General features: G+C 60.9%; 47 protein-coding genes and 2 pseudogenes (2 of these 49 only partly in view). 18 read left to right on the top strand and 31 right to left on the bottom strand.

The window, feature by feature from the left end; genetic code table 11:
- Positions 1 to 3,052 carry the 3' portion of an efflux RND transporter permease subunit gene (locus DWW03_RS03465; RefSeq protein WP_118406320.1) on the top strand. 47 nt of this gene lie to the left of the window's left edge, so the window shows 3,052 of its 3,099 coding nt (coding positions 48-3,099); its start codon lies beyond the left edge, outside the window; its stop codon occupies positions 3,050 to 3,052.
- Positions 3,049 to 4,446 (top strand): efflux transporter outer membrane subunit, encoded by a 1,398-nt coding sequence (locus tag DWW03_RS03470; protein WP_022061616.1) that lies wholly within the window; start codon positions 3,049 to 3,051, stop codon positions 4,444 to 4,446. The genes DWW03_RS03465 and DWW03_RS03470 overlap by 4 nt, the downstream gene beginning before the upstream one ends.
- Before the next feature lie 10 nt (positions 4,447 to 4,456).
- Here the strand turns inward: DWW03_RS03470 and DWW03_RS03475 are convergent, their stop codons facing one another.
- From DWW03_RS03475 to DWW03_RS03520, 11 genes and pseudogenes are all read right to left on the bottom strand, one after another.
- Positions 4,457 to 5,035 (bottom strand): Crp/Fnr family transcriptional regulator, encoded by a 579-nt coding sequence (locus DWW03_RS03475; protein WP_022061615.1) that lies wholly within the window; start codon positions 5,033 to 5,035, stop codon positions 4,457 to 4,459.
- An 84-nt stretch (positions 5,036 to 5,119) separates the two neighbouring features.
- Positions 5,120 to 6,472, bottom strand: coding sequence for an MATE family efflux transporter (locus DWW03_RS03480; RefSeq protein ID WP_015546194.1), 1,353 nt, complete (start codon positions 6,470 to 6,472; stop codon positions 5,120 to 5,122).
- A 104-nt stretch (positions 6,473 to 6,576) separates the two neighbouring features.
- A complete protein-coding gene (locus DWW03_RS03485; protein WP_118406321.1) occupies positions 6,577 to 7,983 on the bottom strand; it encodes an aldo/keto reductase in 1,407 nt (468 codons plus the stop codon).
- A gap of 13 nt (positions 7,984 to 7,996) precedes the next feature.
- Positions 7,997 to 8,623: pseudogene (locus DWW03_RS17040) on the bottom strand (4Fe-4S dicluster domain-containing protein); the annotation flags it as partial.
- 65 nt (positions 8,624 to 8,688) lie between these two features.
- A pseudogene (locus DWW03_RS17045) lies at positions 8,689 to 9,499 on the bottom strand (4Fe-4S binding protein); the annotation flags it as partial.
- 151 nt (positions 9,500 to 9,650) lie between these two features.
- A complete protein-coding gene (locus DWW03_RS03495; RefSeq protein ID WP_022061360.1) occupies positions 9,651 to 10,493 on the bottom strand; it encodes an aldo/keto reductase in 843 nt (280 codons plus the stop codon).
- A 14-nt stretch (positions 10,494 to 10,507) separates the two neighbouring features.
- Complete coding sequence (locus DWW03_RS03500; RefSeq protein WP_394798552.1) at positions 10,508 to 11,698, bottom strand: cupin domain-containing carboxymuconolactone decarboxylase family protein; 1,191 nt, start codon at positions 11,696 to 11,698, stop codon at positions 10,508 to 10,510.
- 315 nt (positions 11,699 to 12,013) lie between these two features.
- Complete coding sequence (gpmA, locus tag DWW03_RS03505; RefSeq protein WP_015546199.1) at positions 12,014 to 12,760, bottom strand: 2,3-diphosphoglycerate-dependent phosphoglycerate mutase; 747 nt, start codon at positions 12,758 to 12,760, stop codon at positions 12,014 to 12,016.
- The gene (locus DWW03_RS03510) at positions 12,757 to 13,779 is read right to left on the bottom strand and encodes a 2-hydroxyacid dehydrogenase (protein WP_022061358.1); all 1,023 of its coding nucleotides are present in this window, start codon (positions 13,777 to 13,779) and stop codon (positions 12,757 to 12,759) included. Before DWW03_RS03510 ends, gpmA begins: the two co-directional genes overlap by 4 nt.
- Positions 13,780 to 13,823: 44 nt before the next feature.
- A complete protein-coding gene (locus DWW03_RS03515; RefSeq protein ID WP_022061357.1) occupies positions 13,824 to 14,876 on the bottom strand; it encodes a class I fructose-bisphosphate aldolase in 1,053 nt (350 codons plus the stop codon).
- 304 nt (positions 14,877 to 15,180) lie between these two features.
- Positions 15,181 to 16,029 (bottom strand): AraC family transcriptional regulator, encoded by an 849-nt coding sequence (locus tag DWW03_RS03520; protein ID WP_022061356.1) that lies wholly within the window; start codon positions 16,027 to 16,029, stop codon positions 15,181 to 15,183.
- A 163-nt stretch (positions 16,030 to 16,192) separates the two neighbouring features.
- Between DWW03_RS03520 and DWW03_RS03525 the strand changes: the two genes are divergently transcribed.
- From DWW03_RS03525 to DWW03_RS03540, 4 genes are read left to right on the top strand one after another with little or no spacing between them, the layout of a single operon-like run.
- Positions 16,193 to 17,368, top strand: a complete 1,176-nt coding sequence (locus DWW03_RS03525) for an efflux RND transporter periplasmic adaptor subunit (RefSeq protein ID WP_022061355.1) — start codon at positions 16,193 to 16,195, stop codon at positions 17,366 to 17,368.
- Positions 17,369 to 17,371: 3 nt separating this feature from the next.
- The gene (locus DWW03_RS03530; RefSeq protein ID WP_022061354.1) at positions 17,372 to 20,557 is read left to right on the top strand and encodes an efflux RND transporter permease subunit; all 3,186 of its coding nucleotides are present in this window, start codon (positions 17,372 to 17,374) and stop codon (positions 20,555 to 20,557) included.
- Positions 20,558 to 20,560: 3 nt separating this feature from the next.
- On the top strand, positions 20,561 to 21,931 hold the full coding sequence (locus DWW03_RS03535) for a TolC family protein (protein WP_015546203.1): 1,371 nt from the start codon (positions 20,561 to 20,563) through the stop codon (positions 21,929 to 21,931).
- Entirely contained in the window at positions 21,931 to 22,512 is a 582-nt protein-coding gene (locus DWW03_RS03540; RefSeq protein WP_022061353.1) for a TetR/AcrR family transcriptional regulator, read from the top strand. Before DWW03_RS03535 ends, DWW03_RS03540 begins: the two co-directional genes overlap by 1 nt.
- 299 nt (positions 22,513 to 22,811) lie before the next feature.
- On the opposite strand, the gene DWW03_RS03545 is transcribed toward DWW03_RS03540, so the two are convergent.
- On the bottom strand, positions 22,812 to 25,184 hold the full coding sequence (locus DWW03_RS03545) for an LruC domain-containing protein (protein ID WP_259301973.1): 2,373 nt from the start codon (positions 25,182 to 25,184) through the stop codon (positions 22,812 to 22,814).
- A 378-nt stretch (positions 25,185 to 25,562) separates the two neighbouring features.
- On the opposite strand from DWW03_RS03545, the gene DWW03_RS03550 reads away from it, so the two are divergent.
- From DWW03_RS03550 to DWW03_RS03560, 3 genes are read left to right on the top strand one after another with little or no spacing between them, the layout of a single operon-like run.
- Positions 25,563 to 26,849 (top strand): O-acetylhomoserine aminocarboxypropyltransferase/cysteine synthase family protein, encoded by a 1,287-nt coding sequence (locus DWW03_RS03550; protein ID WP_022061350.1) that lies wholly within the window; start codon positions 25,563 to 25,565, stop codon positions 26,847 to 26,849.
- Positions 26,849 to 27,862: a homoserine O-acetyltransferase family protein gene (gene metX, locus DWW03_RS03555; RefSeq protein WP_022061349.1), complete on the top strand. Its 1,014-nt coding sequence runs from the start codon at positions 26,849 to 26,851 to the stop codon at positions 27,860 to 27,862. Before DWW03_RS03550 ends, metX begins: the two co-directional genes overlap by 1 nt.
- A gap of 14 nt (positions 27,863 to 27,876) precedes the next feature.
- Entirely contained in the window at positions 27,877 to 29,085 is a 1,209-nt protein-coding gene (locus tag DWW03_RS03560; RefSeq protein WP_015546206.1) for a homoserine dehydrogenase, read from the top strand.
- 39 nt (positions 29,086 to 29,124) lie between these two features.
- Here DWW03_RS03560 and DWW03_RS03565 read toward each other — a convergent pair whose 3' ends face one another.
- From DWW03_RS03565 to DWW03_RS16540, 4 genes are all read right to left on the bottom strand, one after another.
- Complete coding sequence (locus DWW03_RS03565) at positions 29,125 to 30,462, bottom strand: fimbrillin family protein (protein WP_118406323.1); 1,338 nt, start codon at positions 30,460 to 30,462, stop codon at positions 29,125 to 29,127.
- Positions 30,463 to 30,529: 67 nt separating this feature from the next.
- Positions 30,530 to 31,732: an MFS transporter gene (locus DWW03_RS03570; protein ID WP_015546208.1), complete on the bottom strand. Its 1,203-nt coding sequence runs from the start codon at positions 31,730 to 31,732 to the stop codon at positions 30,530 to 30,532.
- 99 nt (positions 31,733 to 31,831) lie between these two features.
- Positions 31,832 to 33,265 (bottom strand): hypothetical protein, encoded by a 1,434-nt coding sequence (locus DWW03_RS03575; protein WP_162852216.1) that lies wholly within the window; start codon positions 33,263 to 33,265, stop codon positions 31,832 to 31,834.
- Between the two features lie 5 nt (positions 33,266 to 33,270).
- Positions 33,271 to 33,423, bottom strand: coding sequence for a hypothetical protein (locus DWW03_RS16540; protein WP_153811586.1), 153 nt, complete (start codon positions 33,421 to 33,423; stop codon positions 33,271 to 33,273).
- A gap of 74 nt (positions 33,424 to 33,497) precedes the next feature.
- Here DWW03_RS16540 and DWW03_RS03580 point away from each other — a divergent pair, with 74 nt between their 5' ends.
- Complete coding sequence (locus DWW03_RS03580; protein WP_022061346.1) at positions 33,498 to 34,265, top strand: CDGSH iron-sulfur domain-containing protein; 768 nt, start codon at positions 33,498 to 33,500, stop codon at positions 34,263 to 34,265.
- A 42-nt stretch (positions 34,266 to 34,307) separates the two neighbouring features.
- Here the strand turns inward: DWW03_RS03580 and DWW03_RS03585 are convergent, their stop codons facing one another.
- The 7 genes from DWW03_RS03585 to mtaB all read right to left on the bottom strand — a co-directional run bounded on the left by DWW03_RS03585 (position 34,308) and on the right by mtaB (position 42,594).
- Positions 34,308 to 35,858 carry an alpha/beta hydrolase-fold protein gene (locus DWW03_RS03585; RefSeq protein ID WP_022061345.1) on the bottom strand — a complete coding sequence of 517 codons (1,551 nt, stop codon included), beginning with the start codon at positions 35,856 to 35,858 and terminating at the stop codon, positions 34,308 to 34,310.
- A gap of 68 nt (positions 35,859 to 35,926) precedes the next feature.
- Positions 35,927 to 36,898 carry a flotillin-like protein FloA gene (floA, locus tag DWW03_RS03590; RefSeq protein ID WP_022061344.1) on the bottom strand — a complete coding sequence of 324 codons (972 nt, stop codon included), beginning with the start codon at positions 36,896 to 36,898 and terminating at the stop codon, positions 35,927 to 35,929.
- Positions 36,899 to 36,906: 8 nt separating this feature from the next.
- The gene (locus DWW03_RS03595; protein ID WP_015546211.1) at positions 36,907 to 37,377 is read right to left on the bottom strand and encodes an NfeD family protein; all 471 of its coding nucleotides are present in this window, start codon (positions 37,375 to 37,377) and stop codon (positions 36,907 to 36,909) included.
- An 85-nt stretch (positions 37,378 to 37,462) separates the two neighbouring features.
- Positions 37,463 to 39,010, bottom strand: a complete 1,548-nt coding sequence (locus DWW03_RS03600; protein WP_015546212.1) for a hypothetical protein — start codon at positions 39,008 to 39,010, stop codon at positions 37,463 to 37,465.
- Between the two features lie 8 nt (positions 39,011 to 39,018).
- Positions 39,019 to 40,464 carry a TrkH family potassium uptake protein gene (locus tag DWW03_RS03605; protein WP_229028654.1) on the bottom strand — a complete coding sequence of 482 codons (1,446 nt, stop codon included), beginning with the start codon at positions 40,462 to 40,464 and terminating at the stop codon, positions 39,019 to 39,021.
- Between the two features lie 7 nt (positions 40,465 to 40,471).
- Positions 40,472 to 41,260 carry a hypothetical protein gene (locus DWW03_RS03610; RefSeq protein WP_022061341.1) on the bottom strand — a complete coding sequence of 263 codons (789 nt, stop codon included), beginning with the start codon at positions 41,258 to 41,260 and terminating at the stop codon, positions 40,472 to 40,474.
- A gap of 35 nt (positions 41,261 to 41,295) precedes the next feature.
- A complete protein-coding gene (gene mtaB, locus DWW03_RS03615) occupies positions 41,296 to 42,594 on the bottom strand; it encodes a tRNA (N(6)-L-threonylcarbamoyladenosine(37)-C(2))-methylthiotransferase MtaB (protein ID WP_022061340.1) in 1,299 nt (432 codons plus the stop codon).
- A 99-nt stretch (positions 42,595 to 42,693) separates the two neighbouring features.
- On the opposite strand from mtaB, the gene DWW03_RS03620 reads away from it, so the two are divergent.
- From DWW03_RS03620 to fmt, 4 genes are all read left to right on the top strand, one after another.
- Complete coding sequence (locus tag DWW03_RS03620) at positions 42,694 to 43,524, top strand: metal ABC transporter permease (RefSeq protein WP_022061339.1); 831 nt, start codon at positions 42,694 to 42,696, stop codon at positions 43,522 to 43,524.
- A gap of 85 nt (positions 43,525 to 43,609) precedes the next feature.
- A complete protein-coding gene (locus DWW03_RS03625; RefSeq protein ID WP_015546216.1) occupies positions 43,610 to 45,112 on the top strand; it encodes an LptF/LptG family permease in 1,503 nt (500 codons plus the stop codon).
- Positions 45,087 to 46,310, top strand: coding sequence for a bifunctional 3,4-dihydroxy-2-butanone-4-phosphate synthase/GTP cyclohydrolase II (locus tag DWW03_RS03630; protein ID WP_022061338.1), 1,224 nt, complete (start codon positions 45,087 to 45,089; stop codon positions 46,308 to 46,310). Before DWW03_RS03625 ends, DWW03_RS03630 begins: the two co-directional genes overlap by 26 nt.
- A 3-nt stretch (positions 46,311 to 46,313) precedes the next feature.
- Entirely contained in the window at positions 46,314 to 47,285 is a 972-nt protein-coding gene (gene fmt, locus DWW03_RS03635; protein WP_118406325.1) for a methionyl-tRNA formyltransferase, read from the top strand.
- Positions 47,286 to 47,390: 105 nt separating this feature from the next.
- Here the strand turns inward: fmt and DWW03_RS03640 are convergent, their stop codons facing one another.
- Positions 47,391 to 48,083: a peroxiredoxin gene (locus DWW03_RS03640; protein WP_015546218.1), complete on the bottom strand. Its 693-nt coding sequence runs from the start codon at positions 48,081 to 48,083 to the stop codon at positions 47,391 to 47,393.
- A gap of 544 nt (positions 48,084 to 48,627) precedes the next feature.
- On the opposite strand from DWW03_RS03640, the gene DWW03_RS03645 reads away from it, so the two are divergent.
- The gene (locus DWW03_RS03645) at positions 48,628 to 49,023 is read left to right on the top strand and encodes a hypothetical protein (RefSeq protein ID WP_118406326.1); all 396 of its coding nucleotides are present in this window, start codon (positions 48,628 to 48,630) and stop codon (positions 49,021 to 49,023) included.
- Between the two features lie 20 nt (positions 49,024 to 49,043).
- A complete protein-coding gene (locus DWW03_RS03650; RefSeq protein WP_118406327.1) occupies positions 49,044 to 49,625 on the top strand; it encodes a hypothetical protein in 582 nt (193 codons plus the stop codon).
- Positions 49,626 to 49,686: 61 nt separating this feature from the next.
- Here DWW03_RS03650 and DWW03_RS03655 read toward each other — a convergent pair whose 3' ends face one another.
- From DWW03_RS03655 to serC, 7 genes are all read right to left on the bottom strand, one after another.
- On the bottom strand, positions 49,687 to 50,229 hold the full coding sequence (locus DWW03_RS03655; RefSeq protein ID WP_015546220.1) for a 2-oxoacid:acceptor oxidoreductase family protein: 543 nt from the start codon (positions 50,227 to 50,229) through the stop codon (positions 49,687 to 49,689).
- Between the two features lie 4 nt (positions 50,230 to 50,233).
- Positions 50,234 to 51,001: a thiamine pyrophosphate-dependent enzyme gene (locus DWW03_RS03660; RefSeq protein ID WP_015546221.1), complete on the bottom strand. Its 768-nt coding sequence runs from the start codon at positions 50,999 to 51,001 to the stop codon at positions 50,234 to 50,236.
- A gap of 6 nt (positions 51,002 to 51,007) precedes the next feature.
- A complete protein-coding gene (locus tag DWW03_RS03665; protein ID WP_022061115.1) occupies positions 51,008 to 52,102 on the bottom strand; it encodes a 3-methyl-2-oxobutanoate dehydrogenase subunit VorB in 1,095 nt (364 codons plus the stop codon).
- Between the two features lie 3 nt (positions 52,103 to 52,105).
- Positions 52,106 to 52,333, bottom strand: a complete 228-nt coding sequence (locus DWW03_RS03670; protein ID WP_015546223.1) for a 4Fe-4S binding protein — start codon at positions 52,331 to 52,333, stop codon at positions 52,106 to 52,108.
- A gap of 310 nt (positions 52,334 to 52,643) precedes the next feature.
- Entirely contained in the window at positions 52,644 to 53,891 is a 1,248-nt protein-coding gene (locus tag DWW03_RS03675) for a DUF1015 domain-containing protein (protein WP_022061116.1), read from the bottom strand.
- Positions 53,892 to 53,970: 79 nt separating this feature from the next.
- Complete coding sequence (locus DWW03_RS03680; RefSeq protein WP_118406341.1) at positions 53,971 to 54,894, bottom strand: 3-phosphoglycerate dehydrogenase; 924 nt, start codon at positions 54,892 to 54,894, stop codon at positions 53,971 to 53,973.
- Between the two features lie 83 nt (positions 54,895 to 54,977).
- On the bottom strand, positions 54,978 to 56,051 hold the full coding sequence (serC, locus tag DWW03_RS03685; RefSeq protein WP_015546225.1) for a 3-phosphoserine/phosphohydroxythreonine transaminase: 1,074 nt from the start codon (positions 56,049 to 56,051) through the stop codon (positions 54,978 to 54,980).
- A 277-nt stretch (positions 56,052 to 56,328) separates the two neighbouring features.
- Between serC and DWW03_RS03690 the strand changes: the two genes are divergently transcribed.
- A complete protein-coding gene (locus DWW03_RS03690) occupies positions 56,329 to 57,189 on the top strand; it encodes a YicC/YloC family endoribonuclease (RefSeq protein ID WP_015546226.1) in 861 nt (286 codons plus the stop codon).
- 124 nt (positions 57,190 to 57,313) lie between these two features.
- Positions 57,314 to 57,671: the 5' portion of a guanylate kinase gene (gmk, locus tag DWW03_RS03695; RefSeq protein ID WP_022061120.1), read on the top strand. Its footprint extends 206 nt past the window's final position; the window shows 358 of its 564 coding nt (coding positions 1-358); its start codon is at positions 57,314 to 57,316; its stop codon lies beyond the right edge, outside the window.

The raw sequence follows: 57,671 nt of genomic DNA on the forward strand, positions 1-57,671 counted from the left end.
GTCGGTGGTCATCGTGATCGTCGGCCTGTTAGGACTGGTGATGCTCCCCGTGGACCAGTATCCGCGCATCGTGCCCCCGGTGGTCAAGATCTCGGCCTCCTATCCGGGAGCCAGCGCCCAGACCGTGACGCAGGCCGTGGCGACGCCCATCGAACAGGAGCTGAACGGAACCCCCGGCATGCTCTACATGGAGTCGACGAGCAGCAACTCGGGAGGTTTCTCCGCCACCGTGACCTTCGACATCGACACGGACGCCGACCTGGCGGCCGTCGAGATTCAGAACCGCGTGAAGCAGGCCGAGGCGCGCCTCCCGGCCGAAGTCATCCAGAACGGCATCTCGGTCGAAAAGCAGGCTTCGAGCCGGCTGATGACCATCACGCTGCTGTCGAACGACCCCAAGTTCGACGAAATATACCTCTCGAACTACGCCACGCTCAACGTGCTGGACATGTTGCGCCGCGTGAAGGGCGTCGGCAGCGTCTCGAACGTCGGCAGCCGCTACTACGCCATGCAGATATGGGTGCAGCCCGACCGGCTGGCCAACCTCGGGCTGACGGTGCAGGACCTGCAAAAGGCCCTCAAGGACCAGAACCGCGAATCGGCGGCGGGCGTACTGGGCCAGCAGCCCGTCACGGACCTCGACGTCACGATCCCGATCACCGCCCGCGGACGCCTTTCGTCGGTGGGCGAATTCGAGGAGATCGTCGTCCGCGCCAACCCCGACGGATCGCTCATCCGCCTGCGCGACGTGGCGCGCATCTCGCTCGAAGCCTCGTCGTACAGCACCGAGAGCGGCATCAACGGCGGCAATGCGGCCGTGATGAACATCAACATGCTGCCGGGCGCCAACGCCATGGAGGTGGCGCGCTCGGTGCGCGAGACGATGGAGGAGATCAGCCGCAGCTTCCCCGAAGGCATCTCCTACAAGATACCGTTCGACATGACCTCCTACATCTCGCAGTCGATCAGGGAGGTCTACCACACACTGTTCGAAGCCCTGCTGCTGGTGATCCTCGTGGTTTTCCTCTCGCTGCAAAACTGGCGCGCGACGCTCATCCCGACCATCGCCGTGCCGATCTCGCTGATCGGTACGTTCGGCGTGATGCTGGCATTCGGATTCTCGCTCAACATGATGACCCTGCTGGGCCTGATCCTGGCCATCGGCATCGTCGTGGACGACGCCATCGTGGTGGTGGAGGCCGTCGAGCGCATTATGAACGAGGAGGGGCTATCGCCCTACGAAGCCACGAAAAAGGCCATGAGCGGACTGGGCAGCGCCATCATCGCCACATCGCTGGTGCTGTGCGCCGTGTTCGTTCCCGTGAGCTTCCTTTCGGGCATCACCGGCCAGCTCTACCGCCAGTTCACCATCACGATCGCCGTGTCGGTGCTGATCTCGACGTTCGTGGCCCTGACCCTCTCGCCGGCCCTCTGCGCCCTGATCCTGCGTCCCGATTCGGGCAAGCGGAAAAACCGCCTCTTCCGCCGCATCAACATCTGGCTGGGCAGCGGAACGAAGTTCTACGAGCGGATGATCCGCGGCGGCGTGCGCCACTCGAAACGCATGCTGGCGCTGTTCGGACTGACTCTCGTGGCGCTGTGGGCGCTCAACAAGATCGTACCCCAGAGCTTCATGCCGCAGGAGGACCAGGGCTATTTCACCGTCGAGCTGGAACTTCCGGAAGGAGCCACGCTCGAACGCACGCGCCGCGTGACAGACCGCGCCATGAAGTACCTGATGTCGCTCGAAGACGTGGAATATGTGCTCAACGTCACCGGATCAAGCCCCCGCGTGGGCACCAACCAGTCACGCAGCCAGTTGACGGTGATCCTCAAACCGTGGGAGGAGCGCAAAAGTTCGAACATCCGCCGGCTGATGAACGACATCCGCGAGGAGATGCGCCGTTATCCCGAAAGCAAGGTCTACCTCTCGACGCCGCCCGTCATTCCGGGACTGGGCGCCTCGGGCGGGTTCGAAATGGTGCTCGAAGCCCGCGGCAACGCCTCGTACGGCGACCTTCAGCGGGCCGTGGACACGCTGCTGCACTACGCCTCGAAGCGCAAGGAGCTGACGGGACTCTCGTCGTCGATGCAGAGCGACATCCCGCAGCTCTATTTCGACGTGGACCGCGACAAGGCCCAGATGCTCGGCGTCCCGATGGCCGACATCTTCTCGACGATGAAGACCTTCACCGGATCGGTCTACGTCAACGACTTCAACATGTTCAACCGCATCTACCGCGTCTATATCCAGGCCGAAGCCCCGTACCGGGCGCAGCGGGAAAACCTCGGGCTGTTCTTCGTCCGGGGCGCCGACAAGGCGATGATTCCCATCACGGCGCTCGGCACGACCTCCTACACCACGGGACCGGGCACGATCCGCCGCTTCAACATGTTCAACGCGGCGACCATCTCGGGCGAGGCGGCGCAGGGATACAGTTCGGGGCAGGCCATGGCCATACTCGAACAGATCGCACGCCGCCACCTGCCGTCGACGATCGGCGTCGAGTGGAGCGGACTTTCCTATCAGGAAAAGCACGTCAGCGGCCAGACGGGCTACGTGCTGGCGCTGGCCTTCCTCTTCGTCTTCCTGTTCCTCGCGGCGCAGTACGAGAGCTGGCTGATCCCCGTGGCGGTGATCCTCTCGCTGCCGATCGCCGGCATCGGCGCCTACCTGGGCAACTGGGCCTGCGGACTGGAGAACAACATCTATTTCCAGATCGGACTGGTGATGCTGGTGGGTCTGGTGGCCAAGAACGCCATCCTGATCGTCGAGTTCGCCAAGGACGAGGTCGAAAAGGGCCGCGACATCCTCACGGCCGTCATCCTGGCCGCGCGCCTGCGCTTCCGGCCCATCGTCATGACCTCGCTGGCCTTTATCCTCGGCATGCTGCCGCTGGTCTTCGCCAGCGGACCCGGGTCGGCCAGCCGCCAGGGCATCGGCACGGGCGTTTTCTTCGGCATGCTCGTGGCGATCACCGTGGGCATCGTCTTCGTACCGCTCTTCTTCGTCTGGGTTTACAAACTGAAAGAAAAATGGACAACACGATGAAACGAAGCGCAACATATCTCCTCGGAGTGCTTCTGCTGCTCGCGGCGGGAAGCTGCTCCGTGCAGAAGAAGTGCAAGGCTCCGCAGCTCGACATGCCCGCGGAGATCGTCGCCGGGCAGAGCGACACGCTGACGCTGAGCGACCGGAAGTGGTGGGAGGTCTACACCGACACGACACTCTGCCGGCTGATCGGCCGCACGCTCGACCGCAACCGCAACATGCTCTCGGCCGAGGCGCGCATCCGCCAGCTGGAGGAGCTTTACCGCGTAAGCAAGGCGGCCCGGCTGCCGTCGCTGGGCGGGCTGGCCGCTGCCGACTACGAGACCAACGACTACTACGGCGAAGCGCACAAGGGCGACGCCGAGTTCGACGTGAAAGCCACCTTGAGCTGGGAGGCCGACCTGTGGGGCAACCTGCGCTGGGCCAAGCGCAAGGGCGCGGCCGAATACCTCGCCTCGGTCGAGGCGGCGCGCGCCATGCAGATGACGCTCGTGGCGGAGGTCGCCACGGCCTACTTCGAGCTGGTGGCTCTGGACCACGAACTGGGCGTCGTACGCCGCACGGTGGAGACCCGCGAGGAGAGCGTGCGTCAGGCGAAACTGCGTTTCGAAGGAGGACTGACCTCCGAAACGGCCTACCAGCAGGCGAAGGTCGAGCTGGCGAGCGCCTCGGCGCTGATTCCCGACCTCGAACTGCGCATCGCCCAGAAGGAGAACCAGATTTCGGTGCTCGCGGGCGACTATCCCTCGCGCGTGGCGCGCTCGAAGATGGACATGAACGTCCGGATGCCCGACTCGCTGCCCGTGGGCCTTCCTTCGACGCTGCTGCAACGCCGTCCCGACGTGCGGCAGGCCGAGCAGAACCTCAAGGCGGCGATGGCCTCGGCGGGCATGGCCTATGCCGACCGGTTCCCGCGGCTGACGATCTCGCTGACGGGAGGGCTCGAAAACGACGCGCTCAAGGGACTGATCAATTCGCCCTTCTCCTACGCCGCCGGCAACCTCACCGCGCCGCTGTTCGCCTTCGGATCGAAGCGTGCGAAATACCGCGCGGCGCTGGCGGCCTACGACCAGGCGCGGCTGGCCTACGAACAGAAAGTGCTGGAGGTTTTCCGCGAAGTGAACGACGCCGTGACGGCCTACCGCAACATGCGCAGGACGGCCGAACTGAAATTCAACCTCAAGGAGGCGGCCCGGCAATACGTCGTGCTGGCCAAATTGCAGTATATCAACGGCGTGATCCGCTACATCGACGTGCTCGACGCCCAGCGGAAGTTCTTCGACGCACAGGTCGAGGAGAGCAAGGCGGTGCGCAACGAGCACCTCGCGCTCGTGGGGTTGTACAAGGCCCTCGGGGGCGGGTGGCAGCCGTCGGATGCCGAAAAAAAGGGTTGACCGGAAATGGTCAACCCTTTTTCTTCCCCAGTTTGGCCCGGATGCGGCTCAACGACTGCGGCGTGATCCAGAGGTAGGAGGCGATGTGCTTCAGCGGCACGTATTGCAGCAGTTCGGGGCTTTCCTCCATCAGCGTCCGGTAGCGCTCCTCGGCCCGCGGAGCGCCGCCCGAGAGCATCCAGTTTTCGAGCGCCAGGAACTGCTCCTCGAAAAGCCTCCTCCCGAAATTGGCCGCTCCGGCCGATCGGGCGAAAAAGGCCTCCAGGTCGGCTTTGGAGATGCCGTAAAGTTCGGCGTCGCACATCGCCTCGATGGAGATTTTCGAAACCTCGTTGCCCACGTAGCCCCACGTCGAAAAGAGCGCCTCGCCCTCGCCGGCGAACCAGACCGAGACATCCGCGCCGTCGTCGAGATAGTGCCCCAGCCAGATGCCGCGGCTCACGACGTAGAAATCGGAATTCCGCTCGCCCTGACGGACGACGCACTCCCCCTTGCGGAACACGCGCCGTTCCATCAGCCCGATCAGCCGCAGGCAGTCCGCCGCGGGCAGGTTGTATTTCCTGCTGAATTTCTCGATAAACGCCTCCATGCCTTACAGGTTTGAGGCCGTAAAGATAGCACAAAAAACAAATTTCCGGTTTCGTTTCAGCGGCAAAGCCACGCTGCGACCCTCCTAAAACGCGCTTTTTAAGCGGGTCCGCCCGTAAATCGCCGCAACGACCGCGAAGGTGAGCGCCTCGGCCAGCGGCACGGCCAGCCAGATGCCCTCCACACCCAACAGCAGGGGCAGGCCGAAGAAACACGCCGCCATGAAGACGAATCCCCGCAGGACGGTCACGGCCATCGCCGGACGGGGCCGCTCGACGCTCTGGAAATAGCCGATCGAGACGATGTTCACCGCAAAGAAAACGAATCCCGAAGCGAACAACGGAAGCCCCCGGACGGCAATCGCACAGGCGGGGCAGGAGCTGTCGATGAACATGGCCACGATCCAGCGGCTGAACAGCGCCGTAAGGCCGAAGAACCCCAGTCCGGCCGCCACGGCCGTCAGGAGCGCCAACCGGAAGGCCTTGCGCACGCGCGCGCCGTTTCCCGCACCGAAATTGTAGCTCAAAATCGGCTGGGCCGACTGCCCGATGGCGTTGTAGACCATGAAGATGATCGGGAAAAAGTAGCAAGCGATGCTGAACGCCGCCACGCCGTCCTCGCCCAGATAGCGGATGAAAACGTAGTTCCCGGCGAACATCATCATGGCGATGGCCCCCTCGCAGAGGAAGGTCGAAAGCCCCAGCCGGCACATGTAGCCCACATTGCGGAGGGTCAGGCGCATGCTCTTGCGGCTCGTCTTCACACGGCACAGGCGCACGACGTTGCGGCGGCGTCCCAGGTAGCCGAGGATCATCCCCGCACCCACGATATAACCGAGGCTCGTGGCCAGCGCCGCACCCGTCATGCCCCAGCCGAGGATGAAGATGAAAACGTAGTCCAGCACGATGTTGATGACCGCCGGAACGGCGTTGCAAAGCATCGCGTAGTTGGGCGACCCGTCGAGCCGGATGAAGAACATGCCCGAGCTTAACAGCGCGCTGAAGGGCAGGAACGGCGCGAACCAGTGCATGTACTCCACGGCCAGCGGAAGGAGCCGTTCGGAGCTGCCCAGCAGCAGGGCCACCTCACGGGCGCAGGAAGTGATCAGGAAGCTGTACGCCGCCAGAAGGAGCGACGACACCGCAACGGCCTGCGTGACGTTGATGCGCGCCGCCTTGACCTTCCCCTGCGCAAGGTGGATCGACGCCACGACCGACGCCCCGACGCCGAACATCAGTCCGACGCCCGTGCTGATGAGGAACAGCGGCGCGGTGATGTTGACGGCGGCCAGCGCGTCGCTGCCGATGCCGCGTCCCACGAAAATCCCGTCCGTGATCACGAAAACGGCCGAGAAAACCATTCCCAGAACGGTGGGGATCAGCAGTTTCCGAAAAAGCTTCGGAATCTCCATGCTGCCGAAATCAATACTGTCTTTCATCGCATTCGTTTTTTGGAGTGCAAAGATACTCGCTTCCGGCCGGGCGAAAGTTAACATTTGGTAAAAAAAGCCCCTCCCGACGGGAGGGGCCTCGCAAGCCGGAATCAGAGCGTACCCTGCTTGAGCTGCTCGACGAAACGGTCGATGCGCCGCAGCTGCTGCGGAATCTTGATCGACTGCGGGCAGTGCGACACGCACTGGTTGCAGCCGATGCAATGGCTCGCCTGCCGGAGTTTGGGAACCGAGCGGTCGTAACCGATGAGGAACGCCCGGCGGGCCTCCCGGTAGCCGGGGTCCTGCCGGTCCTTGGGCACGTTGCCTTCGTTCACGCAGCGGTTGTAGTGGGCGAAGATCGCCGGGATGTCCAGCCCGTAGGGGCAGGGCATGCAGTACTGGCACTCGGTGCAGGGCACGGTGGGGTATTTGAGCATCAGCTGCGCGGTATCTTCGAGCAACGCCAGTTCCTCGCCGGTGCAGGGTTCGAGCGGCGAATAGGTGCGGATATTGTCCTGAAGGTGCTCCATGTAGGTCATGCCGCTCAACACAGTCAGCACTCCGGGCCAGGAACCCGCGTAGCGGAAGGCCCACGAAGCGGTGCTCTCGGTCGGACGGCGCTCCTTGAGCCGTTCGACCAGATGGTCGTTCAGCCGCGAAAGGCGCCCGCCGAGCAGCGGCTCCATGATCACGGCCGGGATGCCGCGCTTCTCCAGCTCGCCGTAGAGATATTCGGCATTGACGTTTCTGTCCGAAGCATGCTTCCAGTCGACGTAGTTCATCTGGATCTGGACGAAATCCCACCGCGCCTCGCCGCTGTCGTGCATGGCCAGCAGGTGGTCGAAGACCTTCTGATCGCCGTGGAACGACCACCCGAGGTTGCGGATGCGCCCGGCCTCGCGCTCGCGCAGCAGAAAGTCGAGCACGCCGCAGTCGATAAAACGTTCGTTGAACGTCTCGATGCCCTTGTCGCCGCCCACAGCGTGCAGCAGATAGTAATCCAGATAATCCGTTTGCAAGTCGCGAAGCGACCGCCGGTACATCTCCTCCGAATCCTTGAATATCCGAGCGGGAGACATTCCCCGCCCTGCCATACGGTGATTGGACATCTTCGTGGCGATGAACACCTTCTCGCGCGGATGGCGTTTGAGGGCGATACCCGTCGATTTTTCGGAAAAGCCCTGTATGTAGACGGGGGCCGTGTCGAAATAGTTGACCCCGTGGGCGATGGCATAATCGACCAGCTCGTTGACGGCCTCCTGGTCGATCGGGTTGCCGTCGGCCGCCGGCGACTCCAGCAGGGGCCAGCGCATGCAGCCGTAGCCCAGCAGCGACACGCGGTCGCCCGTCGAGGGGCAGGTCCGGAAGGTCATCCGATCGGTCGGGACCTCACCCGCGGCGGCAGCGCTCGGCGCCGTACCTTTCGTCTTACAGCCGTAAAGCCCAGCCGTTGCGGCGGCCGCGCCGACACCGAACGTTTTGAGGAATTTCCGGCGGTCTATCTTTTTCTTCTCCATTTTTTTCTTGCGTTTAGACGATTCTGTGGCGCGAATGGCCTTCGACATAAATGGCGCTGAACGGACGCGCCGGACAGAGATTCTCGCAGGCCCCGCAGCCGATGCAGCGTTCTTCGTTCACGGCGGGGATGCGCGGCGACTTGGGGTCGTCGGGGTCCCGGCGCACCATCTTGATCGCCCCGGCAGGGCAATGGCGCGCACAGTTGTTGCAGCTGACGCCGTCGGTGTTGACCTCGCAATTCTCCGCAATCCACACGGCATGGCCGATCTGGATCGACGATTTCCCGGCGAGGTCGGTCAGGCGGATGGCGCCCGTGGGGCACACCTCGGCGCACTTCGTGCACTCCGGACGGCAGTATCCGCGCTCGAACGACATTTCGGGCTGCATGAGGGTCATCAGCTTGCCCGACGGACGCAACACCTGATTGGGACACACCGAAACACACAACTGGCATCCCGTGCAATGGGCGTTGAAGTGCCGCAGGCTCTGCGCTCCGGGCGGAACGACGGGCGTGGCACGGTTCGGAATCTTCTTGTCGACGATCACCGCCAGCCCGCCGTCGACCTTCTTCTCCTGCGCCCGGAGCGCGGAGTAGGCCACGATGCCCGCCAGGCCGAGGAACCGGCGGCGCGAAGCGTCGGAAGGCGTCTTTGCGGCGTCGGCCGCCGGTCTCTGCGGCGCGGGAGCCGGGTCCGGTTTCCGCCGCCGCAGCGTATAGGTGATGGCCCCCTGGCGGCAGTTTTCGAGGCAGTCCATACAGGCCACGCAACGGCTGTAATCAATTTTATGCGCCGCAGGGTCGATACACGACGCCTTGCAGTTGCGGGCGCAGAGCTTGCATCCGTTGCACTTCGAGGTGTCGAAACGCGGTTTGAACAGCGAGTAGCGGGCGAGGAATCCCAGCACCGTGCCCACCGGACAGATCGTATTACAATAGGTGCGGCCGCTGCGCCACGCAAGAACAAACAGCACGGCGAACGTCACGACGGCAACAAGCAGCGTGGAGAGACTCTTCATCCAGACGTCGACCGAATAGAAGGCGTAGCTGTCCATGCGCCCGGCGATGTATGCCAGCAGGTTGTTGCCCCACGCGTAGACCGGGGCCAGCAGGTTCGAGGCGATGCGGCCGTAGGCGCTGTAAGGCGCGAGCAGCGAACCGACACCCGCCAGCATCGCAGCGACGAACACGACGAGCATCCCCCGGCGCAGCCAGGTGAGGGCGGGGGAGTACGCGAAGCGGTTCCGGTGCTTTCTGCGCTTCCCGGAGGCCCACGAAACGATGTCCTGCATCACCCCCAGCGGGCAGATGACCGAACAGTACACGCGGCCGAAAAGAAGCGTCAGGATCACCAGGAACGCCACGACGCCGACATTCAGGGCCAGCAGGGCGGGCAGGAACTGGATTTTCGCCATCCAGCCGAACCACGCGTGAAGCGTTCCGGTAAAATCGAGGAACAGCAGCGTCGTCAGCACGAAGAAAAAGGCCGCGGCCGCAATTCTGATTTTTCGTAACATAGATTCAAATCTGAATCAAGTGAATTTATTTCGGAACTCATGTCGTATCGGGCCGTCGCCGTGGCCGCCGGGCCGCCCGAGACGGGGTTTTGGAGGTGGACCGGATTCGGGAGCGACGCCACCGGCGGCGAACAGGGCCAGCGGATTGATTTCAATGCAAATTACTCAACCATTCAACCGTTTCGGGATCGCGGTGATCCAGAAAACTGCTCTCCGGACGGTCCAGCGAGGCGATCACAGCCATGTCCTCGGCATCGAGCGCGAAGCCGAACACGTCGAAATTCTCCGCGATACGCTCCGCATGCACCGACTTGGGAATGCAGACCACACCGCGCTGAATCAGCCAGCGCAGCACCACCTGCGCCACCGTCTTTTTGTACCGGGCGGCGACCGCCAGCAGGACTTCGTTCGAGAACAGCCCGTTCTTGCCCTCGGCGAAAGGCGCCCACGACTCGATCTGCACGCCCTTCGTGCGCATGAACTCCGCGGCGGCGGTCTGCTGGTGGAACGGATGGGTTTCGACCTGATTGACCGCCGGCGCGACCTCGTTGTGCAGAATCAGGTCCTGAAGGCGGTCGGGGTAGAAGTTCGACACACCGATGGCGCGGATGCGGCCCTCGCGGTAAAGCTCCTCCATGGCGCGCCACGAACCGTAGACGTCGCCGTAAGGCTGGTGGATCAGATAGAGGTCCAGATAGTCCAGCCCCAGCTTCGACATCGACTCCTCGAACGCCTTTCTGGCAGGCTCATAACCCGCGTCGCTGATCCACAGTTTCGTGGTGATGAACAGCTCTTCGCGGGGAACGCCGCTGCGATGGACGGCACGTCCCACGGCCTCCTCGTTGCCATAGGCCGCGGCGGTGTCGATCGAACGGTAACCGATCTTCAGGGCGTCGCCGACCGCCCGTTCGCAAACCTCCGGGTCCGAAATCTGATAAACGCCGAAGCCGAGGACCGGCATTTCGACGCCGTTGTTCAATTTTACGTATTCCATACCTCACTACTTTTTTATTTTTCCGGCAAAACTTCGTTCAGGCACGCAATGCCGTTCAGCGTGCGGGGATAACCGATATAGGGCAGCAACTGGGTCACGACGGCCAGCAGGGTGGCCTTGTCGTTGCCTATGTTCGCATTTCCGGCGATGTGGCCCTTCACCTGCGATTCGCAGCCCCCGAGCGAGACGAGCATCGAGAAGGTCAGCAGCTCGCGCATCTTCACGTCCAGGCCTCCGCGGGTCAGGAAATCGCCGAAGCAGTTGTCCGACAGGTAACGCTGGATGTGCTTCTGGTTCGCGGGGGCCGCCTCGCGCATCCCGTCGATACGCTCCGCGCCGAAAATCGACCGCTGCACCGCCAGCCCCTTTTCGAAGCGGTCCGCGGACGAGGTCGTCGACTGCCCCGCAAGCGGCAGCGTCACGCCGCGCGCCTCCAGCACCTCGTTCGTAATCCCTACGAAGTCGGCGACCTTCGCCATGCCGACGTAGGGAACGGCCTGATAAAGCGTCTCCTTCACCTCGACGGGCGTCACTCCGGCGTTCAGCGCGCCTTCGAGCGTCGTCCGGTAGGCGGTCCGGCCCTGCGAGGCGATGTTCGAGGCCAGGATGCACAGCATGCGCGTCCGCGTGTCGAGCTGGCCGTAGGCGGTCACTTCGCCGAGCGCAAAGTTACCAAAAATTTCAAATAATTCGGGGTCCGCATCCCCAAGTTCCGGTATTCCGCCCGGAAACAATTCGGCCAGGCGGCGTCGGGCGTCTTCACCCAAGCGGGAGGCCGGAGCCGGGACGGAAGCCGTCGCTGCCGCATATTGCGCGTCGTCGACCGGTTCGAGCCATGTATTCTCGTTGGTCGCGGGATTGCACGCGACGGCCAGATGCGAGAACCAGCTGTCGGGAGCCGCGCCGTGCCAGTGGACCACGTCGGGCGCGATCTCCACGATGTCGCCCGGAAGCAACGCCCGGGCCGGACGGCCCTTCTCCTGATAATAGCCCCGGCCCCCGACGGCGATCAGGAGCTGGCCGCCCGTATGGCTGTGCCAGTTGTTGCGGCATCCGGGCGAAAAGGTGACGTTCGACACGGGCGCGTTCAGCCGCTTGTCGTCCGTCAGCGGAGCGAGCCAGGCCTGCCCGACAAAGTACTTCGAAAACTGTTCCGGCAGTTTGTCGCCCACGGGAAACGGGCTGACTTTTTTCGGTATTTCCATATTTTGAGCATTTAAGGATTGCAGGATTCCGTCCGAAAAAAGGGCTGCGGCGGTCAGGGCCGCGAAAAGGATTCGTTTCATCGGTTCAAAAGAATGGTTTCACGATGCAAAAATAGGGTATTTCTCGCAACGGTTCCGTACCCCGATTACGGTTCGGCATACCATTATTACGGAGCGGCGTCATTTTCGGTCGGGTGAAGACCGTCTGCACGCAAAACCGGTTCTGCGCCCCAGACACAGAACCGGATCAAAAACGGATCGGCAGACGACTGCCTCCGAAACCGGCGTCTCGCACACCGGGAGTGAGGGGGGGGGTCAGCCCCGCCGGCCCTGATTGGCGACGGCCTCCATCAGGGAGGCGATCTCGGCCGGGTCGCCCAGGAAATAGTCCTTCACACAGCCCAACCCCTCGTCGAATTCGAAGACGTAGGGCACGGCAGTCGGAAGGTTGAACTCCGAAATGGCCTCGTCCGAAATCCCTTTCAGGTTCTTGATGATGCCCCGCAGGCTGTTGCCGTGAGCCACCACCAGCAGTTCGTCGTGGCGGGCCAGCGCCGGGAGTATCTCGCACTCCCAGTAGGGCATCGTGCGGGCCACGGTGTCTTTCAACGACTCGGTGCGGGGCAGCGCGGCGTCGGGAATCCCGGCGTAACGGGGATCGAAGCGCGGATTGCGGGGATCGTCCTCCGGAAGCGGCGCGGGGGCCACGTCGTAGCTGCGGCGCCAGACGTACACCTGCTCGTCACCGTATTTTTCGGCCGTATCGCGTTTGTTCAATCCCTGAAGCATGCCGTAGTGCTTCTCGTTGAGCCGCCAGGTCTTCGTCACCGGAATCCAGTCCCGGTCCATCCTGTCGAGCACGACGTCGAGGGTCTTCACGGCCCGTTTCAGATAGGAGGTATAGGCGCGGCCGAAATGAAAACCCTCCTTGCGGAGCGTCTCCCCGGCTTTGACGGCCTCGGCGACGCCCTTCTCGCTCAAATCCACATCGGTCCACCCCGTGAACCGGTTTTCCCTGTTCCAGACGCTCTCGCCGTGGCGGAGCAAAACGATCTTTTTCATAACTGTCCGACTGCGTTTTCCGGTTCGGCGCGCACCTCGTTCTCCAGACGCCGGCATTCGCTGAAGTCCTTGATGTTCTGCATCGTGGTGCGTGCTATATTATCCACTGCTTCACGTGTGAAGAAGCCCTGATGCGAGGTGACGATCACGTTGTTGAACGACAGCAGGCGCGCCAGCACGTCGTCGTCCATGATGCGGTCGGAAGTGTCCTCGTAGAAGTACCCGGCCTCCTCCTCGTATACGTCCAGTCCGGCGGCGCCGATCTTCTTCTCTTTCAGTCCGTCGATCAGCGCCTCGGTATGGATCAGCTGACCGCGGCCCGTGTTGATGAGGATCACGCCCGGTTTCATGCGCGAAATGGCCGCGTCGCCGATCATGTAGCGCGTCCGGTCGGTCAGCGGACAGTGGAGCGAAACGATGTCCGCACGGGCGTAAAGCTCGTCGAGCGGCACGTAGGCGATGCCCGCCTCCGCGGCGTACTGCGGATCGGGAAACAGATCGTTGGCCACGACCTCCATGCCGAACCCCTTGAGAATGCGGATCAGCTCGCGGGCGATCCTGCCCGTGCCGACGATCCCCGCGGTCTTGCCGTACATGTCGAAACCCATCAGCCCGTGGAGCGAGAAGTTGCCGTCGCGCGTGCGCCAGTAGGCGCGGTGTATCTTGCGGTTGAGCGCCAGCATCAGCGCCACGGCGTGTTCCGCCACGGCGTGCGGCGAATAGGCCGGAACCCGCACCACGGGAATCCCGTAACGGGCCGCGGCGTTCAGGTCGACGTTGTTGAAGCCCGCACAGCGCAGCGCGATCAGCTTCACGCCCATCCCGGCCAACTGGCGGATGGTCCCGGCGTCGGCCGTGTCGTTGACGAAGATGCAGACCGCATCGGAACCCTGCGCAAGGGCCACGTTATTGGCGTTCAGGTGGCTGCGGTGGTAGCAGATGTCGAACCCGTAGGTGTCGCGGATGCGGTCGAACGACTCCCGGTCGTAGGGCTGCGTGCCGAATAGCGTTATTTTCATAGTTGCACTTTTTTAATATAAAAACGTCTTCGGGGACCCGGATATTATGCGATGGTCACTTCATCGTCGAGGTAAACGTCCTGAATGGCGTGCAGCAGGGCGATGCCGTCCTTCATCGGACGCTGGAAGGCCTTGCGGCCGCTGATAAGCCCCATGCCCCCGGCGCGCTTGTTGATCACGGCCGTCGTGACGGCCTCCTGCAAGTCCGAGGCCCCGCGCGACTCGCCGCCCGAGTTGATCAGGCCCACGCGGCCCATATAGCCGTTGGCCACCTGATAGCGGCAGAGGTCGATGGGGTGGTCCGAAGTCAGCTCGGTGTAGACCTTGTCGCTGGTCTTGCCGAAGCCGACGGCCCGGAAACCGCCGTTGTTCGACGGGAGTTTCTGTTTCACGATGTCGGCCTTGATCGTCACACCGAGGTGGTCGGCCTGCCCCGTGAGATCGGCCGAAGCGTGGTAGTCGGTACCCTCCTTCCTGAAACCCTCGTTGCGCAGGTAGCACCACAGGATCGTCGCCATGCCCAGTTCGTGCGCCAGGTCGAACGCGCGGGCGATCTCGACCAGCTGCCGGCGGCTCTCCGGCGAACCGAAGTAAATCGTGGCCCCGACGGCTGCGGCGCCCATGTTCCAGGCATCGCGCACCGTGCCGAACAACACCTGGTCGTAGGTGTTGGGGTAGGACAGCAGCTCGTTGTGGTTGATTTTGACGATGAAGGGGATTTTGTGCGCGTATTTGCGCGCCACGGCGCCCAGCACGCCGAAAGTCGAGGCGACGGCATTGCAACCGCCCTCGACGGCGAGTCTGACGATGTTTTCCGGATCGAAATAGGCGGGGTTCGGGGCGAACGAAGCCCCCGCGGAGTGCTCGATGCCCTGATCCACGGGCAGGATCGAGACATAGCCCGTGCCGCCCAGCCGTCCGTTGGAGAGAATCCATTGCAGGCTGCCCAGCGTACGGACGCTGCGGTCGGATTCGGCCCAGATGCGGTCCACGGTGTCGGGTCCCGGCAGGTACAACGACTTTTTGTCGATGGTGCGGCATACGTGGGAGAGGTAGTAGCCGGCCTGCTCCCCTAAAATTTCAACTGTCTTGCTCATAATCGCTGTGTTTTGGTCATTTTACGAATCCCGTGCAATTCCGGGTCCAATCAGGTCCCGTTTACGGCCTAAAAGTTACCGAAAAATCCGGGAGGTTGTTCCCGGCGCGGGAGGCGGAGCGCGGATTCGGACCGAATGGTACAGAGGTAGGACAGAAATGCGAAGCGGGCGCGCCCGTTCAGGGCATGCGGCGAGGCCCGTTCAAAGCGTTCCGGCTGCTGCGGGCCGGACTACGCAGGGACACAAACCGTCCCGGACGCAGAATTTACCGCCCGGAGCGGACAAAAGTCCGAAACCCGGATACCTATTTTTTGTTGTTGCGGTACTCGGTGGGCGATTCCCCCGCGTGCTTCTTGAAAAAACGCCCGAGGTAGGACTGGTCGGGAAACCGGAGCCGGTAGGCGATCTCCTGCACCGAAAGGTCGGTCGACTGGAGCATCATCTTGATCTCCAGCATCACCGAACGGTCGATGAACTCCTTGGCCGAACTGTGCGCCACGCTGCGCACGATGGTCGACAGGTAACGGGTCGAAATGCAGAGTTTGTCGGCGTAAAACGACACTTCGCGCTCCTGGGCGCAATGCTCGTGCACGAGAGCGACGAAACGGTGGAACAGCTCCGACTGCCGCGTAGTCGTCTCCGGCACGCGGTGCTGCCGGGCTGCGAAACGCTGCATCTTGTCGTAACTCTCCAGCAGCAGATTCTGCAAACGGTTCTTGATGATCGTATTGCGGAACACGTTGCCGCGGTCGCGGTAGGTGTAGGCCGCCATCTGGAGCCAGATCGAAGCCCCCTCGACGATCCGCTGGGGCGGATGGGAGATCGGACGCTCGCGCAGGGCGTGGAAAAACGAAGGGTCCATCCGGAAGGCCGCCTCGGAAAAGAGATCCCGCGAAAACGAGCAGTAGGCCGCCCTGAAATCCTCCGTGCGGTCGGTGAGCATGAAGATAGATCCGGGCAGCAGCAGCACCATCGTATTGCGGCGCACCTGCCCCTGGTACTGGTTGACGGTGGCGTCGGCGCTGCCGCTGCGACAGAAGAGAATCGCACCTCCTTCCACACGGCAGGCGTAATTGCCGAAAAAGGCGAAATCGGATTCGCCCACAACAAATTGCTCCTCGGGAGTGGTGATTAGCGGATTGACCTGTGGCATACAATTCTTTTTTCGAACAAAAATAATGAAATTTTCGATAAATATTCCATTTTTATTCCGAAAAGTACCAATTCTGTTCGCAATAAAGGGTACATTGATACCGTTTTTAAAATACTTTTGCACCTGAAAAAGTTTTTTAGTCCAATCAGTTAAAGGAATTGTTATGAAGCAAACATTTGTGAAAGCTGCCGTTTTGGCATGCTGCATGGCGGCCGTCGGATGCAAACAGGCTCCGATGACAATGGGCCCCGGCGAATACGCCGTAATGACCATCGCCACCACCGACCGGGAAATCCCGAGCAACTACTCGGCGACGATCCGCGGCCGTCAGGACATCGCAATCTATCCGCAGGTTTCGGGAACGATCTCACAGCTCTGCGTCAACGAAGGTCAGAAAGTCGCCAAGGGACAGACCCTTTTCATCATCGACCAGGTTCCCTACAAAGCCGCCTTGCAGACCGCCGAGGCCAACGTCGAGGCCGCCAAAGCCGGCGTGGCCACCGCACAGCTCACCTACGACAGCAAGAAGGAGCTTTTCGCCCGCAACGTCGTTTCGCAGTTCGACCTCTCGACGGCCAACAACAACCTGCTGACGGCCAAGGCCCAGCTCGCACAGGCCGAGGCACAGCGCGTGAACGCCGCCAACAACCTCTCCTACACGGTCGTGAAGGCTCCGACCGACGGCGTGGTGGGAACGCTGCCGTACCGCGTCGGCGCGCTGGTGAGCGCTTCGATCCCGCAGCCGCTGACCACCGTGTCGGACAACTCGGAGATGTACGTCTACTTCTCGATGACCGAAAACCAGCTCCTGGCCCTGACACGCCAGTACGGCTCGATCGCCGAAACGCTCAAGAGCATGCCGGGCGTACAGTTGCAGCTCAGCGACGGTTCGACCTACGACCAGACGGGCCGCGTGGAGTCGATCAGCGGCGTCATCGACACCTCGACGGGCAGCGTGTCGCTGCGCGCGGCGTTCCCCAACCCGAACGGACTGCTGCACAGCGGCGGTGCGGGCAACATCATCCTGCCGAGCATCTACAAGGATTGCATCGCCGTTCCGCAGGCCGCGACGTTCGAACTCCAGAACAAAGTATATGTATATAAAGTGGTGGACGGCAAGGCCTCTTCGGCGATGATCGACGTCGAGAAGATCTCGAACGGCCGCGAGTATATAGCACGCGCGGGACTCGTGCCGGGCGATGTGATCGTTGCCGAAGGCGTGGGTCTGCTGCGCGAAGGCACGCCCATCGTTCCGAAGGGCCAGGCCGCAGCAGCCGCTGCCGCAGCACCCGCAACCGACGAGTCCGCCGCTCAAACCCAAACCGAGAAGGAGGAATAACCTATGACACTCAAGCATTTCATAGAACGACCCGTATTGGCGTCGGTCATATCAATCGTAATCGTAATCGCCGGTCTGATCGGTCTGGCGACACTGCCCGTCGAGCAGTATCCCGACATCGCGCCCCCGACGGTCATGGTGCGCGCCTCCTATCCGGGAGCCAGCGCCGAAACGATTCAGAAGTCGGTCATCGTACCGCTCGAACAGGCCATCAACGGTGTGGAGGACATGACCTACATGACCTCCAGCGCAGCCGTCGGCAGCGCCTCCGTGACGGTCTATTTCCGCCAGGGAACCAACGCCGACATGGCGGCCGTCAACGTGCAGAACAAAGTGTCACGCGCCACCGGCCAGCTTCCTCCCGAGGTCACGCAGATCGGTGTGACGACCATGAAGCGCCAGACCTCGATGGTCAAGATCTTCTCGCTCTACAGCCCCGATGACTCCTACGACGAGACCTTCCTGTCGAACTACCTGAAGATCAACGTCGAGCCGCGCATCCAGCGTATCCGCGGCGTCGGCGAGGTGTTCACCCTCGGCGCAGAATACTCGATGCGCGTCTGGCTGAAGCCCGACGTAATGGCCCAGTACAAGCTCATCCCGTCGGACGTGACGGCGGCGCTGGCCGAGCAGAACATCGAATCGGCGACCGGTACGCTGGGCGAGAACTCCCAGAACACGTTCCAGTACACGATGAAATACCGCGGACGCCACCAGACGCCCGAAGAGTTCGGTGAAATCGTGCTGCTCTCGAAGCCCGACGGCACGCTCCTGCGTCTGAAGGACATCGCCGACATCGAACTGGGCAGCGAATCCTACGCTTACAAAGGTTACACCAACGGCCATCCGGGCGTCAGCACGATGATCTTCCAGACGGCCGGTTCGAACGCCACGCAGGTCGTGAACGACGTCAACGCCCTGCTCGACGAATTGCAGGCCGAACTGCCGAAAGGCATCGCCATCGCACATCTCCAGAGCGTGAACGACTTCCTCTACGCCTCGATGAAAGAGGTGGTCAAGACCCTGTTCGAGGCCATTCTCCTCGTGATCCTGGTCGTGTACGTCTTCCTGCAGGACATCCGCTCGACGCTCATCCCCACGGTGTCGATTCTCGTGGCGCTGGTCGGAACCTTCGGCTTCCTCGCATTCGCCGGATTCTCGATCAACCTGCTGACCCTCTTCGCGCTGGTTCTTGCGATCGGTACGGTCGTCGACGACGCCATCATCGTCGTCGAAGCCGTGCAGGCACGCTTCGACGCGGGCTACAAATCCTCCTACATGGCGACCATCGACGCCATGTCGGGTATCACGTCGGCCATCGTGACCTCGACGCTGGTCTTCATGGCCGTGTTCATCCCCGTCGCCATGATGGGCGGAACGTCGGGCGTCTTCTACACGCAGTTCGGTATCACGATGGCCGTGGCCGTGGGTCTTTCGGCCGTCAACGCCCTTACGCTGTCGCCGGCGCTCTGCGCCATGATCCTGAAGCCGTACCTCGACGAGAACGGCGAGATGCGCGACAACTTTGCAGCGCGTTTCCGCAAGGCCTTCAACACGGCATTCGGAGCCTTGGTCAACAAGTACAAGCACGGCGTGATGCTCTTCATCAAGCACAAGTGGCTGATGTGGTCGACGCTCGGCCTGACCATCGCGGCGCTGGCTCTGCTGATGAACACCACCAAGACGGGTCTGGTTCCCGACGAGGACCAGGGTACGATCATGGTCAACGTCACCACGGCCCCGGGTTCCTCGCTCGCCGAGACCCACAAGGTCATGGAGCAGGTTTCGCAGCGCATCAGCGGCATTCCGCAGATTCGCGACTACATGCAGGTGGCCGGTTACGGCATGATCGCCGGACAGGGTTCGTCGTACGGTATGGCCATCATCAAACTCAAGGACTGGGACGAGCGTCCGAACAAGGAGGATGACGTGAACGCCGTCATCGGCCAGATTTACGGCCGCACCGCCGACATCAAGGACGCACAGATCTTCGCCGTGGCTCCGCCGATGATCTCGGGTTACGGAACCTCGACCGGTTTCTCCATGCACCTGCAGGACAAGACCGGCGGCGACCTGACCGAATTCTACAATATTTACCTGCAATTCATCGGCGCGCTGAACCAGCGTCCGGAGATCGCCCGCGCATACTCGACCTTCAACATCAACTTCCCGCAGTACATGGTGGACATCGACGCGGCGAAGGCCAAGCGTGCCGGCATATCGCCGACCTCGATCCTCTCGACGCTGGCAGGCTACTACGGCGGCCAGTATGTTTCGAACATCAACCGGTTCTCGAAAATGTACTATGTGACGATGCAGGCCGATCCGAAATACCGTCTCGACACCGAGTCGCTCAACAACGTCTACGTGCGTTCGAGCAGCGGCGAGATGGCTCCCCTGGGCCAGTTCGTAAATCTGACGAGGGTTTACAGCTCCGAGGTGCTGAACCGCTTCAACATGTACAGTTCGATCGCCGTGAACGGTACGGCCGCCGACGGTTATTCGTCGGGCGACGCCATCCGGGCCATTCAGGAAACGGCCGCGCAGGTGCTTCCGAAGGGCTACGGTTACGAGTTCGACGGCATCACGCGCGAGGAGGCCCAGACGGGCAGCAACACGGTCATCATCTTCGGTATCTGTATCCTGCTGATCTACCTCATCCTGAGCGCGCTGTACGAGAGTTTCCTCATTCCGTTCGCCGTCATTCTGTCGGTTCCGTGCGGTCTGATGGGTTCGTTCCTGCTCGCCAAGATAATGGGACTGGAGAACAACATCTACCTCCAGACGGGTATCATCATGCTGATCGGTCTGTTGTCGAAAACGGCCATCCTGATCACGGAGTACGCCGCCGACCGCCGCGCCGCGGGCATGAGCCTCTCGCAGGCCGCCGTGTCGGCCGCCAAAGCCCGTCTGCGTCCCATTCTGATGACCGTCCTCACCTGCGTGTTCGGTATGATCCCGCTGGTGCTCTCGCACGGCGTAGGCGCAAACGGCAACTCGACCCTCGGTGCAGGTGTCATCGGCGGTATGATCGTAGGTACGCTGGCGCTGCTGTTCCTCGTGCCGACGCTGTTCATCGTCTTCCAGACGTTGCAGGAGAAAGTCAAGCCCCTGGAATTCGATCCCGATCCGCAGTGGGCCGTGCGCGCCGAACTGGAAGAGTGTAAAAACGAGAAAGAGGAGGAGTAACACATGAAAAAGATCCTGATTATATGCGCCGCGGCGGCGCTGACCGGCTGCGGCATCTACAAACCCTATACCCGTCCCGAGGTGACGACCGCAGGGCTGTACGGATCGGCGGAGACCGCCGACACGACCACCCTGGGCGACATCCGCTGGCAGGAAATGTTCACCGATCCCCAGTTGCAGGCGCTTATCGCGCTGGCGCTGGAGAACAACACCGACCTGCTGTCGGCAGGCTGGCGCGTGAAGGAGGCCGAGGCGACACTTAAATCGGCGCGTCTGGCCTACCTGCCGTCGTTCAACTTCGCCCCGCAGGGCAGCTTGAGCAGCTTCGACGGCGGACCGACGGCGAAAACCTATTCGATTCCCGTGACGGCCAGCTGGCAGATCGACATCTTCAACGGACTGACCAACGCCAAGCGCAAGGCCAAGGCGCTCTACGCCCAGAGCAAGGAGTACGAGCAGGCCGTGAAGACGCAGCTGATCTCGGGCGTGGCCAATCTCTACTACACGCTGCTGATGCTCGACAGCCAGTACGAGGTGACGGAGGAGACGGCCGCCAAATGGCGCCAGAGCGTCGAGGCGATGCGCGCCCTGAAAGAGGCGGGCTACGCCAACGAGGCCGGAGTGGCCCAGTACGAGGCCAACACGCTGGCCATCGAGGCATCGCTGCACGACCTGGGCTACCAGCGTACGCAGGCCGAGAACTCGCTCTGCTCGCTGCTGGGAGAGGTTCCGCACACCATCGCACGCGGACGTCTCGAAAACCAGCAGCTGCCCGACGACCTGACGGTCGGCGTACCCCTGCTGATGCTTTCGAACCGTCCCGACGTACGTTCGGCCGAGTATTCGCTCATGCAGTCGTACTACGCCACGGCGAGCGCCCGTTCGGCCCTCTATCCCTCAATCACGCTGAGCGGCACAGTGGGCTGGACCAACAACAGCGGCGCAGGCATCGTCAATCCCGGCAAGCTGATCTGGAACGCCGCAGGATCGCTCCTGCAACCGATTTTCAACGCCAACGCCAACCGTGCCCGCGTGAAGATCGCCAAGGCGCAGCAGGAGGAATCGAAGCTGTCGTTCCAGCAGACGCTGCTCAACGCAGGCGCCGAGGTCAACAACGCCCTCACGCAGTGCCAGTCGGCCCGCGCCAAGGCGGACCTCCGCGAGCGGCAGATCGAAGCGCTGGAGCGCGCCGTGGAGTCGACCGAACTGCTGATGCAGCACGGCTCGACCACCTACCTCGAAGTGCTGACCGCCCAGCAGTCGCTGCTTTCGGCACAGCTGTCGCAGATCGCAGACCGTTTCGACGAAATCCAGGGAACCGTGAACCTCTACCAGGCTCTCGGCGGCGGACGTGACATTACGGAGGAAAAATAATGAAACGGGGAGTGACCAAAGAGGAGATCATCCACGCTACGCAGGAGCTTATCGCCCGGAACGGCATCCGTGCCGTCCGGGTCGATGAGATCGCGCAGACGCTGGGAATCTCGAAACGCACCCTGTACGAAATGTTCACCGACAAGAATGACCTCGTAAGCGCATGCCTCGAGGCCATGAGCCACCAGCAGCGGGAACGCATCGTCGCCTGCCGCAAACGGCGCGGCGGCAATCCGCTGCAAAAGGTGCTCCGGCTGACGAACGAATACATCGACAACCTCTATACGGTAGACCACCGTTTCCTGTCGGACATCAGCCGCAAGATCATCTTCGCGGAGCACTACGACGAGCACCGGGAATTCTGGCGCAGGGAACTGACCGACTACCTCGAAACCTGTCGCCAGGAACAGCTTCTGCTGCCCGAAATCGACGCCCCGGCATTTGCCGAGCAGTTGATGAGCACGATCCTCGACCTGCGCCTGAACGGCACGGTCCGCGAGGAACTCCGGCTCTTCTGCCGGACGATACTCCGCGGCGCGGGGACCCGGAAGGGCATCGAACTGATCGACCGCAAACCGTGAGTTTCGCAATACGCCTGTAAAAAAGCCCCGCAGCCGAACTGCGGGGCTTTTTTACGCCCGGAAACGACATGGCCGCCGGACGCCGCAAAGGCGTCTCCGTCCGCCCGAGGCCCGCAGACCTCTGCGAAGCGAAGCCGCGGGTTCCGCGGAGTTTCAAAGCCTGCGGTCCCCGGGCCTGCGGAAGCCCCGCACGGCCCGGCCGTCCTCGATACCCGCGCAGCCCTCGGTCCGCCGGCATCTTCCGGATGCGAAAAAGGCTGCGAACGATTCGCAGCCTCTTCCCATAACAGGTCGTTTTCTCAATAGATCCTGCCGGCATCGGCGCTCTCCAGATACCACTCCGCGTGCTCCGCGCCGTTGGACGAGGCCCATGCCATGAAGTGTTCGTAAACGCCGCGGATGTCGTTCGCCTCGGCAGGGTAGCGGAACTCGCCCGGAATCATCAGCGCCCACATCATGTAGTTGTTCTTGGTCTGGTCGCCCTCCGTCACGAAGAACTTGTAGGGATCCGAAGGCAGGAACGAACCCTTGCCGATAATCCCCGAAGCGGTCGGCGCATAGCCCGGCATGTGAATCTCGCTGGTGCGCTGCTTCGGCGCGATGAAGAAGTTCATCTCCGAATCCAGTACCGAGGCGATGTCCACCGGCTGCGAGAAGGTCACCGTCGTGGTGTGTTTCCGGATTGCAGCGGCGGGCTGTCCCTTCCAGGTGTTCGAGGCACTCAACAGCTCCTCCGTCCTGTTGAAGAACGGAATCACGGCACAGGGGCTGTCGGCGTCGAGCCCCCGCGAAGCGAACGCACCGCTGCCGAAGCCCTCGTGCGACGAGACGACGCCGGCCACGTCCGACGTCTGCACCTTGTCCATCTGCACGGCTCCGGCGATGTCGTAGGTGGTCCCCGCAGCACGCAGTTCCCAGTTGATCGTAAGAGCCGAGACCTTGCCGCCGTCCTTCGACGTCATACGGTCGATACGGCTCACGATGACCACGTCGTTCATGTCGTAATCGCCCAGCCACGGCCAGTTGTCCTCGAAGCAATAAGTATAGGTATGTCCGGGAACGTTCGCATACTCGTCGGGTTCCGGCTCCGGATCAGGATTTACGGGGTCCTTGCCGCCGTTGCAGCCGTTTTCTGTGATGATCGTCGTCTGCGACGCCGACATCACGGCTCCGTCGGTCAGATAATCCTTCCGGATCGTGTAATCCTTATCCCGGTCGTTGTCATAAACGACCTCGATCGCTCCCGAGAAATAGGTTTCATGCCCTTTGCGGGTATACGCCTTCTCCGAAATCAGGACCACGGCCCTTGGATCGGCGTCGCCGGTAAACGCGAATCTGTTCCCGCCGCCCTTTTCGTCGGCGTTGTACTCCTCCATCGTGAAGATCGCGCCTCGGGCCATCGACACGTTCGTATTGTTGAATTCAACCCTTCCGGCATCGAGTCCGGCATTCGCGCTGAAATTGAACTCCGCCCCCTGGGCCTCCAGCTCGTTCACCGAAGTGTGGCAGTTCACCCAGATCGTACCGCGGGCGGTCATCTCTTCGATCGAAGCCCGGCCGCGCTGGTAAATGGCCGTACTGCGCTCCAACTCGCACTCGTCGTTCACGACGAGCAGGGCGTTCTCGCAGTTGTGGAACTCGCCGTCGGAATTGATTTTCAGATCGTCGACCGTAACGGCGCCGTCGTTGTAGATCCGCGCGGAGTTAGAAACCTTCATCTCGTCGGTCACGGTCAGCACGCCCGTCGCCGTGTTGTAGACAGTCAGACCGTTATTCATGTCGAGGCTGCCATCGACCGTCAACGTACCGTTGTTTACGATGCATTTGCCGCTGACATTGGGTTTCCCGACGGACAGCTTGCCATCGGCAAAGACGTAGAGCGCAGCCCCGTCGGCGGCGGAAGGCTGAATTTTCAGGGTCCCGATCTTCACCTCGCCGCCCGGCAATACAGCCAGTTTGGCCCGTCCGATGTTGAGCGACGAAAGCGTCAGTTTGCCGGCGACATAGAGGATCGGGGCCTGATAGGGGCTGAACCCGCCGTTGAGATCCAATTTGCCCGCAACCTCCGCCCCGGCAGGGATCAGGTATTCGGGAGCGGCGTAAAAAGCCCAACTGGCTCCCAGCTGGTAGCTCTTGCCGCTCTCGATCGCAGTGATCACGGCTTTGGAATCGAACGACGCCGCATCGGGCGCCTCCATTTTCGGATAATCGGGCATCGAACTCCCGACCCGGGCGTTCGCCGCCAGACGCATCTTCGGCGCAGCGGCAGCCTTCATCGAAGCGCCCGTCACGGCTACCGTGCCGTGCGCCCCGACCATCTTCACCGACTTCGTGCCGTCGGGCAGGGTGGTCTGGACATAGAGGTTTTCGGTCCCGGCGTTCAGTGTGAACGCCGACCGGAAAGGCATAGCGGATTTCGCCACGCCCCGGGCCGCCAGATTCTCCGCCGAAAGGATCGGCGAGGAGTAAATGCGGATCACGGCATAGGGTGGCGTCGCGCCTTCCACGACAGGCGTCGACACCGAAACGGTCACGTTCCGGGTCGTTTTCCAGTCGAAATCGGCGGGAACAGCCCCCGGCACAACCGGACTGTCAGGGCTTCCGCCCAGATCCTTCTGACAGGAGGAAGCGACAACAGCCACCGCCATCAAAGCCGTGCAAAGTTTTTTCATATCGTAATTTTCTAAATGTGTGATGCATTCTGTCTTCGCGACAAATACTAAGTATAATTTTCTCAACTACAAAATTCCGCTCATTTATATGACAAAAAAAGCCCGTTTTTTTACGCAAAACAAAATTCCGGCCGAAAAAGAGGATTTCCGAAAAAATTTCCTATATTTGCACCGTAAGAGCAACAGAAGCGAATGACCAGCCCTGCAACATACGACTGTCGGCGCCGCGGAGAACACCGCGGAACGATGATGATGTCCATGTGCATGTGCAACCGTTTTCGCCGGGTGTAGCTCCTTCATGCACTGAAAATGACACAATCCGGCTTCGTAGAGGTCGGATTTTTTTATCGGATTTTTTAACGACAGATATAACATACCATGGATTCAAAAAAGTACCGTTTCGAAACCCTCCAGATTCATGCGGGCCTGCAACCCGACGAACCCACCGGCGCCCGGGGCGTGGCGATCTATCCCACGGCGGCCTATCGGTTCAAAAACTGCGACCACGCCGCAAGGCTCTTCGAATTGAGCGAAGGCGGCAACATCTATACGCGCCTGCAAAACCCCACCACGACGGCCTACGAACAGCGCATCGCCGCCCTGTACGGGGCTGTGGGGGCGCTCGCCGTCTCGTCGGGCATGTCGGCCATCCTGATCGCCGTGCTTTCGCTGGCGGCTGAAGGGGACAACATCGTCGCCTCGCCGTTCCTCTACGGAGGCACCTACAACCAGTTCCGCACGTCGCTGCGCCGGCTCGGCATCGACTGCCGCATCGCCCCGAGCGAGCGTCCCGAGGATTTCGAGGCGCTGATCGACAGCCGCACCAAGGCGCTCTACGCCGAGAGCATGGGCAATCCCACCTGCGCGGTCCCCGACCTGGAGGCGCTGGGCGAACTGGCCCGGCGGCGCGACATTCCGTTCATCGTCGACAACACGTTCGGTGCGGCGGGCTACCTCTGCAACCCGTTCGAGTGGGGCGCGAACATCGTCGTGGACTCCGCGACGAAGTGGATCAACGGCCACGGGACGGCCATGGGCGGCGTGATCGTCGACGGCGGCAACTACAACTGGGCGAACGGCAAATTCCCGCAGATCGACGGACCTTCGGAAGGGTATCACGGGCTGAATTTACACGAGGCGTTCGGTCCGGCGGCCTTCATCGTCAAATGCCGCGTCGACGGGCTGCGCGACCTGGGATGCTGCCCCTCGCCGTTCGACTCCTACCTGATGATGATCGGGCTGGAGACCCTCTCGCTGCGCGTGAAGCATCAGGTGGAATCCACCTGGAAACTGGCCGAATACTGCCGCAGCCACCCGAAGGTCGAGCGGGTCAGCTTCGTGGGATTCGACACGCACCCGAGCCATGAAAACGCCCGCAAATACTACCGCTACGGCTCATCGGCGGTCTTCACCGTCGAACTCAAGGGCACGCTCGAAAGCACCGTGCGCTTCGTCGAATCGCTCCGCCTGGCGGCCAACATGACCATGATCGGCGACTCGATCACCGTCGTGACCCATCCGGCGTCGACGACCCACAAACAGTTGAGCGACGCCGACCTTACGGCGGCAGGCGTCACGCCCACGCTGCTGCGCATCTCGCTGGGACTGGAAAACGCCGACGACCTTATCGAGGATTTCGAACAGGCTTTCGCACAAATCGGATAATGGAACCGCAGATTTACATAGCTCCCGGACCGTTCGAACTCGAAACGGGCCACACGCTGCCCGAGCTGCGGATCGCCTACCACACCTACGGCACGCTGAACGCCGCCAAGGACAACGTGGCATGGGTGTGCCACGCGCTGACGGCCAATTCGGACGTCGCCGACTGGTGGCCCCACACGGTCGAGGCGGGACGGTTCCTCGACCCCGCACGCCATTTCGTCGTCTGCGCCAACATCATCGGCTCGCACTACGGCACGACGGGGCCGCTGCACGTGAATCCCGCCACGGGGCGGCCCTGGTACAAGGATTTTCCGCCCTTCACGATCCGCGACATCGTGCGGGCGCACCGGCTGCTGGCCGACGCGCTCGGCATCGGGCGCATCGGGACGCTGGTGGGCAGCTCGGTCGGAGGTTTCCAGGCCGTCGAGTGGGCCGTTTCGGAACCGGAGCGGATCGAACGGCTCGTGCTGATCGCCACCGCGGCCAAGGCTTCGCCCTGGGCCATCGCCATCGACGAAACGCAGCGCATGGCCATCGAGGCCGACACGACTTTCGGCCAGCCGCGCGACGACGCCGGAATGAAAGGACTGGCGGCGGCCCGGGCCATCGGCCTGCTGAGCTACCGCGGTCCCGAAGGCTACAACCTCACCCAGCAGGACCGCGAGGAGCGCCCCGCCGTGCACCGGGCGTGCACCTACCAGCAATACCAGGGCGAAAAACTCCGCCGCCGTTACAACGCCTACTCCTATTACGCGATCCTCGACGCCTTCGACACGCACGACGCGGGCCGCGGGCGGGGCGGACTGGAGCAGGCGCTCCGCAGCATCACGGCCCGGACGCTGGTGGTCGGCATCACGACCGACATCATCTTCACGCCCGCCGAGATGCGCAGCCTGCACGCCATGATCCCCGGCAGCGCGTACCACGAAATCGACTCGCCGTTCGGCCACGACGGATTCCTCGTCGAACACGAACAGTTGAACGACATACTGCTACCTTTTATGAACAATTAAAAACCGGATACCCCATGACCAAAATCAAAATCGGACTGTTCGGATTCGGCGTCGTCGGACAGGGCATCTACGAAGTGGTGCGCAAATCGAAGAACGCCCACGCCGAAATCGTGAAAATCTGCGTCCGCGACCCCAAAAAGCCGCGCAAGATCGAAGTCGACCCTTCGCTGTTCACCACCTCGGTCGACGACATCCTCGACAACCAGAACATCAACCTCGTGGTGGAGGTCATCGACGATGCCGATGCCGCCTACAACATCGTCAAACGGGCCATGCTGCGCGGCATCCCGGTCGTGTCGGGCAGCAAGACGATGCTCGCCAAACACCTTCCCGAGCTGATCGAGATTCAGAAAACCCGCAACGTGGCGCTGCTCTACGACGCTTCGTCGTGCGGCTCGATCCCCGTGATCCGCAACCTCGAAGAGTACTACGACAACGACCTGCTGCTGGAGGTCAAGGGCATTCTGAACGGCTCGTCGAACTACATCCTCTCGCGCGTCTTCGACCACAAGGACTCCTACGCCAACGCCCTCGCGCAGGCGCAGGCGCTGGGCTTCGCCGAAAGCGACCCCTCGTTCGACATCGAGGGCTACGACTCGCTGTTCAAGCTGGTGATCATCACCGTGCATGCGCTGGGAACCTACGTCGCCCCGGAGCGCATCTTCACCTACGGCATCTCGACGATCCACGATTCGGACATTCAGTACGCCCGTGAGAAAAACGTGAAGATCAAGCTGGTGGCGCAGGTCGTCAAGGTGAGCGACGAACATTTCACGATGTTCGTCATGCCGGAGTTCGTGACGCCCGCCAAGTACATTTACAGCGTCGACGACGAGTACAACGGCGTGGTGATCCGCGGCGAATGCTACGACCGGCAGTTCATGTTCGGCAAGGGCGCGGGCAGCCTGCCCACGGCGTCGTCGATCCTGAGCGACATCATGGCGCGGCTGAACAACTACCGCTACGAGTACAAGAAGATGAACTACATCGAGAAACCCGACTACACGACCGACATTACGCTGAAAATCTACGCCCGCTACAAGGAGACCGACGTGCAGGGCATTCTGAACTTCTCGAAGATTCACGAACAGTTCATCAGCGAGGAGAGCAACTACGTGATCGGCGAGATTCCGCTGCGCGAACTGCTCGAAAAAAGATCGCAGCTTTCGGGCAGGGACGTCTTCCTGGCGAACATCCCGATCTTCTTCCTGAACCGCGATTAAACAGAAAAAGGTCCCTTGACAAGGGACCTTTTTCATTGCCTACCGCACGGCGTCGTCTTTCACGCAGCGGACCGACAGGCCGTATCCGAGCGGAACCTCGCCGGTCACCGGATCGGTCGTGGTGCTGTAAACCAGGCAGCCGCTCCGCTCGGCCGTGGCCTCGCAGCTTATCAGATAACCTTTGTCGGCGTCTCCGTACCTGTTCGACGTGCCGTTCACGATCCAGTATCCGGCGCACCTGAAAAATCCGGCCGCAGGCCCGGCGGCAAGGAGCGCTTCGAGTTCGGCCAATGCGGGAACGTGCCAGCCCTCGGGACAGATGCCCCGCAGCGGAGTCCCGGACCGGACCGTGGCGCCGCCCGTCACCGTCTTATAATCGTACAGCAGCCCTTTTTCCGCCACCGCGGAAAGTCCCTCCTCGGGATACCATACGCCATCGCCGATCTCCGTACCCGCAGGCTGGTAGCGCAGGTTCTCGGCCATCCATACCTGTCCGCCGATCTTCGCCGTGCGGTAGGTATCGCCGCCGTATTCCAGTTCGGAAGCCTCCCCGCCGTCGCCCTCGTCAAGCGAACCGCCGTCTTCCCAGTCGCTGACCTCGCCGCTCAGCTTCAGCTCGATGTCGATGTTGGTGACGAGCACCGACATGTCGTACCTTCGGCCGCTTTCGAGCGTCGCCGAAGAGAGGGTCTTGCTGCGGCTCTTGCCGTCGCGCGTGGAGACCGTGACGGTCAGCGCCCCCTGCTGCGGCACGAGAATCGCACGGTAGGAGGCGTCGGGCGTCACTTCGAAGGTTTCGATTTCAGCGGCCGCCGCGCCGGCTTTCGCCGAAGCCGTCGGCACGGAGAGATCCACCGAGGCCGTCGGGACGAATCCGCCCACGGCGACGCCCGAAACCGCAGCATCGGAATTGTTGGTAATGACGATGGTCAGCTGTGACATCAGGTGATAGAACAGCATCCCGACGGGCGTGCCCGTGGGCGTCACGTTCTTCGCCACGGCTCCCAGCAGGTCCGAGGAGGCGCAGCCCGCACTCTGATCCCGCGCCACGGAGAACTCGTCGGGAACGCCCGACGCCGAATAGGGGAAATAGGCCGTGAGCGTCGAGGTTTCGTTCAGGTCGTTGTACCACAGCAGGCCGGAAGCCGTGAAGGCCGAGCCGTCGTAGGTCATCTGGTGGTTCCGGACGTAATCCGAGCCGTTCTTCGTGACGGTCAGACCGATACAGTCGCCCGTATCGAAATGAAGCCCCGTGACGCGGGTTTTGATCGACGGCGTGATCCGGATGCCGGGAACCGCATCCCGCTTATCGGCACAGCCGGGTGCAGCGGCGAGGCCCGCCGCCAGAAGCGCAAGAAGGAGTTGTCTTTTCATCATTCAGGTTTATTTTTGCGACTTTTAATCACAAAAATAAAACTTTTTATGTTATTCACAAGACCTCCGGTCAGTTTTTGTAATACGATTCGTCGAGTCCGAGCGTGAAATTCCCGCGCCGGAACCAGGTGACGGCGGCCAGCGCGAACACCAGCGCGGCGTTGAAGAAGAACGGGAAACGGTCGCTGTGGGTGTGGAACAGATGGCGGAACATGTCCATGATGAAGGGGCAGATCATCACCGCAAGGTAGTTCATCGCCATGACGAACGACAGCGCGAGCGTCGCCGAGCGGGGCGGAGCGATGGTCGCCGCCTTGTCGTAGATGACGGGCTGGATCACCCCGTAGCCGAAGCCCGTGAGCAACGCCCCGACGACGAGCATCGTCTTGTCACGGAAGATCCCCACGCACAGCAGCCCCGCGCAGACCAGCCCCAGCGACACGAGGTTGACGTTCTGCTTCAGCGCGCGGATGATCCGGTCGATAAACAGCCCGGGAAGCATGATCGCCAGGAAGAACAACGAGATCAGCACACCCGAAAACGAACTGCTGATCTTGTAGTCGTCGACCAGAAACGAGGCGTAGAAGGCGATGGCCAGCACGGCGTAAGTGGCGAAGAAGTAAAAGAGCATCAGTCCGACGAGCTTGCCCCGGTCGATCCGTTTGTGGCGCATCTGGATGCTCTGCTCCGGCTCGGGCGTGGAGCGGCTGCGCCGGAGGAAGAACGACAGCGCGAGCGAGATGCCCGGCAGGGTATAGACCAGGAACGGAAGATGCCAGTTGACCTCGGCCAGGTAGCCCGTCACGGCGGTCGCCACGACGAGCGTGAGGTTGTTGATCGCCGAACTGTACCCCAGCTGCCGGACGCGGCTGTCCCCCGTGAAATAGTCGACGATCAGGCCCGTCGAGAGGGGGATGACCATGCCGGCGCCGACACCGAGGATGCAGCTGATGACGATGAGCCACGCCATGCTGCGGGCGAACAGGCAGGCCACGCCGCTCAAAAAGAAAATCGAAAGTCCTACGATCAGGATTTTGAGTTTGTCCCTCCCCTCGGAGAGTTTTCCGGAGAGCAGCACGAAGGGGATGATCAGCAGCGACGGCAGCGAGGTGAGCATCTGGATTTCGAGGTCCGTAACCTTGGGAAACACCTTGTTCAGATCGCCCAGAATAGGGGAGACGGCCAGTCCGGGCAGCGACGCAATGGCCGACACGGACCAGATTGCCAGCAGCACGACGAGCGTAACGGAGCCTTTTCCTGTCTTGATTTTCATAGCCGGGGATTTTAGTACCGCTATCCCCGCAACTGTTATACCAAACGAAAACGGACCGGCATCAAGGCCGGTCCGTCGTTCGGTTTCTTCCGGATGTCCCTATTGCACCCTCACGCAACGCACCGACATGCCGTTGGCACGGGCATAGGGGACGTTGTTTTCGAGGCCTCCGCCGGTGGTCTTCTTCTCGAACCAGAAGTGGAAAGCCGGGGATTTCGTACCCGACAGCGTCCCTGCGGTCCAATAAAGGCCCTCCCAGGGCTGCGCCTCCTCGGCCACGCTGCGCACGGTGACGGGGTTGTAAACGTTCAGGATCGTGCTGTTGTCGTAACGGCGGCGTCCTGCGCCGATAAACAGCGACGAGGTTCCCCGCTCCGGATCGGTCAGGCCCCAGCCGTATTTGTCGGCATCCGCCGCCGTGGGGGCTCCCACAAGTTTCAAACCGTCGAACACGGCCGACGGAGCCACCCGCCAGCCATAGGGACAGGGATCGTAGGCGCTCTTTTTCGAAGCGGACCACAAATCGTCGGAATGTGCGCTCCACAGCCAGTCGTTCTCCGAACCGGAGACGCCCGTGATGAAGGTCAGCGGGTGCTGCACGGCGTAAGCCACCGTACCCGTCTCGGCGCTCGAAGCGGCCGTCCGCAGGTAGACGCGGCTGCCGCCGCCGTTGTACATGCTGGCCGATGCGCCGTTGGCGGCGTTGTACGAACTCGGGCCGATGAAGGGGTCCTTACGGCCCCACTGATAATAAAGTCCGTACGAGGCGAGGATGTTCTCCACCGACGAGTTGTCGGCGGCCAGCGCCCCGAGGTTGCGGGTCATCATCGAATAGCCGTTGAAATCGACCGCACCGCCCTCGGCCTCGGGATCGTAGTCCGCAGCCCATACGTGCCAGCTCCAGATCAGCGTGCCGCCGGCGTCGTAGGCTCCGATCACGGCGTTGCCCTCCTTGATCTTGTCCCCGTCGTCGCTGTCGGCAGCCACGTAGAACGACGCCTTGCCGTCTTTCAACTCCAGGTATTGGATCAGATTCGACCGGCTCTGCCAGACGACATCGACCGAAGAGGTCGCCAGCTCGGTCAGGTCGCCCTTGTACATGGCGTCGATCAGGTAGTTGGTCTCCTTCTTGTTGATCAGATAACTGTTGGCCGGCTTACGGCTCAAATCCTCGGTGTCGACCACACCCACGAAAAGCGTCGCCGAAGCCGTCGATCCGCCGTGCACCTTGCCCGTCAGGGTCACCGAACCCGACTTTACGGCATCATTGTCGTCGTCGAACTTCTCGGGAGAGACGACCGTAATGGTGCGGTTCGCCGCGTCGATAACGGGATCGCTCCAGCCCGTGGGTTTGCCCGTTATCGAGAAACTCTCGATGTTGGAGGCCGAAAAGCCCACCGTCACTGCGTCGCCCGCATTGAGGAAAACGGCCGGAGAATCGAACGCGATCGTTCCCGATTCCTTGTCCTTGCTGCACGAAGCAAAAAAAACGACGGCCGCAACCGCGCAAACCAACCCTGCAAATCTTTTCATATAGTTCATTCTTTTCTTATTTCAGTTTCAAAATCAACGGCAAAGATAATAAAAAGTCGGACGGGTGCAAAACCGAATTGCGCACGGTTCAACAAAACTTCCCCTCCCGAAAGTGCCGTCACGGCACCAAAGATACCAAAAAGCGGAATAAATGCCACATGCCCGTCCGAATAATTGCATTTGGGAACAATTATTGCCGCCTATTCCCTAACGAATCAGAAACGCATATAGTATGTCGAAATTGAAAATCGAAACGGGAAGTTCTCCCGCCGAGGAGCGCTTCAGCATCACCGTGACCGAAAAAGGCCCCTTCCTGGTCTACGGACGCCCGCCGCTGGCCGAGCAGTTCATCATGCCCAACGAGCAGAACGAAAGCTGGTATTTCCAGGAAGGGCGGCGCTTCTCGACCGAGGCGGAACCTACGGCGCTCTGCCGCTGCGGGGCCTCGAAACGCAAACCTTACTGCGACGGGAGCCACGAAACGGCGACCTGGGACCCGACGCTCACCGCACCCTACGAATCGCTGCTCGACAAGGCCGAGACCGTCGAGGGCGGGACCCTCACGATGACCGACAATCCGAAATACTGCGTCTTCGCGCGCTTCTGCCACCCCGGGGGCGACGCATGGACGCTCACCGAGCGGTCCGCCGATCCCGAAGCACGCCAGCTGGCCATCCGCGAAGCGTCGATGTGCCCCGGCGGACGGCTGACGGCCTGGGACCGAAAAACGGGCAGCCCCTACGAATTCCGGTTCGCCCCGAGTCTCGGGCTGATCGAGGACGTCACCATCGGCAGCAGCGGCGGCCTGTGGATTCGCGGCGGCATTCCCCTGCGGCGCGAAGACGGCCATACCTACGAAATCCGCAACCGCGTGGTCGCATGCCGCTGCGGCCAGTCGGCCAACAAACCCTACTGCGACGGCACGCACGCGGCGATCAAGTGGCGCGACAACCTCGAAGGCGAACCGGTCGGCGAAACGCTGCCCGAGGAGGTCTACTGACCCCGCGCCAAACAAAAGCGAGCCTTCGAAGGCTCGCTTTTGTCATTCCATAACACCGTTCCGGGCCGCGGCGCCGATCCAGCAATCGGCCATCAGTCGCTGACCGGCAGGCGTGGGGTGGATGCCGTCCCACACCCAATAGGTCGCATCGCCGTTCGGCAGCCGCGTTTCCAGATCGGCGATAAGCCGGTGGAAGGGCACGAGCGTCGCGCCGTAGTCGGCTGCGATTCGCTCCACGATCACACAGCATTGCGCCAGTATCCGCTGCCGCAGGGGATAATATTCGCCCAATGCGCCTTCAACGATCTTCCCGCAGGGTGCGGCAAAGGGCGTGCACAGTACGATTTTCAACGCAGGATTTGCCTGCCGGGCCTGATCGAGCAGACCGCGATAGGTCCTTTCCCAGTCGGCAAAATCGAAATCGGGAACCGTTTTCGGATCGTCGGCGCGCAGCAGTCTGCCAAGGTGACGTTCCGCATCGTTCGTCCCGACAAACACCGACAGCACGTCGGGTCGCAGGTCGATCACATCCTCCTGCCAGCGGGCGGCAAGGTCGCCCAACGCATGACCGCCCACGCCGCGGTTGAAGAACCGGTAGTCGCGATCGGGGAAATAGCCCTGGTAATAGCTGGCGCATAAATACATATACCCGCTGCCGAAAAGGTGGTTGCGATCCCACAGATTGCGCTGCGACGACGGTTTTCCGTCGGCCTTGCCCCAATTACCGTCGGTGATCGAGTCGCCGATATACACCACACGCCGCCCCGAGGCCGTCACGGCCGGCTGGGGCGCATTCCGGGCGAACCAGCGCTGAAAGAAAAGCATCTGGCAGGGGAGCGACGCGGACCAGTAGGCCGCGTTGTGCGCACCGGGACGCACCAGGAAATCGTGCCCCACGCCCTGCCGCATCAGCTGTTCGTGGAGGTTCAGATTCACCTGATAGAAGAAATCCTGATAACCGCAGTCGAAGATGAGCGCCAGTTCGCCGTCCCGGAGCGAAGCGGCCTGACGGATCACCGTATGCGCGTTCCAGCGTTCCGGATTGTCTTTCAGTTCGCCCAACTGTTTCTTCATCTCCCACGAGTCGGGGAAAGGCCGGATGTCCACGCCTCCCGAGGTCGATCCCGCAGCCCCGAAACGGTCTTTGTGGCGCAGCGCTACCCACAGCGCGCCGTGACCGCCCATACTCAAGCCCGTGACGGCGCGGCCCTCGCGCGAAGGAATCGTCAGGTAGCGGGCGTCGATCCAGTCGGGCAGTTCCTGCGCCACGAAGGTCTCGAACTGCGACGCCGGATCGAGGGGACTGTCCCAATACCAACTGTTCGCGCCGTCGGGGCAGACGACGATCATCCCGCAGGCGTCGGCCAGCGGACGCAGGTCGGTGATGTTCTGCCACGTCGTGTACGAACCGCCGAAACCATGCAGCAGGTAGAGCACGGGCATGCGCCGCCCGACGCCGGCATCGGGAACCACGACCAGCGCCGGAATTTCGCGCTGCATCTTCGCGCTGAAAACCGCCACCGTGTCGATCTGCGCAGCGGAGGCTCCCGCCGCGGCAAAAGCGAAAAACAGAATCAAAAGGCACTTTCTCATAACTGTCTGAATCTTTCACAAAAAAGGGCGCGCACGACGCGCACCCCCTAATAACAAATCCGTCAAAACTATTTCTTTTCGGGTTTGGCAATGGTCTCGCGCATCTGCGTGTCGGCCATGATGTTCTTCATCTTGTAGTAGTCCATGATACCCAGGTTGCCGTTGCGGAACGCCTCGGCCATGGCCAGCGGCACTTCGGCCTCGGCGAGAATCACCTTGGCGCGGGCGTCCTGCGCCTTGGCCTTGTTCTCTTGTTCGAGCGCCACGGCCATCGCACGCCGCTCCTCGGCTTTCGCCTGGGCGATGTTCTTGTCGGCCTGCGCCTGGTCCATTTGCAGCTGGGCGCCGATGTTCTTGCCCACGTCGATGTCGGCGATGTCGATCGAGAGGATTTCGAAGGCCGTTCCGGCGTCGAGGCCCTTTTCGAGCACCACGCGCGAAATGGAGTCGGGATTTTCGAGCACGATCTTATGCGACGCGGCCGAGCCGATCGACGAAACGATGCCCTCGCCGACACGCGCCAGCACGGTCTCCTCGCCGGCGCCGCCGACCAGCTGCTTGATGTTGGCGCGCACCGTGACGCGGGCCTTTGCGATCAGCTGGATGCCGTCCTTGGCCACGGCGGCCACGGGAGGCGTGTTGATCACCTTGGGGTTGACCGACATCTGCACGGCCTCGAACACGTCGCGGCCCGCCAGGTCGATGGCCGTCGCCATCTTGAAATCCAGCATGATGTTGGCCTTCTGGGCCGAAACCAGCGCGTGCACCACGTTCGTGACGTTGCCGCCCGCGAGGTAGTGGGCCTCCAGCTCGTTGGGATTGAGGCTCAGTCCGGCTTTCGTGCTCTCGATCATCGACGAAACGATGGTCGAGGGCGGGACCTTGCGCCAACGCATCAGCACCAGTTGCAGCAGGCTGATACGCACGCCCGACACCAGGGCCGAGAACCACAGTCCCACCGGAATAAAATAGAAGAGGAGCCAGATCGCAAAAAGGCTCACGAAGACGATCAACACGATCATTCCACCCTGAAAATCCATAATTTAGCTTATTTGATTGTTTTTACGATAACGCTGAAATTCTCGAATCCCACGACCTCGACATCTCGCTGCTGGTCGACATAGGCCCCCTGCGACTTGGCTTCGTAGGTGCGGCCTCCGATCTCGACCTTGCCCATCGGGGAGAGGCGCGAGAGGGTCACGCCCCGGTCGCCGACCTGCAACTCCTCGGCCGGAATGACGGGCATCGACGACGACCGGATCTCCTGCTTGAGCGAGAAACGCTGCCAGGTCTTGGCCCGCAGCGAGACGACGGTGGCGATGACCGACAATACGAGAATGACGAGGATGACGACAGTTCCCGTCACGGGACCGAAATCACGGAAGGCGAGGTACACCGAACTGCCGTAGCAGACCAGCGCCAGCACGGCCCCGATCGACACCCCGGGCAGCAGGACCAATTCGGCCACCAGGAACAGCAGGCCGAAAAAAACGAGCAGTACAATATAGAACATCTCCATAAGGCTTGTGGAATATTGCAATAAAGATAGGTAAAAAATTCAGAACCCGGACGAATTCTGCGATAAATTTCATCCGGGTTCCGATTTATTCTGCGATTTCGGCGACTTTTACCTCCAGTGCGGCATCCGTTTGCCGTATCGACTCGGCCAGACGGTCGGCGACGGCCCTGTCGTCGAAAGCCCCCACGACGAAGAGCTGGCTGCCCACGCGCGAAAGTTCGTAGCCTTCGCCCGTTGCGGCGATCACCCCCTTCACTTCGTCCGACAGGGCGTCGGTCCCGGTGATCTCGACGCGGTAGGTGACTTTCGCCGCCTCGGGGTCGAGCGAAAGGTTGCGGGCCGCGCCGTCGGTCCACACCACGATTTCGGGCCGCACGAACCCGCGCTTTTTCAGCAGCGCCTGCGCCGCCTCGGCCTCGGCCAGCGTGGCGAAGCCGCCCGCATAGTAGCACCACTTGCCCTCGTCGTTGATCAGGTAGAAGAGCGGATAGGCGCCCCGGAAAGTCGCGGCGGCGCGCTTGGTGTTGAACGTTCCGAGCAGGATGCGGTAGATCGTGCCGTTGGCATAGACCCGGCACTCGGGAATGGGATTCTGGTAGGAGTACACCGGCTTCGACGAGAAGGCCACGCTGTCGTAGTCGAGGAAGTAACGCTCGGCGACTTCGACCCTCGGCAGGCGGTAGTCGATGGATTCGAGCTGCGCCGCAACGCCGCGCAGCGAATCGCGTGCGGCGTCCAGCGCCAGCACTCCGGCCACGGCGGCCTCGTAGTCGACGACGACCCGCTTGCGCAGGAAATAGTCCGCCACGGCGTCCGAAGCCGTCTCGCCCTGCAAGGCCGACAGCTGGCGCGAAGCCTCCGAAAGCGCCTCCTCCTCGCGGGCGAGCACCTCCTCCTCGCCCATCTTGTCGAGCAGATAGCCGTAGGCGTAGCTCTTGTTGTCGAAAATCGAGTTCCACGTCGCGGCGAGCGAGTCGGCCAGCGCGCGGTTCACGCCCTGCAAGGCGTTGTAACGCTCGAAAACCTCCATCGCCTCGGCCTCGGTCTGCACGGCGGCGTAGGTTTCGGCCAGCTCGGTCAGCGTGCCATGGTTGGCGAAATAGCGGTTGACATAGTCCACGGCCCGCATCTCCTGCCGCTGCGCGTCGCGCAGGGCCGCATAATCCTCCGCCGGGAGGTGTTCGCGGAAATAGAGGTTGTCCACCAGATTGCGGACCTTCAGCGAGTCGGGGACCGCCTCCGCAGGGCTTTTTTCAGCAGACGCCGCAGGCTGCTGCGCCGCGCCGTTCAGGCTGGCCAGCACCCACTCCTGCTCGATGGTGTTGATACGGTCGATCAGGCGTCCCTTGGCATTGCGGATTTCGAAAATCCTGCTTTCGAGCTGCAAAATCTCCTGCGAATACTGCTGCCGCTTGCCCGGGTCCTCGCGCAGCTGCCGGCGCATGCGCTCCACGGCGTTGACGATCGAATCCTCGCGTATCTGCAACTGCGCATCCTCGCGGAGCAGCGACATGTACTCGGCGTTTCCCTCCAGCCCCGCAATGCGGGCTTCGACCTCGGGCTGCTGCGCCCGCACTCCGCCGGCGGTTAGGAAAACCGCACCCAGCGCGTATATGAGAATCCTGCGAAACATAGTTTGGGTCACCTCCACCATTTAATGAAAAAAATCTGTATGAGTCCGAAAATCTCCAGACGCCCCAGCAGCATCAGCAGCGAATTGGAAACCTTGAACGCCGCGGGCATCGCCGAGAAGTTATCCATCGAGCCGACCTCCCCGAACCCGGGGCCGACGTTGCCCATCGAGGCCACCGCCCCGGTGAAACTGGTCGTCAGATCGACGCCGAGCATCGTGCCGAAGACCGTGCCGGCGAGTATGAACATCAGGTAGGTGACGATGAAGATCATCACCGCGTGCAGGGCCTCGTTCTCCTGAATGACACCATCGAGGCGGATGCGGATGATGGCGTTGGGATGCTGCTGCTGCCGCAGGCGCGTGCGCATCATCTTCCCGGCCAGCACCAGGCGGTTGACCTTGATGCCACCGGCCGTGGACCCGGCGCAGGCGCAGACGATCGAGCCGAAAATCAGCAGGATGACGGCGAACGAAGTCCACGTGTTGGAGTCGGCCGTGGCGAAACCCGTCGTGGTCACCACCGACACGAACTGGAACATCGCGTAGCGGAACGACGCGGTCAGCGTGGGGTAGATGTCCGCGGCGAAGAGGCTGACGGCGATCAGCACGCCGCCCGCGAGCAGCATCCCGAAGTACCAGCGCGTCACCTCCGAGCGGAAGATGTTGCTGCGCTTGCCCGTCACCGTGGCGTAGATCAGCCCGAAATGGACGCCCGCCGTGGCCATCGCGAAGATCAGGATCGTGTCGATCGCCGGACTGTTGAAATAGGCGATGCTGGCGTTCTTGGTCGAGAATCCGCTCGTGGCGCAGGCCGACATGGCGTGGCACAGGGCGTCGAACCAGTTCATGCCCGCCATCTTGAGCAGCACGGTCGACAGCACGGTAAGCCCCACATAGACCACCAGCAGGATCTGCACGATGATCTGCGAACGGTAGCGGTAGTTGTCCTTGGCCATCGTCGAAAGCTCCACGTTGGAGAGCATCATCTTGCTGCGCCCCATCGACGGCAGGACCACCAGCGCGAACATCACCACGCCCATACCGCCGATCCACGTCGACGACATGCGCCAGAACTGCAATCCGCGGGGCAGGGCTTCGACATCGTTCAGGATCGTCGATCCGGTGGTCGTGAGGCCCGAGACGCTCTCGAACCAGGCGTTGACCAGCGAGAACTCCCCGCCCCAGATCAGGTAGGGGAACATCGACACGACGCAGGCCACGAGCCACGCCCCGACGACGATGCAGAACCCCTCCTTGTTGGTGATCTGCTCGCGCTTGCCCACGAAGATCAGCGGAAAGGCGCCCAGCAGGGCCGTGAGCAGCGAGGAGAGCAGCAGGGGATAGAACGCCGAATCCATGCCGCTCAGGTAGGAGATTCCCGCCGACAGCAGCATGAACATCGCAATGAAGAGCATCACGACCCCGATATACCGTAAAACCACGTCTACCCGCATCGCCGCATCAGGATTTGGTCTGTTTGGAAATGTTGATCAGCGACTCGATTTTCTCCTTGAGTTCGAGCACCTCGTCCTTGAGGTCGCCCTTCACGGCGAAGGGCACTCGGAACGAGAGCCAGTCGCCCAGCCCCTTATTCATCCGCTCGATGGGCGTCACGCAGTAGATCGACATGAAGTAAAAGAGCATCAGCACGATGGCGATCATCACGACCAGCGAGATCAGCACGGGCGTCACGGCGCGGTAGGCGTTTTTCTTCATCTGCTCGGCGCGCGGAACCAGCGAACTCTGCGTCGAGGTCATATAACTCTTGATGGCGGCCGTAAGACGGCCGTAAAGGGCCTGGTACTCTTCGCTGTACCACCTGCCGCCCAGCGAATCGGGCCGCAGGGCCGCCGGCGAGTCGGCACGGGCGGCGCCCCCGAAGGCGAGGTAGTTGTCCGTCACGAGGCGCAGCTCGGTCGTAGCGAAGGCCAGCGAGTCGAGGAACGACTTCTCAAGCGCCTCGCTCTGGGCCACGAGCAGCGTGTTTTCGAGCCGCTCCATGCTCTTGCGGCAAAGGCTGTCGCACGACCTGTCGCCGAAAACCGAAAGGCGGATCAACGCGATGTTCTGCTCGTGCGCAGCATCGAGCATCTCCTTGGCCAGCTCGATATTCCGTTTGTTGGCCTTGAGAATCTCGCCCGTATCCCGGCTCAGGTGGCTCAATTCGAGAAACGAGACCATACCCGAAAAAAACAGCAGGCAGACGATGCTCAAAAAACCGACCGTCACCCGTTTGCGCAAACCCGTCATAGCGTTTTAAATTTCCATTCCTGCAAATATAGTGATTAATCCAGAATTTCCCCCAACAAATCGTGAGTTTCGTCCATCGCGCCGAGTTTCACGCGGCAGACGGCATTGACCTTCGAACGGTCGTAGGGGACTTTCACCCGGCGGTAGCTGCCCGTGAAGCCGAACATCATGCCGTCGCGGCGCGTGCTTTCGAAGAGCACCGTATCCTCCGTGCCTTCGGCCCGGGCGCAGAACACGCCGTGCAGGCGTTCGCAGAGGCCCTCCAGTTCGGCGACGCGCTGCGTGGCGACCGACGGAGGCACCTTGCCGGGCAGGTCGACGGCCGGCGTCCCGGGACGCTCCGAGAAGGGAAAGATATGCAGGAAAGCGGGTTCGAGTCCCGCCAGAAAATCGTACGTCGTGCGGAAATCGGCCTCCGTCTCGCCCGGGAACCCGACGATCACGTCGATGCCGATGAAGGCGTCGGGCATCAGCCGTCTCACGGCCGCGATCCGCTCGGCGAAGCGCGCCGTGGTGTAGCGGCGGCGCATCAGGCCCAGAATCCGGTCCGAACCGCTCTGGAGCGGAATGTGGAAATGGTGCATGAATTTAGGCGACGCGGCGCAAAATGCGATGATTTCGTCGGTCAGCAGGTTCGGCTCGATCGACGAAATGCGGTAGCGTTCGATCCCTTCGACCTCGTTGAGCGCCCGCAGCAGGTCGATGAACCGCTCCCCCGTCGTGCGGCCGAAATCCCCCGTGTTGACGCCCGTCAGGACGATCTCCTTCTGCCCCCCGGCAGCGATCTGCCTCGCCTCGGCCACGAGGTCGGCGACGGGCATGTTGCGGCTCGAACCGCGGGCGTAGTGGATCGTGCAGTAGGAACAGCAGTAGTCGCACCCGTCCTGCACCTTGAGGAAGGCGCGCGTGCGGTCGCCGCTCGAAAAGGCCGCGAAGAACGACGTGAGCGAATCGGTTTCGCAGCTGTACACCTGCGCCCGGCCCTTGCCCGACAGTTCAACCACTCGTTTAAATAACGCCCCCTTATCGTTGTTGCTCAACACGATGTCTACACCCTCTATCGCAGCAATCTCCTGCGGCTTGAGCTGCGCGTAGCATCCCGTCACGGCGATGATCGCCTCAGGGTTGCGGCGGTGGAGTTTGCGGATCAGGTTGCGGCATTTCTTGTCGGCGTGCTCCGTGACGGAACAGCTGTTGATGACGCAAATATCGGCCTCGGCCGTGGGCGCGACGCGCACGAAACCGCCGCGCTCGAACTCGCGGGCGAGGGTCGAGGACTCCGAAAAATTGAGCTTGCAGCCCAAGGTATGAAAATTGACTCTGCGAGGTTGCATGGATTCGTGTTTTTCCGGCACGAAATTACGAAAACTGCGCGAAAGGAGGAGGCTTTTCCGATAAAAAAGCGTAAATTTGCGCGCAATTATAAGGAATACATGGGATTTTTCAGCGATCTGATCCAATACGGCTACCTTTCGAACGCGCTCGCGGCGTGCGTGCTGTCGGGCATAACGTGCGGAGTGATCGGAACCTACGTCGTCTGCCGCCGCATGGTGTTCCTCGCGGGCGGCATCACCCATGCCTCGTTCGGCGGACTGGGCATCGCCTTCTGGATGGGCGCCAACCCGATCGCCGGGGCGATGATCTTCGCCGTGCTCTCGGCGCTGGGCATCGAATGGGCCGGCAGCCGGGGACGCATCCGCGAGGATTCGGCCATCGGCATCATCTGGTCCGTCGGCATGGCCGTCGGCGCGCTCTTTATGAGCCTCCGCCCGGGCTACACCTCGGGCGATCTGTCGGCCTACCTCTTCGGCAGCATCGTGACCGTGACCGACAGCGACGTCGCGGCCCTCGCCGCGCTGACGGCGGTGATCATCGCCGGGGCGCTGCTGTGGCTCCGCCCGGTGATGTACACGGCTTTCGACCGCGACTTCGCCCGCAGCCGGGGCATCCCCACGCGCGTGATCTCCTATCTGATGGCCGCGCTGGTGGCGGTGACCATCGTGCTCTCGATCCGCATCATGGGCATCGTGCTGCTGATCTCGCTCGTGACGATGCCCGTGGTGATCGTCAACTCGCTCTCGCGGTCGTACCGCACCATCGCCCTCGCCGCACCCCTCGTGGCTGTGGCGGGCAATGTCGCAGGGCTTGTCGTCAGCTACAATTTCGAGGTTCCGCCCGGCGCCGCCATAATATTTACCCTCACTCTTACGCTTATAATGGTAAAACTGTTATCTTTACGACAAAAAAGGCTGCCGTTTGGATAGGCTGCGACCCGGAAGTGCTCAAATAAATTTGGCACTCCTCTCGCCTTGCACTATCTTTGCGTAACAAAAAACTGCGATCCGCCGCATGAAAACCATTCACAGACTCGTTCTGAAGTCCTACCTCGGCCCGATGGTCCTCACGTTCTTCATCGTCATGTTCGTGCTGATGATGAACATCGTGTGGCGCTACATCGACGAGCTGGTGGGCAAGGGATTGAGCGCCGGCATCATCATCGAGCTGATGACCTATTTCATGGCCAACATGATCCCGATGGGGCTGCCGCTCTCGATGCTGCTGGCGGCGATTATGACCATGGGCAACCTGGGTGAGAACTACGAACTGCTGGCCATGAAATCGGCGGGCATGTCGCTCGTGCAGATCACCAAGCCGCTGATCATTCTGGTGAGCCTGGTCTCCGTCGGCAGTTTCTTCATCGGCAACAACCTCGTGCCGAACGCCAACAAGAAGCTATTCAGCACGCTCTACGACATCCGGCAGCAGAAACAGGCCCTCGAATTCCAGGACGGGCTCTTCTTCAACGGCATCGACAACATGTCGATCCGCGTGAGCCACCAGGAACCCGACACGCACCTGCTGCACGACGTGCTGATCTACGACAACCGCGCCGCCAACGGCAACATGAACACCATCGTGGCCGACTCGGGCTATATCCGCCTGTCGGACGACAAGAAATACCTGCTGGTGACGCTCTTCCACGGCGAGACCTACGAACAGACCCGCAACAGCCAGTGGTTCACGAAAAGCGCCCTGCGCCACCACACCTTCGACCTGCAAAAACAGGTGATCCCCATGTCGGGATTCGCCATGGGACGCACCGACGCCGACCTGTTCACGAGCAGCCAGACCAAGAACATCAGCGAATTGCAGCACGACATCGACTCGCTGGAGATCAAGGTCAACGCCGCCACGACGAGTTCCTACGAACCGCTGCTGAAAGAGCAGATTTTCGCCCGAGACAACACCGTGCTGCCGCTGCCCGACAGCCTGCAGGTGGACAAACGGGACTTCCGCGACCTGCTGGCGACGGATTCGGTCATCATGCTGCCCACACGCGAACGCGAACGTGTCTGGAACCAGGCGCGGACGCTGGCCAAGAACTCGCGCAACATGTTCGCATTCGACGAATCGACGGCCAAGGAGGCCCTCAACCAGCTCTACCGATCGAAGGTCGAGTGGCACAAGAAAATGTCGCTTCCGGTGTCGATCCTGATCTTCTTCCTGATCGGCGCGCCGCTGGGCGCCATCATCCGCAAGGGCGGCCTGGGGCTTCCGGTGGTGGTGTCGGTGATCTTCTTCGTGATCTACTACATGATCAGCCTCTCGGGCGAAAAACTGGCCAAGGAGGGTAACTGGGAGGCCGTCTACGGCATGTGGCTCTCGACCTTCATCCTCACGCCGATAGCCATATACCTCACCTACAAGGCCACCAACGACTCGGCGCTGCTCGACACGGACTGGTACGCCGGGAAGTTCAAGGCGCTGAAAGAGAAACTGGTTCCGCAATTCAAGAAACTGACGAAAGCAATAAAACTCAAACGAAATGGCAAAAGAGACTGTGCTCAATAGCGTGGAGGAGGTCATCGAGGACTTCCGCATCGGCAAACCCGTTATCGTCGTGGACGACGAGGACCGCGAGAACGAAGGCGACTTCATCGTCGCGGCGGAGAAGATCACGCCCGAAATCGTGAACTTCATGCTCAAGGAGGGCCGCGGCGTGCTGTGCGCCCCGCTGTCGGAGAAACGCTGCGACGAACTGGGGCTCAACATGATGGAGGAGAACAACACCTCGCTGCTGGGCACGCCCTTCACCGTGACGGTCGACCTGCTGGGCAACGACTGCACTACGGGCGTCTCGATCCACGACCGCGCCGCGACGATCCGCGCGCTGGCCGACCCCGAAACGAAACCCACCGACCTGGGCCGCCCGGGACATATCAATCCCCTGCGCGCGCGCGACAAGGGCGTGCTGCGCCGTCCGGGACACACCGAGGCGGCCATCGACCTGGCCCGCCTGGCCGGATTGCAGCCCGCCGGCGCGCTGATCGAGATTATGAACGAGGACGGCACGATGGCCCGCCTGCCGCAACTGCTGGAGACCGCAAAAAAATTCGACCTAAAAATCATCTCGATCGCCTCGCTGATCGCCTACCGCCTCCGCGAGGAGTCGATCATCGAAAAGGGCGTGACGGTGCCCCTGCCCACGGAGTGGGGCGAATTCCAGATCACACCGTTCCGCCAGAAATCCAACGGCGTGGAGCATGTGGCCCTGACGAAAGGGGAGTGGACCGAAGACGAACCGGTGCTGGTGCGCGTGCATTCGTCGTGCGCCACAGGCGACATTTTCGGCTCGTACCGCTGCGACTGCGGCGAGCAGCTCCACAAGGCGATGGAGATGATCGACCGCGAAGGCCGGGGCGCCGTCGTCTACCTCAATCAGGAGGGGCGCGGCATCGGGCTGTGCAACAAAATCCACGCTTACAAATTGCAGGACGAGGGTCTCGACACGGTGGACGCCAACCTCAAACTGGGCTTCAAAGCCGACGAACGCGACTACGGCGTGGGCGCCAGCATCATCCGCGAGCTGGGCATCCGCCACATGCGCCTGATGACCAACAACCCGCTCAAACGGGCCGGGCTGGAGGGCTACGGGCTTTGCATCGACGAGATCGTGCCCATCGTCATCGCCCCGAACCCCTACAACGCACACTATCTGGAGACCAAGCAGGAGCGCATGCACCACACGCTGGGACTGGAAAAGAGATAACGCATGGACGCCAAAGACCTTCGCATCGTATTCATGGGCACGCCCGAATTCGCCGTGCCGTCGCTGCGGGCGCTCGTCGGGGGCGGCTACAACGTCGTGGGCGTGGTGACTTCGCCCGACAAACCCGCCGGACGCGGACAGAAAATACACCGGAGCGAGGTTAAGATCGCGGCTCTGGAACTGGGTCTGCCGGTATTGCAGCCCGAAAAGCTGAAAGCCCCGGAGTTCGTCGAGGCCCTCGAGGCGCTGCGGCCCGACCTGGGCATCGTGATCGCCTTCCGTATGCTCCCCGAGGTCGTCTGGGCCATGCCGCGGCTGGGGACCTTCAACCTCCACGCCTCGCTGCTGCCCCAATACCGCGGGGCCGCGCCGATCAACTGGGCGATCATCAACGGCGAGACCGAGACGGGCGTCACCACGTTTCTGCTGAACCACGAGATCGACAAGGGCGGCATCATCGGGCAGATCCGGGTTCCGATCCTTCCGGAAGACAACGTCGGGACGCTCTACGAACGTCTGATGACAACGGGAACCTCGCTCGTAACCGAAACCGTCGACCGCATTGCGGCGGGGGAGATCTGGCCCGTGGAGCAGCAGCATATCGACGAGGCGACGCTGCGCCCGGCGCCGAAGATTTTCAAGGAGGACTGCCGGATCGACTGGGAGAAACCGGGCCGCGAGATCGTGAATTTCGTCCGCGGACTGTCACCCTATCCGGCGGCATGGACCGAGATGTACCGCGAGGGCGACGGCGCAGCGTCGAGCGCCAAGATTTTCTCGGCGTCGTTCGAGGCCGCGGTCCACGGCGAGGCGTGCGGCACGCTCCAGAGCGACGGAAGAACCTTTATCCGCGTGGCGTGCGCCGACGGATGGATCGCGCTCGGAGAACTGCAAATAGCGGGCAAAAAACGGCTCGCGGTGCGCGAACTGCTCCTCGGGTGGCGCGACGTACAGCAATGCCGCTTCCGGGAATAGAGCGGAGCGGCCTTTGCCGACCGTCCCCGGATTGCAGAGATACGAATGCACACGACAGAAGAGGCTTCCCGCGGGAAGCCTCTTCTGTCGTGCAATGCAGGGGCGTCAGACCTTCTCGCCGAGTTTCCGTCCGATCTCCTCTTTCGGCAGCGGTTTGGTGCAGAAAAACCAGTCGTAGCACTTCGCCCCTTCGGGAACCTTCTCCTGATCGTCGCCCTTCATCGGCACGATCACCTCGTCGCCCGGACGCCAGTCGGCGGGCAGCGCGATGCCGAAGGCGTCGATGGTCTGCAAGCCCACCAAAACCCGCCTGATCTCGTCGAAATTGCGGCCCAGAGCCAGCGGATAGTAGATCATCGCCCGCAGCACGCCCTTCGGGTCGACGAAGAACACGGCGCGCACGGCGGCGGTCTGGCTCTCGCCGGGCTGGATCATGCCGTAGAGCGACGCCACTTTCATCGCAACGTCGTCGATGATCGGGAACCCGACCTTCACATCCTTCATGCCCTTGTACTCGATCTTCTCGCGGATGGTCTTGAGCCATGCGATATGGCTGTTGCGGCTGTCGACCGACAGGCCGACCAGTTCGCAGTTCAACGCCCGGAACTCCTCGGTACGCGCCCCGAAAGTGAGTATTTCGGTGGTGCAGATCGGGGTGAAATCGGCAGGGTGGCTGAAAAGAATCACCCATTTGCCCTTGTAATCGTCCGGGAAGCTGATCTTCCCCTTGGTGGTCATGGCCTCGAATGCCGGAACCGGCTCGCCGAGCCGCGGCATCTGCTGTTCGTTCTTTTCCATAAATCGGAGTTTTTAAAAGTTTATACCCGGACATGCAAAGTCGATGCCCTGCCGGAATTCATTTTCCAAGATACGGAATTTGCCGGTACGTTATCCGCCGATTTCCCGCCGCACACGGAAGCGTATACACAAACGGCTTTTTCGGATAGGCGGACGGCATTTCCGGACTTCTGAATAAAATAAAAAGGCATCCGATTTCATTCCTCCGGAAAGATTTGTATATTTGCGTGAAGAACCCCTAAACCCGTAGCCTATGGTCAGATAACAAACCGAACACCATCCCGATCCAACCGCGCCGCGGCATTCCCGGCGCATACATATAAAAAGCGTTAGCTTTGCGTCTTTGCATATCGAAATCTGGAAAATTTCAAATTGTGGCAAAAGAAGTGAAGTTGATGCTCACGTCTATGGCGTGGGCTTCACTTTCTATTATTGCCACAAGGTATTCCAGAACCTCGATATGCGATGATAAAAGTTATGTCCCACGTTTTTTATGTACCTAACCCAACCCAGCCGCAGGGACACGGCACATATTCACCATACAATGAAATATTTCGGAATATTCCTGTGCTCATCTCTTTTGATGACCTCCTGCGCCACCGTTTTTTGCGGATCGAAAGCAAAAGTGACCTTCGACAGCGACATCGCAGAAAAAGCGACCCTTACGATCGACGGCCGCAAATACACCAATGTCACTTTCCCCTACACGACCAAAATCAGACGCGGTTTCGACGAAACGGTCGTCAAAGCCGAATCGCCTGCTTATACAACGGAAACGGTTATCATCAACAAAAGTTTCAACGCCGTATCGGTCATCAATCTGCTGAACATACTCGGATGGGGAATAGACGCTGCGACCGGAGCCATGACCAAACCGGAATTCAAATTCTATCAGATTGACTTTCAGCCGAAAGAAGAAAAATCCATAAAACAAGATTAAAAACAACGAATACAATCTACATGAAAAACATCTGTTTTATATTGATTTCACTATGCATTTCGCTATCATCATTCGCCCAAACAGATGCACAGCACTTAAAATTCAAAGGAGTTCCCATTGATGGGACACTTGCTGCATATGTATCCAAAATGAAGGCTGCCGGTTTTTCCGATTTGGGAATAAAAGACGGAACCGCCGTCCTTCAAGGAGATTTTGCCGGATTTAAAGGGTGCATAATCGGCGTATCGACACTTAAAACGACCAATGTAGTAAATACAATCGGTGTTATATTTCCGGAATGCGACAACTGGTCCAAACTTGAAAATAATTACCAAACGCTCAAGGAAATGCTCATTCAGAAATACGGGGAGCCAGCTGATTGTGTGGAAAAATTTCAAAGTTATAGTCAACCAAATGACGACGGTTTGAGATTGACCTTTTTGCGAATGGACAAATGTACATATTACACAACTTTTGAAACACCCAATGGGGATATTCAACTATCATTGGAACATCAAGATAGACGTTGCTTTGCAAAATTACAGTATTGGGATAAAATCAACACCAATAAAGTTAAAACACAAGCAATGGATGATTTGTAATATCAAAGAGAGGCGCCCCCGTTGCGGGGGCGCCTCCTTCTTCATAAAATATGTCACTGAATCACCGCTTGCGGATTATCTCGCCGCCGTGGCGGATGGCCTCCTCGTTGGCCGGAAGCATTTTCCACGCGCGCTCGGGAAGCGACTTTTTCAGACCCACCATCACGTTCTCCATCGCGACCACGGGGCGCACCTTGAGGTAACCGCCCAGTATCATCGTGTTGAACAGTTTGGCCTGACCCATCTTCGCACACTCGGCCGTGGCGTCGATCGCATAGACTTCGATGTCCTTGCGCACGGGGTGCCGCGTGATGCCGTTCGTGTCGTAGATCAGCACGCCGCCCGGCTTGACCATCGGCTCGAATTTCTCCATCGACTGCTGGTTCAGGATGATCGCCGTGTCGAATTCATGGGCGATAGGCGACGAAATCTTCCGGTCGGAGAGAATTACCGTCACGTTGGCCGTGCCGCCGCGCATCTCGGGACCGTAGGAGGGCATCCACGTCACCTCGAAATCCTGCATCACCCCCGAGTAAGCCAGAATCTTACCCATCGAGAGGACGCCCTGTCCTCCGAATCCTGCAATTATCAATGTCTCTTTCATAGCGTTACTCTTTTTTTACGTCCTTAATGTCGCCCAGCGGATAGAAGGGCAGCATGTTCTCGGCAAGCCACTGGTTCGAAGCCACGGGCGAGAGTTTCCACCCGCTGTTGCAGGTCGAGACGACCTCCACGAGCGAAAAACCGTTGCCGGCCATCGAATTCTCGAACGCCTTGCGGATCGCCTTTTTGCACTTGCGCACGTTGGCCGCCGTATGCACGCTCTGCCGCGTGATGTAGGTCGCGCCGTCCAGATGGGCCATCATCTCGGCGATCTTGTAGGGATAGCCGTTCAGCCGCGGATCGCGGCCGTAGGGGGTCGTCGCGGTCTTCATGCCCAAGAGGGTGGTCGGGGCCATCTGGCCGCCGGTCATGCCGTAGATCGCATTGTTGATGTAGACGGCCACGACGTTCTCGCCGCGCGCCGCCGCATGGATCGACTCCGCCGTACCGATGGCCGACAGGTCGCCGTCGCCCTGATAGGTGAAGACCATATTCTGCGGGTAGAGCCGCTTCACGGCCGTCGCAACGGCCAGCGCGCGCCCGTGCGCCGCCTCGATCCAGTCGATGTCGATATAGTTGTAGGCGAACACCGAGCAACCCACGGGCGAAATGCCCACGGTCTTCTCCGCGAGTCCCATCTCCTCGATGACCTCGGCGATGAGCTTGTGCACCGTGCCGTGGCTGCAACCCGGGCAGTAGTGCATGACGTTATCGGTGATGAGTTTCGGTTTTGCGTAAACCAGATTCTCCGTTTTCTTTTCAACCTCTGCCATCGTCTTCTACTTTTTAATCAGTTTTTCCTTGAGCGCGTCGAGCACTTCGTCCGGGTTGAACATCATGCCGCCCTGACGCCCGTAATGCTCGACCGGGGCCTTGCCGTTGACGGCCAGCCGCACGTCCTCGACCATCTGCCCGGCGTTGAGTTCCGCCGAGAGGAATCCCTTGACGCCCCGCGCGGCCATCTCGGCAAGCTGCTTCTTGGGGAAAGGGTAGAGGGTGATCGGACGCAGCAGGCCGACTTTCAGCCCCTCGGCGCGAGCCATTTCGACCGTCGCCGAGCAGATGCGGGCCGACGAACCGAAGGCCACGATCACGTAGTCGGCGTCGTCGCACTCAATGGCTTCGTAACGCACCTCGTTCTCTTCCAGCGCCTTGTATTTCTCCTGCAACCGTTTGTTGATGACTTCCATCTTCTCCGACTGCAATTCGAGCGAGGTCACGATGTTGCGCGCGCGGCCGGCGGGTTTGCCCTGCGCGGCCCACGTGCCGCACTCGGCCTTCAGCTCCTCATCGGTCTTGCGCGGACGCTGGGGTGCGAGCACCACCTTCTCCATCATCTGACCGATGGCGCCGTCGGCGAGGATCAGCGCCGGATTGCGGTATTTGAACGCGAGGTCGAACGCCTCGAACACATGGTCGTGCATCTCCTGCACCGAGTTGGGAGCCAGCACGATCATGTGGAAATCGCCGTGGCCGCCGCCTTTGCAGGCCTGGAAATAGTCGCCCTGCGAAGGCTGGATCGTACCCAGGCCCGGGCCGCCGCGCTGGCAATTGACGATCAGGCAGGGCAGCTCGGCGCCCGCCAGGTAGCTCAACCCCTCGGACATCAGGCTGATGCCGGGGCTGGACGAGGAGGTCATCACCCGTTTTCCGGTCGATGCGCCGCCGTAGACCATGTTGATCGAAGAGATCTCCGACTCGGCCTGCAAAACGACCATGCCCGTGGTCTCCCACGGTTTGAGTTCCATGAGGGTTTCCATCACCTCCGACTGCGGAGTGATGGGGTATCCGAAATATCCGTCGCAACCGTAGCGAATGGCCGCATGGGCGATCACTTCGTTGCCTTTCATCAGTTTCACTTCATTCTCTGCCATAGCTTACTCGAATTTTTGACGATAAACCGTAATGCAGCTATCCGGACAAATCACCGCACAGGAGGCACAGCCCGTGCAGGAATCGGGATTGACCATCCACGCAACGGGATAACCTTTGCTGTTGACCTCCGCCGACAGCGCGAGCACGTCGCACGGACAGGCCGAAGCACAGACCCCGCACCCCTTGCAGCGCTCCTTGTCGACAACGATTGTTCCTTTGATTTTTGCCATAACGCCTAATATTGTTAAGTTGCTTACAAATATAATAAATAATCGGATAAAAACGATTCGGATTGCAACATTTCTTTCGGCATAAACGACAAACAAAAAGCAGAAAATCCGCATGTTCCCGTGCGAACTCCCTGCATACAAAACCGTTCGGCCGTCATCCGGCTTTCGGATCGGGACCGTATTTATTTCCGCCCCGCGTCCCGGGCGTACGGCACCGGACGGGGAGCTGTCGGCAATCCGGCCCAAAGGCGGTTCGGGATTCCGCAAGTTTCCCGCAAAAAAAGAGCCGCCCGCAGGCGGCCCTCGTCGATTATTTTTCGTCGAACGAGTGGATCACCACTCCCGACCGCAGTTTGGGTTCGAACCACGTGGTCTTCGGCGGCATGATGTTGCCCGTGTCGGCAATGTTGATCAGCTGCTGCATCGAGACGGGGTAGAGGGCGAACGCCGCCTTCATCTCCCCGCTGTCCACACGGCGTTTCAACTCGCCCAGACCGCGGATGCCGCCCACGAAGTCGATCCGCTTCGAGGTGCGCAGATCCTTGATGTCCAGAATCCGGTCCAGCACCAGATTCGACAGCACCGTGACGTCCAGCACGCCGATCGGGTCGTTGTCGTCATAGGTGCCCGGCCGGGCCGTCAGGCTGTACCAGCGGCCGTCGAGGTACATCGAAAAATTGTGCAGCGCCGCGGGGCGGTACTCCTCCGTCCCCTTGTCCTCAACGACAAACGACTCGTTGAGTTTTTCGAGAAGTTCGGCAGGCGTCAGGCCGTTCAGGTCCTTCACCACGCGGTTGTAGTCGATGATGCGGAGCTGGCCCGCCGGGAAGGTCACGGCCAGGAAATAGCAGTACTCCTCGCAGCCCGTGTGGTTCGGATTCTTCGCGCGGCACTCCTGTCCCACGCGCGCCGCGGCGGCCGTGCGGTGGTGTCCGTCGGCGACGTAGAGCGCCGGGATGCCCGCGAAAATCTCCGTGATGCGGTCGTTGGTCTTCCGGTCGCGGATCACCCACAACTGGTGCCCGAAGCCGTCGGCAGCCGTGAAGTCGTACTCCGGGGCGTTGTTTTTCACCACGTCGGCGACGATGGCGTCGATCTCGGCATCGTCGGGATAGGCGAAGAACACCGGCTCGATGTTGGCCTTCTGGTTGCGGACGTGGATCATGCGGTCCTCCTCCTTGTCGGGACGCGTCAGCTCGTGCTTCTTGATCGCCCCCGAGAGATAGTCCTCGAAATGGCAGCACATCGCCAGACCGTACTGCGTGCGGCCCTCCATCGTCTGCGCATATATATAGTAGTACTCCTCGGGGTCCTGCCGCAGCCAGCCTTCGGACTGCCAGCGGCGGAAATTCTCGACCGCCTTGTCGTAGACGGGCTGCGAATGCTCGTCGGCGATGGGGTCGAAGTCGATCTCGGGCTTGATGATGTGCAGCAGCGAACGCTCCGTGGCTTCGGCCTTCGCCTCGGCGGAGTTGAGTACGTCGTAGGGGCGCGAAGCCACCTCGGAGGCATGCTCCTTCGGGGGACGGACTGCGCGGAAAGGTTTTATTCTAACCATAATGCATCGGTTGTTTTAAGGCGAAAAAGCGGGTCCGTCATATGAGATATGCGCACCCGCCTTTTCGCACGGTTGGTTTCTATTTGTTGACCTGGAAACGGGTGTTGCCGTTCTTCAGAAAATCGACGATCTGGTTGGCGGCGGCGAGTCCCGCGTTGACATTGGCCTCGGCGGTCTCGGCGCCCATCTTCTTCGCCGTGGCGAAAACCCGTTTGCCGAACTTCTCGTCCAGCTCGGCCTGATTGCCGGCGGCGATGTCGGTGATGTATTTCAGGTCCTCGCGTTCGGTCATAGCGCGCACGACGCCCTCCTCGTCGATCACCTCCTTGCGGGCGGTGTTGACCAGCGTCGCGCCCTTGGGCATCGACATCATCAGGTCGTAGCCGATCGAGCCTTTGGTCTGGGCCGTGGCGGGAATGTGCAGCGAAAGGAAGTCGGAAACCCGGTAAAGCTCCTCGACCGAAGCCACTTTCTTCACGCCGTCGGCCTCGAAGACCGCCCCGTCGGCGATGAACGGATCGTAGGCGACGACATTCATGCCCAACGCCTTGCCCTTGCGGCCCACCAGTCTGCCGACGTTGCCGTAGGCGTGGATGCCGAGGGTTTTGCCCTGGAGTTCCGTACCCGTACCCGGCGTGAAGCGGTTGCGCGACATGAAGATCATCATGGCCAGCGCCAGTTCGGCCACGGCATTGGAGTTCTGACCCGGGGTGTTCATCACCACGATGCCCCGCGCCGAAGCCGCCGCAAGGTCCACGTTGTCGTAACCCGCGCCGGCGCGGACCACGATCTTCAGGTTTTTCGCCGCGGCGATGACCTCGGCGATCACCTTGTCGCTGCGGACGATCAGCGCGTCGACGTCGGCCACGGCTTCGAGCAGCTGGCCCTTGTCGGTGTATTTTTCGAGCAGCGCCAGTTCGTATCCGGCGTCCTCGACGATCTTACGGATTCCATCCACGGCTTTTTTGGCGAAGGGTTTTTCCGTTGCAACCAGTATCTTCATAGTTTCGATCAATGACGTGAAATAAATATCCTGTTCTTTTTTTGTCTCCCGCATCAGCGGGACGATGGTCGGACACATCGGAGCTATTTTTTATGCGCCTCGGCGAACTCCTGCATGCAGGCCACCAGCGCCTCGACGCTCTCCTTGGGCAGGGCGTTGTAGCACGACGCGCGGAAGCCGCCCACCAGACGGTGGCCCTTGATGCCGACCATGCCGCGGCTCTTGGCGAACTCCATAAACTCGGGAGCCAGCTCCTCGCAGCCCTCGGCCATCACGAAGCAGATGTTCATCAGCGAACGGTCCTCCTTCTCGACCGTACCGCGGAAGAGCGGGTTGCGGTCGATCTCGTCGTAGAGCAGCGCGGCCTTCTCCTTGTTGCGGCGGTAGATTTCGTCGACGCCGCCGATCGACTTGAGCCACTTCAGGGTCTCCTTCAGGACGTAGATCGGGAACACGGGAGGAGTGTTGAACATCGAGTTGTTCTCGACATGGGTCCTGAACGACATCATCGTCGGCAGGTCGCGGACGATCCTGTCCAGCATATCCTCGCGGATGATGGCGAACGCCACGCCCGCGGGAGCCAGGTTCTTCTGCGCGCCGCCGTAGATCATGGCGTATTTCGAAACGTCCACCGGGCGCGAGAGGATGTCCGAAGACATGTCGGCGATCAGGGGCACGGGCGACGAGAGGTCCTCGTGGTACTCCGTGCCGTAGATCGTATTGTTCGAGGTGATATGCACATAGTCCAGGTCGGCGGGAATGGCGAACCCCTTGGGAATATAGGTGAAGTTCCTGTCCTCGGACGAAGCCAGCACCTCCACTTCGCCGTAACGTTTCGCCTCCTTGATGGCCTTTTTGGCCCAGACACCCGTATTCACATAACCGGCCTTCCTGCCCAGGAAGTTGGCGGGAATTTCATAGAAATAGGTACTTGCACCGCCCCCAAGATAGATGATCTTGTAGTTGTCGGGAATGTGGAGCAATTCGCGGAAAAGAACGTCGGCCTCGGCCATCACGTCGTCGAAATCCTTCGTCCGGTGCGAGATCGAAAGCAGCGAAAGACCCGATCCGTTGAAGTCGAGAATCGCCTTGGCCGCATTTTCGATGACCTCGTCCGCCAGAATGGAAGGTCCCGCATTGAAGTTGTGCTTTTTCATAATAATTCGTATGTGATTTGAATGATCTGACTCTTAACTGTTAGTTTGCTAACACAAATATAAATAAAAAAATTTCAGAAATACAAAGATAGCCAAATAAATTTCACTCCGCAGGAAGAACGCCCCTCTTTTCGGATTGTTTTTGTTAATTTTACCGGGAACAAACCCCGGCTCGGACAGGCTGCGCCCCGGCAAAATGCAAGTAAACTTGCTTTTGCGCTCGGCTTGCACTATCTTTGCCGAAAAATTACAAGTTCCCGTACACATGGTAAAATCAATGACCGGCTTCGGCAAAGGCGAGGCCGCACTCCGGAATAAGAAAATCACGGTCGAGATCCGCTCGCTGAACTCCAAGCAGTTGGACCTCTCGCTGCGCCTCCCGGCAGTCTACCGGCAGTCGGAATACGAGATCCGCAACCTGATCGCCCGCACGATCCAGCGGGGCAAGGTCGACGTCTTCGTCACGGTCGAGTCGCAGGCTGTCGAAACGTCGGCGCGCATCAACCGCGAGGTGTTCCGCGAATACCTCCGCCAGATGAACGACACGCTTTCGTTCTCGGGCATCGACGCCGGCTACGACGCCATCCTGCCCGTGATCATGCGTCTTCCGGATGTCGTCGCGACCGAGGCCGAAGCCATCTCCGAAGAGGAGCACGCCGCGCTGCTCGCCGCCGTGGAGGCTGCCGCTGCGCATCTCGACGCGTTCCGCGAGCAGGAGGGCGCCATCCTGATCGCCGACCTGCTGCGCCGCGTGGAGCTGATCGAGCAATATAAAACAGAGGTCGTGCCCTTCGAGAAGGCCCGCACCGAAACGGTCAAGGCCCGCATTCTGGACAACCTCTCGAAACTGGCCGTCGACGTGGACCGCAACCGGCTGGAGCAGGAGATGATCTTCTACCTCGAGAAACTCGACATCACCGAGGAGAAAGTGCGCCTCACGAACCACTGCAACTACTTCCGGGAGGTGGCCTCTTCGGAGGAGGGCGCAGGCCGCAAGCTGGGCTTCATCGCGCAGGAGATGGGCCGCGAGATCAACACGATGGGATCGAAGGCCAACGAGCCGAACATCCAGATTCTCGTCGTCAAGATGAAGGACGAGCTGGAGAAGATCAAGGAACAGGTATTGAATATCCTGTAATCCGCAGATTACAGGATATTCCAATTAAAAATTGAGACTGAAAAATTAAAAATTCCATTCGGCAAAATCATCCGGAGAAGAGAACGATTTTTCATTTCTAATTTTTCATTTTTAATTTCATCAAATGGGCAAAGTCATCATATTCTCCGCCCCGAGCGGTTCGGGCAAAACCACCATCGTCCGCCGGTTGCTGGAACGCTATCCGCAGTTCGAATTCTCCATCTCGGCGACCAGCCGCGCCCCCCGCGGCCAGGAGCGCGACGGGGTGGACTACTACTTCCTCTCGCACGGGGAGTTCATGCAGGCCGTGACCGAAAACCGCTTCGTGGAGTGGGAGGAGGTCTACAAGGGAACCTGCTACGGCACGCTGCGCTCGGAGGTGGAGCGCATCTGGGCCAAGGGCCATGTGATCGTCTTCGACGTCGACGTGGTCGGCGGCATCAACCTCAAGCGCATCTTCGGCGACGACGCCTGCTCGGTGT

The organism is Alistipes sp. AF14-19 (assembly GCF_003461645.1).
GTDB lineage: Bacteria > Bacteroidota > Bacteroidia > Bacteroidales > Rikenellaceae > Alistipes > Alistipes shahii.

Bases quoted from the DNA above. Each gene is read 5' to 3' on its own strand.
- DWW03_RS03470 (WP_022061616.1), top strand. From the start codon at position 3,049: ATGAAACGAAGCGCAACATATCTCCTCGGAGTGCTTCTGCTGCTCGCG.
- DWW03_RS03475 (WP_022061615.1), bottom strand. From the start codon at position 5,035: ATGGAGGCGTTTATCGAGAAATTCAGCAGGAAATACAACCTGCCCGCG.
- DWW03_RS03480 (WP_015546194.1), bottom strand. From the start codon at position 6,472: ATGAAAGACAGTATTGATTTCGGCAGCATGGAGATTCCGAAGCTTTTT.
- DWW03_RS03485 (WP_118406321.1), bottom strand. From the start codon at position 7,983: ATGGAGAAGAAAAAGATAGACCGCCGGAAATTCCTCAAAACGTTCGGT.
- DWW03_RS03495 (WP_022061360.1), bottom strand. From the start codon at position 10,493: ATGGAATACGTAAAATTGAACAACGGCGTCGAAATGCCGGTCCTCGGC.
- DWW03_RS03500 (WP_394798552.1), bottom strand. From the start codon at position 11,698: ATGGAAATACCGAAAAAAGTCAGCCCGTTTCCCGTGGGCGACAAACTG.
- gpmA (WP_015546199.1), bottom strand. From the start codon at position 12,760: ATGAAAAAGATCGTTTTGCTCCGCCACGGCGAGAGCGTCTGGAACAGG.
- DWW03_RS03510 (WP_022061358.1), bottom strand. From the start codon at position 13,779: ATGAAAATAACGCTATTCGGCACGCAGCCCTACGACCGGGAGTCGTTC.
- DWW03_RS03515 (WP_022061357.1), bottom strand. From the start codon at position 14,876: ATGAGCAAGACAGTTGAAATTTTAGGGGAGCAGGCCGGCTACTACCTC.
- DWW03_RS03520 (WP_022061356.1), bottom strand. From the start codon at position 16,029: ATGCCACAGGTCAATCCGCTAATCACCACTCCCGAGGAGCAATTTGTT.
- DWW03_RS03525 (WP_022061355.1), top strand. From the start codon at position 16,193: ATGAAGCAAACATTTGTGAAAGCTGCCGTTTTGGCATGCTGCATGGCG.
- DWW03_RS03530 (WP_022061354.1), top strand. From the start codon at position 17,372: ATGACACTCAAGCATTTCATAGAACGACCCGTATTGGCGTCGGTCATA.
- DWW03_RS03535 (WP_015546203.1), top strand. From the start codon at position 20,561: ATGAAAAAGATCCTGATTATATGCGCCGCGGCGGCGCTGACCGGCTGC.
- DWW03_RS03540 (WP_022061353.1), top strand. From the start codon at position 21,931: ATGAAACGGGGAGTGACCAAAGAGGAGATCATCCACGCTACGCAGGAG.
- DWW03_RS03545 (WP_259301973.1), bottom strand. From the start codon at position 25,184: ATGAAAAAACTTTGCACGGCTTTGATGGCGGTGGCTGTTGTCGCTTCC.
- DWW03_RS03550 (WP_022061350.1), top strand. From the start codon at position 25,563: ATGGATTCAAAAAAGTACCGTTTCGAAACCCTCCAGATTCATGCGGGC.
- metX (WP_022061349.1), top strand. From the start codon at position 26,849: ATGGAACCGCAGATTTACATAGCTCCCGGACCGTTCGAACTCGAAACG.
- DWW03_RS03560 (WP_015546206.1), top strand. From the start codon at position 27,877: ATGACCAAAATCAAAATCGGACTGTTCGGATTCGGCGTCGTCGGACAG.
- DWW03_RS03565 (WP_118406323.1), bottom strand. From the start codon at position 30,462: ATGATGAAAAGACAACTCCTTCTTGCGCTTCTGGCGGCGGGCCTCGCC.
- DWW03_RS03570 (WP_015546208.1), bottom strand. From the start codon at position 31,732: ATGAAAATCAAGACAGGAAAAGGCTCCGTTACGCTCGTCGTGCTGCTG.
- DWW03_RS03575 (WP_162852216.1), bottom strand. From the start codon at position 33,265: ATGAAAAGATTTGCAGGGTTGGTTTGCGCGGTTGCGGCCGTCGTTTTT.
- DWW03_RS03580 (WP_022061346.1), top strand. From the start codon at position 33,498: ATGTCGAAATTGAAAATCGAAACGGGAAGTTCTCCCGCCGAGGAGCGC.
- DWW03_RS03585 (WP_022061345.1), bottom strand. From the start codon at position 35,858: ATGAGAAAGTGCCTTTTGATTCTGTTTTTCGCTTTTGCCGCGGCGGGA.
- floA (WP_022061344.1), bottom strand. From the start codon at position 36,898: ATGGATTTTCAGGGTGGAATGATCGTGTTGATCGTCTTCGTGAGCCTT.
- DWW03_RS03595 (WP_015546211.1), bottom strand. From the start codon at position 37,377: ATGGAGATGTTCTATATTGTACTGCTCGTTTTTTTCGGCCTGCTGTTC.
- DWW03_RS03600 (WP_015546212.1), bottom strand. From the start codon at position 39,010: ATGTTTCGCAGGATTCTCATATACGCGCTGGGTGCGGTTTTCCTAACC.
- DWW03_RS03605 (WP_229028654.1), bottom strand. From the start codon at position 40,464: ATGCGGGTAGACGTGGTTTTACGGTATATCGGGGTCGTGATGCTCTTC.
- DWW03_RS03610 (WP_022061341.1), bottom strand. From the start codon at position 41,260: ATGACGGGTTTGCGCAAACGGGTGACGGTCGGTTTTTTGAGCATCGTC.
- mtaB (WP_022061340.1), bottom strand. From the start codon at position 42,594: ATGCAACCTCGCAGAGTCAATTTTCATACCTTGGGCTGCAAGCTCAAT.
- DWW03_RS03620 (WP_022061339.1), top strand. From the start codon at position 42,694: ATGGGATTTTTCAGCGATCTGATCCAATACGGCTACCTTTCGAACGCG.
- DWW03_RS03625 (WP_015546216.1), top strand. From the start codon at position 43,610: ATGAAAACCATTCACAGACTCGTTCTGAAGTCCTACCTCGGCCCGATG.
- DWW03_RS03630 (WP_022061338.1), top strand. From the start codon at position 45,087: ATGGCAAAAGAGACTGTGCTCAATAGCGTGGAGGAGGTCATCGAGGAC.
- fmt (WP_118406325.1), top strand. From the start codon at position 46,314: ATGGACGCCAAAGACCTTCGCATCGTATTCATGGGCACGCCCGAATTC.
- DWW03_RS03640 (WP_015546218.1), bottom strand. From the start codon at position 48,083: ATGGAAAAGAACGAACAGCAGATGCCGCGGCTCGGCGAGCCGGTTCCG.
- DWW03_RS03645 (WP_118406326.1), top strand. From the start codon at position 48,628: ATGAAATATTTCGGAATATTCCTGTGCTCATCTCTTTTGATGACCTCC.
- DWW03_RS03650 (WP_118406327.1), top strand. From the start codon at position 49,044: ATGAAAAACATCTGTTTTATATTGATTTCACTATGCATTTCGCTATCA.
- DWW03_RS03655 (WP_015546220.1), bottom strand. From the start codon at position 50,229: ATGAAAGAGACATTGATAATTGCAGGATTCGGAGGACAGGGCGTCCTC.
- DWW03_RS03660 (WP_015546221.1), bottom strand. From the start codon at position 51,001: ATGGCAGAGGTTGAAAAGAAAACGGAGAATCTGGTTTACGCAAAACCG.
- DWW03_RS03665 (WP_022061115.1), bottom strand. From the start codon at position 52,102: ATGGCAGAGAATGAAGTGAAACTGATGAAAGGCAACGAAGTGATCGCC.
- DWW03_RS03670 (WP_015546223.1), bottom strand. From the start codon at position 52,333: ATGGCAAAAATCAAAGGAACAATCGTTGTCGACAAGGAGCGCTGCAAG.
- DWW03_RS03675 (WP_022061116.1), bottom strand. From the start codon at position 53,891: ATGGTTAGAATAAAACCTTTCCGCGCAGTCCGTCCCCCGAAGGAGCAT.
- DWW03_RS03680 (WP_118406341.1), bottom strand. From the start codon at position 54,894: ATGAAGATACTGGTTGCAACGGAAAAACCCTTCGCCAAAAAAGCCGTG.
- serC (WP_015546225.1), bottom strand. From the start codon at position 56,051: ATGAAAAAGCACAACTTCAATGCGGGACCTTCCATTCTGGCGGACGAG.
- DWW03_RS03690 (WP_015546226.1), top strand. From the start codon at position 56,329: ATGACCGGCTTCGGCAAAGGCGAGGCCGCACTCCGGAATAAGAAAATC.